Annotated in this window: 41 protein-coding genes and 2 pseudogenes; 24 read left to right on the top strand and 19 right to left on the bottom strand. The window is 67.2% G+C overall.

Features of this window, described 5'->3' with window-relative positions; translation table 11 throughout:
- Positions 1–62 precede the first annotated feature (62 nt).
- The 4 genes from J1M64_RS05620 to J1M64_RS20155 form a co-directional block, all read right to left on the bottom strand.
- A complete protein-coding gene (locus J1M64_RS05620; RefSeq protein WP_206473345.1) occupies positions 63–992 on the bottom strand; it encodes an amidohydrolase family protein in 930 nt (309 codons plus the stop codon).
- 128 nt (positions 993–1,120) lie between these two features.
- Entirely contained in the window at positions 1,121–1,954 is an 834-nt protein-coding gene (locus J1M64_RS05625) for a type 1 glutamine amidotransferase (RefSeq protein WP_206473347.1), read from the bottom strand.
- Positions 1,951–3,258, bottom strand: a complete 1,308-nt coding sequence (locus J1M64_RS05630) for a MurT ligase domain-containing protein (RefSeq protein WP_206473349.1) — start codon at positions 3,256–3,258, stop codon at positions 1,951–1,953. Before J1M64_RS05630 ends, J1M64_RS05625 begins: the two co-directional genes overlap by 4 nt.
- Positions 3,259–3,302: 44 nt before the next feature.
- A complete protein-coding gene (locus J1M64_RS20155; RefSeq protein ID WP_274601482.1) occupies positions 3,303–3,425 on the bottom strand; it encodes a hypothetical protein in 123 nt (40 codons plus the stop codon).
- On the opposite strand from J1M64_RS20155, the gene J1M64_RS05635 reads away from it, so the two are divergent.
- From J1M64_RS05635 to J1M64_RS05645, 3 genes are all read left to right on the top strand, one after another.
- Entirely contained in the window at positions 3,424–4,365 is a 942-nt protein-coding gene (locus tag J1M64_RS05635; RefSeq protein ID WP_206473351.1) for an exonuclease domain-containing protein, read from the top strand. The two genes, J1M64_RS20155 and J1M64_RS05635, sit on opposite strands and share 2 nt — an antisense overlap.
- Positions 4,366–4,509: 144 nt before the next feature.
- Positions 4,510–5,871, top strand: coding sequence for an aspartate aminotransferase family protein (locus tag J1M64_RS05640; protein WP_067714604.1), 1,362 nt, complete (start codon positions 4,510–4,512; stop codon positions 5,869–5,871).
- A 7-nt stretch (positions 5,872–5,878) separates the two neighbouring features.
- Positions 5,879–6,310 carry a phage holin family protein gene (locus J1M64_RS05645; protein ID WP_069389444.1) on the top strand — a complete coding sequence of 144 codons (432 nt, stop codon included), beginning with the start codon at positions 5,879–5,881 and terminating at the stop codon, positions 6,308–6,310.
- Positions 6,311–6,477: 167 nt separating this feature from the next.
- On the opposite strand, the gene J1M64_RS05650 is transcribed toward J1M64_RS05645, so the two are convergent.
- From J1M64_RS05650 to J1M64_RS05670, 5 genes are all read right to left on the bottom strand, one after another.
- Entirely contained in the window at positions 6,478–7,578 is a 1,101-nt protein-coding gene (locus J1M64_RS05650; RefSeq protein ID WP_206473353.1) for a peptidoglycan recognition family protein, read from the bottom strand.
- A gap of 368 nt (positions 7,579–7,946) precedes the next feature.
- On the bottom strand, positions 7,947–9,806 hold the full coding sequence (leuA, locus tag J1M64_RS05655) for a 2-isopropylmalate synthase (protein WP_206473355.1): 1,860 nt from the start codon (positions 9,804–9,806) through the stop codon (positions 7,947–7,949).
- Between the two features lie 158 nt (positions 9,807–9,964).
- Positions 9,965–10,396 (bottom strand): GNAT family N-acetyltransferase, encoded by a 432-nt coding sequence (locus J1M64_RS05660; protein ID WP_206473357.1) that lies wholly within the window; start codon positions 10,394–10,396, stop codon positions 9,965–9,967.
- Positions 10,397–10,448: 52 nt separating this feature from the next.
- Positions 10,449–11,261 (bottom strand): trypsin-like serine protease, encoded by an 813-nt coding sequence (locus J1M64_RS05665; RefSeq protein ID WP_206473359.1) that lies wholly within the window; start codon positions 11,259–11,261, stop codon positions 10,449–10,451.
- Positions 11,262–11,364: 103 nt separating this feature from the next.
- Positions 11,365–12,258, bottom strand: coding sequence for a DMT family transporter (locus tag J1M64_RS05670; RefSeq protein WP_206473362.1), 894 nt, complete (start codon positions 12,256–12,258; stop codon positions 11,365–11,367).
- 71 nt (positions 12,259–12,329) lie between these two features.
- Between J1M64_RS05670 and J1M64_RS05675 the strand changes: the two genes are divergently transcribed.
- A complete protein-coding gene (locus J1M64_RS05675) occupies positions 12,330–13,592 on the top strand; it encodes an aspartate kinase (protein WP_163375386.1) in 1,263 nt (420 codons plus the stop codon).
- A 211-nt stretch (positions 13,593–13,803) separates the two neighbouring features.
- Here J1M64_RS05675 and J1M64_RS05680 read toward each other — a convergent pair whose 3' ends face one another.
- Complete coding sequence (locus J1M64_RS05680; RefSeq protein ID WP_240341222.1) at positions 13,804–14,694, bottom strand: endonuclease domain-containing protein; 891 nt, start codon at positions 14,692–14,694, stop codon at positions 13,804–13,806.
- A gap of 438 nt (positions 14,695–15,132) precedes the next feature.
- Here J1M64_RS05680 and J1M64_RS05685 point away from each other — a divergent pair, with 438 nt between their 5' ends.
- The 12 genes and pseudogenes from J1M64_RS05685 to J1M64_RS19750 all read left to right on the top strand — a co-directional run.
- Positions 15,133–16,167, top strand: a complete 1,035-nt coding sequence (locus tag J1M64_RS05685; RefSeq protein ID WP_206473372.1) for an aspartate-semialdehyde dehydrogenase — start codon at positions 15,133–15,135, stop codon at positions 16,165–16,167.
- Between the two features lie 204 nt (positions 16,168–16,371).
- Entirely contained in the window at positions 16,372–16,599 is a 228-nt protein-coding gene (locus J1M64_RS05690) for a hypothetical protein (RefSeq protein WP_061917071.1), read from the top strand.
- Positions 16,592–16,888, top strand: coding sequence for a type II toxin-antitoxin system PemK/MazF family toxin (locus tag J1M64_RS05695; RefSeq protein ID WP_241261183.1), 297 nt, complete (start codon positions 16,592–16,594; stop codon positions 16,886–16,888). The genes J1M64_RS05690 and J1M64_RS05695 overlap by 8 nt, the downstream gene beginning before the upstream one ends.
- 93 nt (positions 16,889–16,981) lie before the next feature.
- On the top strand, positions 16,982–17,653 hold the full coding sequence (locus J1M64_RS05700; protein WP_206473374.1) for an enoyl-CoA hydratase/isomerase family protein: 672 nt from the start codon (positions 16,982–16,984) through the stop codon (positions 17,651–17,653).
- Positions 17,654–17,928: 275 nt separating this feature from the next.
- Entirely contained in the window at positions 17,929–18,207 is a 279-nt protein-coding gene (locus J1M64_RS05705; RefSeq protein WP_206473376.1) for a BatC protein, read from the top strand.
- On the top strand, positions 18,208–19,449 hold the full coding sequence (locus J1M64_RS05710) for a cupin domain-containing protein (RefSeq protein ID WP_206473377.1): 1,242 nt from the start codon (positions 18,208–18,210) through the stop codon (positions 19,447–19,449). It begins immediately after the preceding gene.
- A gap of 92 nt (positions 19,450–19,541) precedes the next feature.
- Positions 19,542–20,348: a sucrase ferredoxin gene (locus J1M64_RS05715; RefSeq protein WP_241261195.1), complete on the top strand. Its 807-nt coding sequence runs from the start codon at positions 19,542–19,544 to the stop codon at positions 20,346–20,348.
- 115 nt (positions 20,349–20,463) lie between these two features.
- Positions 20,464–21,483, top strand: coding sequence for an AraC family transcriptional regulator (locus tag J1M64_RS05720; RefSeq protein WP_206473380.1), 1,020 nt, complete (start codon positions 20,464–20,466; stop codon positions 21,481–21,483).
- A 97-nt stretch (positions 21,484–21,580) separates the two neighbouring features.
- A complete protein-coding gene (locus J1M64_RS05725; RefSeq protein ID WP_154829233.1) occupies positions 21,581–22,741 on the top strand; it encodes a hypothetical protein in 1,161 nt (386 codons plus the stop codon).
- Positions 22,738–23,610 carry an SDR family oxidoreductase gene (locus tag J1M64_RS05730; protein WP_244200795.1) on the top strand — a complete coding sequence of 291 codons (873 nt, stop codon included), beginning with the start codon at positions 22,738–22,740 and terminating at the stop codon, positions 23,608–23,610. The genes J1M64_RS05725 and J1M64_RS05730 overlap by 4 nt, the downstream gene beginning before the upstream one ends.
- Positions 23,607–24,611, top strand: coding sequence for an alpha/beta hydrolase (locus J1M64_RS05735; protein WP_206473382.1), 1,005 nt, complete (start codon positions 23,607–23,609; stop codon positions 24,609–24,611). The genes J1M64_RS05730 and J1M64_RS05735 overlap by 4 nt, the downstream gene beginning before the upstream one ends.
- 132 nt (positions 24,612–24,743) lie before the next feature.
- Positions 24,744–24,950, top strand: a pseudogene (locus J1M64_RS19750) (sucrase ferredoxin); the annotation flags it as partial.
- Positions 24,951–24,980: 30 nt separating this feature from the next.
- Here the strand turns inward: J1M64_RS19750 and J1M64_RS05740 are convergent.
- Positions 24,981–25,952 (bottom strand): VOC family protein, encoded by a 972-nt coding sequence (locus J1M64_RS05740; RefSeq protein ID WP_206473384.1) that lies wholly within the window; start codon positions 25,950–25,952, stop codon positions 24,981–24,983.
- A gap of 459 nt (positions 25,953–26,411) precedes the next feature.
- Between J1M64_RS05740 and J1M64_RS19755 the strand changes: the two genes are divergently transcribed.
- Complete coding sequence (locus J1M64_RS19755) at positions 26,412–26,927, top strand: sucrase ferredoxin (protein WP_274601485.1); 516 nt, start codon at positions 26,412–26,414, stop codon at positions 26,925–26,927.
- A 90-nt stretch (positions 26,928–27,017) separates the two neighbouring features.
- On the opposite strand, the gene J1M64_RS05750 is transcribed toward J1M64_RS19755, so the two are convergent.
- From J1M64_RS05750 to J1M64_RS05760, 3 genes are read right to left on the bottom strand one after another with little or no spacing between them, the layout of a single operon-like run.
- Positions 27,018–30,020, bottom strand: coding sequence for a DUF3427 domain-containing protein (locus tag J1M64_RS05750; RefSeq protein ID WP_241261198.1), 3,003 nt, complete (start codon positions 30,018–30,020; stop codon positions 27,018–27,020).
- 53 nt (positions 30,021–30,073) lie between these two features.
- A complete protein-coding gene (locus tag J1M64_RS05755; protein ID WP_206473385.1) occupies positions 30,074–30,487 on the bottom strand; it encodes a (deoxy)nucleoside triphosphate pyrophosphohydrolase in 414 nt (137 codons plus the stop codon).
- A gap of 60 nt (positions 30,488–30,547) precedes the next feature.
- A complete protein-coding gene (locus tag J1M64_RS05760; RefSeq protein ID WP_307872377.1) occupies positions 30,548–31,648 on the bottom strand; it encodes a hypothetical protein in 1,101 nt (366 codons plus the stop codon).
- Positions 31,649–31,788: 140 nt separating this feature from the next.
- Between J1M64_RS05760 and J1M64_RS05765 the strand changes: the two genes are divergently transcribed.
- Complete coding sequence (locus J1M64_RS05765; protein ID WP_307872378.1) at positions 31,789–32,409, top strand: hypothetical protein; 621 nt, start codon at positions 31,789–31,791, stop codon at positions 32,407–32,409.
- A gap of 117 nt (positions 32,410–32,526) precedes the next feature.
- Here J1M64_RS05765 and J1M64_RS05770 read toward each other — a convergent pair whose 3' ends face one another.
- Complete coding sequence (locus J1M64_RS05770) at positions 32,527–33,681, bottom strand: phosphotransferase family protein (RefSeq protein WP_241261184.1); 1,155 nt, start codon at positions 33,679–33,681, stop codon at positions 32,527–32,529.
- A gap of 333 nt (positions 33,682–34,014) precedes the next feature.
- Between J1M64_RS05770 and J1M64_RS05775 the strand changes: the two genes are divergently transcribed.
- The 3 genes from J1M64_RS05775 (at position 34,015) to J1M64_RS05785 (ending at position 36,148) form a co-directional block, all read left to right on the top strand.
- Entirely contained in the window at positions 34,015–34,983 is a 969-nt protein-coding gene (locus tag J1M64_RS05775) for an LLM class flavin-dependent oxidoreductase (protein ID WP_241261185.1), read from the top strand.
- A 132-nt stretch (positions 34,984–35,115) separates the two neighbouring features.
- The gene (locus J1M64_RS05780) at positions 35,116–35,808 is read left to right on the top strand and encodes a trimeric intracellular cation channel family protein (RefSeq protein ID WP_206473389.1); all 693 of its coding nucleotides are present in this window, start codon (positions 35,116–35,118) and stop codon (positions 35,806–35,808) included.
- A gap of 46 nt (positions 35,809–35,854) precedes the next feature.
- A complete protein-coding gene (locus J1M64_RS05785) occupies positions 35,855–36,148 on the top strand; it encodes a hypothetical protein (RefSeq protein ID WP_206473391.1) in 294 nt (97 codons plus the stop codon).
- A 62-nt stretch (positions 36,149–36,210) separates the two neighbouring features.
- On the opposite strand, the gene J1M64_RS05790 is transcribed toward J1M64_RS05785, so the two are convergent.
- Both J1M64_RS05790 and J1M64_RS05795 read right to left on the bottom strand, forming a co-directional pair.
- Positions 36,211–36,639, bottom strand: coding sequence for a hypothetical protein (locus J1M64_RS05790; protein ID WP_206473393.1), 429 nt, complete (start codon positions 36,637–36,639; stop codon positions 36,211–36,213).
- 1,450 nt (positions 36,640–38,089) lie between these two features.
- Entirely contained in the window at positions 38,090–39,385 is a 1,296-nt protein-coding gene (locus J1M64_RS05795) for a hypothetical protein (RefSeq protein WP_206473395.1), read from the bottom strand.
- Positions 39,386–40,057: 672 nt separating this feature from the next.
- On the opposite strand from J1M64_RS05795, the gene J1M64_RS05800 reads away from it, so the two are divergent.
- Positions 40,058–42,190 (top strand): hypothetical protein, encoded by a 2,133-nt coding sequence (locus J1M64_RS05800; protein ID WP_206473397.1) that lies wholly within the window; start codon positions 40,058–40,060, stop codon positions 42,188–42,190.
- 494 nt (positions 42,191–42,684) lie between these two features.
- Here J1M64_RS05800 and J1M64_RS05805 read toward each other — a convergent pair.
- Positions 42,685–43,999 (bottom strand): annotated as a pseudogene (locus J1M64_RS05805) (ISL3 family transposase).
- Between the two features lie 143 nt (positions 44,000–44,142).
- Here J1M64_RS05805 and J1M64_RS05810 point away from each other — a divergent pair.
- The gene (locus J1M64_RS05810) at positions 44,143–44,334 is read left to right on the top strand and encodes a hypothetical protein (RefSeq protein WP_241261186.1); all 192 of its coding nucleotides are present in this window, start codon (positions 44,143–44,145) and stop codon (positions 44,332–44,334) included.
- Here J1M64_RS05810 and J1M64_RS05815 read toward each other — a convergent pair.
- A complete protein-coding gene (locus J1M64_RS05815; protein WP_241261200.1) occupies positions 44,318–45,838 on the bottom strand; it encodes an IS1634 family transposase in 1,521 nt (506 codons plus the stop codon). The two genes, J1M64_RS05810 and J1M64_RS05815, sit on opposite strands and share 17 nt — an antisense overlap.
- Before the next feature lie 59 nt (positions 45,839–45,897).
- Between J1M64_RS05815 and J1M64_RS05820 the strand changes: the two genes are divergently transcribed.
- Positions 45,898–46,119 (top strand): hypothetical protein, encoded by a 222-nt coding sequence (locus tag J1M64_RS05820; protein WP_206473399.1) that lies wholly within the window; start codon positions 45,898–45,900, stop codon positions 46,117–46,119.
- Positions 46,120–46,157: the final 38 nt, after the last annotated feature.

Genomic DNA, 46,157 nt, shown 5'->3' on the forward strand with positions numbered 1-46,157 from the left:
TCAATAGCCGGGCCCCGGCCGACCCCGCACCGAGCCCGGAGATCGGCTACCCGGGCGCGGAGTCAGAGCCCGAACAGCCTCGCGGAGTTTCCGTGCCACACCGCCCGTAGCCAGTCGTCGCCGAGCCCGAGCCCGGCCAGGGCTTCGAGCTGGTGCGCGTACGGGTACGGGATGTTCGGGAAATCGGTCCCCAGCAGGATCTTGTGGCCCAGATCGGCCAGGCGACCGCGCTCGGCCTCCGGAAACGGCATGGTCTCCTCGACGAAGTCCGTGAACGCCATCGTGGTGTCGAGGTAGACGTTCTGGTACCGCTCGGCCAGATCGAGGAACTGCGAGTACTCGCCCATGCCCATGTGGGCGACGATCAGCGGCAGCTCAGGGAACTGCTCGAGCACCGCAGCCACCGGCTCAGGTCCGGTGAACTCGCCCGCCACGGGCCCGGACCCGCAGTGGATGACCGTCGGCACCTGCGCCTCGGACAGCACACCCCACACCGGTTCCAACAGCGGGTCACGGGGGTCGTACTCGCCCACCTGGATGTGCGACTTGAACACCCGGGCCCCGGCGTCGACTGCATCCCGGACGTAGTCGCCCGCCGCCGGCTCGGGGTAGAAGGTCGCCGTGTGCAGGCAGTCCGGGTGCCGGGAGGCGAACTCCGCGGCCCACGCGTTGAGCCACGCCCCCATGTCGGGCTTATGCGGGTACAGCATCGACGAGAACGCCAGAACCCCGTACGACCGGAGCCGCTCGACGCGCTCGTCCTCGGCCTCACGGTAGGTGATGGGCCACGGGCGGCCGATCTTCGGCCCAGCGGCGTCGAAGTAGTCCCACACCTTGGCCAACACGCGCGGGGGCATGAAGTGCGTGTGCACGTCGATGATGCCCGGCAGTCCGAGTGTCTCCCACATCGCGCGGACCTGCGCCGCCTCGATGGCGGGATCGGGAGGGGTCACGGATCCGGTGATGGTGGCGGTGCCGTGGTGTTCACACATGCGTCCGAGGGTATGTCACCGAACCCGGCCCGCCCGGCAAACGCGGCGCGGACTCCGGTGTCACCCCCGAGGCGCGAGCCGGCCGAGAGCCGGGCGGGCCTCGTCACGAGCCGCGCTGCGGTCGCTGGTCAGCGCCGGGCGGCCGCGATCCGCTCCCGGCGCAGCCGCTCCACCGCCGGCACCTCGACCGGCGGTAGCGAGTCCACGCCCAGCGCGCGGCACAGCAGCAGGTCGGCGAGCTCCGGATTGCGGGCCAGCACCGGCCCGTGCATATAGGTGGCGATGATCGAGCCCTGCACCACACCCTCGACCAACCCGCCGGCGGGGACCGACTGACCGGCCGGCACGCCGTTGCCCACACCGGAGGTGACCCGGCCCAGGGGAGCGGCGTCGGAGCCCAACACGGTGGCGCCCATGTGGTTCTCGAAGCCCGTGAGCGGCTGCGTCAGGCCGTCGACCTGCGGCGTGACCACCAGCTCGCCGATCGAGCGGGTCGCCTGCGGAGACGTGGTGACGTCCAGCAGCCCGAGCCCCGGCGCGCGCGAGCCGTCCGAGACGACGAACCACTCGCCGAACACCTGCATCCCGGCACAGATCGCCAGGACCGGCGCGCCGCGCTCCACCGCCCGCTGCAGCCCCGGCGACGCGGTCAGGTGCCGGGACGCCAGCTTCTGCGCCGCGTCCTCGCCACCGCCCACGGTGTAGAGGTCGCACGAGTCGGGGACCTCGTCCTCCAGGGTGATGCGCACGATCTCGGCGTCGAATCCGCGCCACCTCAGGCGCTGACGCAGGATTAACGAGTTGCCGTCGTCGCCGTACGTACCCATGACGTCGGGCAGGACCAGGCCGATCCGCACGGTCGACTCGGAGGGACGGGGAGAGTCCGCGGCGACAGTGTCCAGCGGTGAGGCCGAGGCGCCGGCGTCGCGGCCCCCGGCGTTGCGCGGGTCCTGAGTAGTCATGACTGGGTCCCTCCCATCTGAGCCTTTCCCGTTGCGGCGATCGCCCGCCCCAGGTCGCGGAACGCGGTGTAGTTGGCCAGCACCTCGACCCGCCCCGGGGGACAACGCCGGATCGCGGCCAGCGGATCAGGTTCCAGCTCGTGTCGGACCCCGGCGTACGTCAGCCGCACGGACAGATCCGCCGCCCGCTCGCCCGAGGCGTACACGGTCACGCCCTCGAAGCTCTCGAACCGAACGTCCCACAGCCATGACAGGTCCACGCCGTCGGCGACCTGCCCGTTCACTGCGATCACCAGGCCGTCGGCGGACGTGTCGATCATGCCCAGAGCCTCCTGCCAGCCGGCCGGGTTCTTGGCCAGCAGCAGATGCGCGGACCGCCCGTTCACGTCGACCGTCGAGTAGCGGCCGGCCACGTCGTCGACCTGCTCCACCGCCCGGACCGCGGCGGCGGGATCGGCGCCCATCGCCACGGCGGCGGCGACCGCCTGCGCGGCGTTGCCCCGGTTGGCCCGCCCCGGGATGGCCAGACTCATGGGAGCGCTGAACCCGTCGGGCCCGTGGATGGCCTCGTCGTCGACCCACCAGTCCGGTTCGGGCCGCTCGAACGTCCGGCCGTCGGGCAGCGTGCCCTCGGACCGCCACCGCACGGCCCCGGTGGAGTCCACCATCCGCGAGATGGGTTCGCCGGTGCGCGGGCAGCTCACCGAGTCGCCCGCCCACGCGGACCCTGCGGCCACCCAGACCACGGACGGGTTGTCGTACGCCACGGAGGTGATCATCACGTCGTCGCAGTTCGCCACCACCGTCGCCTGCGGCTGCGCGGCCACCCCGGCCCGCAGCCGGCGCTCGATGGCGTTGATCTCCCCGACCCGGTCCAGCTGGTCGCGGCTGAGATTGAGCAGCACGATCGCCTCGGGCGCCGTGTTTTCCGCGACCGCGGGGGTGTGGAGCTCGTCGACCTCGATGGCGGCCAAACCGGCCACCCGGTCGGCCCCGAGGGCGGACACGATCCCGGCGTCCATGTTGTCGCCGTTCGCGTTCGAGGCGACCCGGCCCACGGTCGACAGGGCGGAGGCGACCATCCTCGTCGTCGTCGACTTGCCGTTGGTCCCCGTGACCAGCACGGTCCGCCGGCCCGCCGCGAGCTGGCGCATGAGGCCGGGATCGAGCTTGAGCGCCACCAGGCCGCCGATCATCCCGCCCGACCCGCGCCCCGACACCCGGGACGCCCAGGTCGCCAGCCGGGAGACGGCCACGGCCACCCGGCCGCGGGGGGTGAGTGCGGTGATCGCGGGGGAACTCATGCCGCAGAGTCTAGGCAGCGCGGCGTCCGGGCATCACGGCCGCCTCAGAACCGCACCGCACCGCCCAGCGCGTGGCGGCCGCTCGCGGTGTTCACCACGGTGTGAACGCCGTGACCTGCGACGGTGACGGCCGGGATGTCGTAGGGGTCTGGAACGATGGTGGGCATGGCAGGTTGGGTGGTGGTGGACGTCGAGACGTCGGGGATGACGCCGGCGGTCGACCGTGTGTTGTCGGTGGCCGCGGTGGTGATCGACGACGACGGCGAGGTGGTCGAGGAGTTCACAACCCTGCTCAATCCGGGCGTCGACCCGGGGCCGGTCCACGTGCACGGCCTCACCCCCGCACTCCTCGCGGGCAAACCACGCTTCCCGGACGTGGCCGCCGAGTTGGACCGGGTGCTCGACGGGAGGACGGTCGTCGCCCACCACGCCGCCTTCGACGCGTCGTTCCTCGCGGCCGAGGCCCGCCGGGCAGGACTCCCGGCGCCGCTCGAGCGGTTCCTGTGCACCCTGGACTTCGCCGGTCGGCTGCACCTGTCCACCGCCGACCTTAAACTGTCGACGCTCGCCGCCCACTTCGGGGTGGTGCAGCGGGCCGCGCACGACGCCCACGATGACGCCCTCGTGTTGGCCGGGGTGTTCGCCGGACTGCTCGAGGTGGCCAGGGGCAAGGACGTGCAGCCGAAGGTGCGCGAACTCGACGCGATGGTGGCGCACCCCGAGACCGGCTACCTCGTGTCCACGGTGTGGGCGGAGGCCCTCGCCGCCCCCAGGCTGTGGCGGCCGGCCGGGCGGCTGAAGCGCGGCGGCGGGCTGGTGCAGGGCATGGAGGTGGTCTTCACCCAGGACGTGGACCGCGATCCGGAGGAGATCGCCGGCCTCGTCGTCGACTCCGGTCTCTACGTCGCCGACCGCATCTCGTCCCGCACGTCCCTCGCGGTGTGCGACGCACCGGGTGCCGTGCGAGGTCGGACCGCGTTCGCCCGCAAGAAGGGGCTCGAGCTGGTGCCGTATGCCCGGTTCGAGGAGATGCTCGCCGCCGTAGCGCCCGGGCGGCCCGTCGCCGGGGCCCAGGCCGTGGACAGTGCGCAGGGGGCGCTCTTCTGACCCCCGCGCTCCGCGCTGCTCGGCGCCCGCGTTCCGCGCCTCCAGACCCCCGCGTTCCGCATCGTGGGGCGCTGGTCCGAGGCGGCGCGGCGGAACTGACATGATGGGCGACGGCCACCGTCGTCGACCACAGGAGTACAGCAAGTGCCCGCACCCCAGAACGCCGCCGCCCGTGAGGTCTACGAGAAGGAACGCGCCCACGTCCTGACCCCGTGGTCGGCCTGGGGCTCGAGCGACCCGATGGTCGTCACCGCGGCCGAGGGCTGCCACCTCACCGACGGGGACGGCAACCGGCTGCTCGACTTCACCTCGCAGCTGGTCAACACCAACATCGGCCATCAGCACCCGGTGGTCGTCAAGGCCATCCAGGACCAGGCCGCCGAGCTGTGCACCATCAATCCGGCGCACGCCAACGCCGCCCGCGCCGAGGCCGCCCGCCTCGTCGCCGAGGTCGCGCCCGCCGGGATGAACCGCGTGTTCTTCACCAACGCCGGCACCGAGGCCGTCGAGCACGCCGTCCGCATGGCCCGCCGCCACACCGGCCGCCACAAGACCCTGTCGGCGTTCCGCAGCTACCACGGCGCCACCACCACCTCGATGAACCTCACCGGTGACACCCGCCGCTGGGCCAACGACATGGGCAACACCGGCGCCGTGCACTTCCACGCCCCGTTCCTGTACCGCTCGCAGTTCTACGCCGAGAACGACAAGCAGGAATGCGACCGGGCACTCGAGCACCTCGACTCGCTCATCGGCCTCGAGGGCCCCGACCACTTCGCCGCCCTCATCATCGAGTCGGTGCCCGGCACGGTCGGCATCATGGTGCCGCCGGCCGACTACCTGCGCGGTGTGCGCGAGATCTGCGACAAGTACGGGATCGTCATGATCTGCGACGAGGTCATGTCCGGCTTCGGCCGCACCGGCGAGTGGCTCGCCCTGGACCACTTCCGCTCCGGCGACGACGACTGGGCGCCCGATCTCATCACCTTCGCCAAGGGCTCGAACTCGGGTTACGTCCCGCTCGGCGGCGTCATCCTGCACGACCGCATCGCCGCCTCCTTCGAGACCACGCCCTACACCGGTGGCCTGACCTACGCCGGACACCCGCTGGCCTGCGCCTCCGTGGTCGCGACGATCAATCTCATGCGCGACGAGAAGATCGTCGAGAACGCGAAGATGATCGGCGAGGACGTCATCGGCCCGCGCCTGCGCGAGCTCGCCGAGAAGCACCCGTCGATCGGCGAGGTCCGCGGCCTCGGCGTGTTCTGGGCCGTGGAGATGGTGGCCGACCGCGAGACACGCGAGCCCCTCGCGCCCTACGGTGGATCATCGGAGGCCATGGCCCGCACGTTCGGTAAGGCAAAGTCCGACGGCCTGCTGCTGTTCATGAACTACAACCGATTCCACGTGGTGCCGCCGTGCATCATCACCCCGGACGAGGCCAACGAGGGCCTCGACATCTTCGACCGCGCACTCGACGTGGCCGACGAGTACGTGAGGAGCTGACCATTCGATGGCGCTGATATTGCGGCTGATCGTCAACGCCGTCGCCCTGTGGGTGGCGACGCTGATCGTGCCGGGCATCACCCTGCACGAGATCTCCGGGGCCGCAGCCTCTGGCGCCGGCGACATCGAGAACGAGGTGAACGTCCCCACCATCACGGCGCTGCTCGTCGTAGCGGTGGTGTTCACGCTGGTCAACGCGGTGATCAAACCGATCGTTCAGTTGCTGTCGCTGCCGCTGACGATCCTCACCCTTGGCCTGTTCCTGCTGGTGGTCAACGCGCTGATGCTCATGCTCACCGGCTGGATCACCACGACGTTCCAGCCCTTCGGGGCCGAGTACGTGGTGAGCGGGTTCTGGGCTGCGTTCTTCGGCGCGATCGTGATCGGCCTGGTCAACTGGGTGCTCGGCATGCTGGTCCCCAGCCGCGCCCGCGACTGAGCGGCGGCGGCGGCTGAGCGGCGCCCGGGCGGGTCCGCCGCCCGGGCGGGCACCCGCCCGCCGAGCAGAGGAATTCGCGCACCCGCTACTCGGGCGATGCAGTAGAAATCCTCTGCTCGGCGGCGACGGCTACGCCGCGAGGGGCGTGCGGCGCGGCCCCGTTCAGGTCAGGAGCCGAACACCGCCGAGGAGACGGCGGTCGGGGCCCAACCCCGCGCTGCCTGGTCGCGGATGAACTGCATCTGCGGGTAGAACGAGTTGCCCGGGCAGGCGGTCCCGCCCCAGTCGCGGTGGCCCGACACGGCCATCATCGGTCGCGTGGCCCCACCCTGCGGGTTGCGGTAGTTGATCCCCGCACGCGGGTTGATGCCGGTGGCGTTGCACAGGGCCCGGACGCAGTCGATCGCCGCGCCCACCGCGCGTGAGGTTGGCGGTGCACCGGTGAAGTCACCGAGCAGGCTGATGCCGATGTTGCCGTTGTTGAAGCCCCCCACGTGGCCACCGGTGACGATCGGGGGTGCGATCCCGGCGACCGGCGGGAACTGGAAGACGGGGTTTCCGACGGGCGTTCCGCCGCGGCCCTGGTAGATCCGGCCCTCGGGGTCGATGAGCAGGTGGTACCCGACGTCGCCCCAGCCCAGGGTGTTGGCGTGATAGTTGTAGATCGCCCGCACACTGGCCGCACGGTCCGGCCCGACCGGGGAGGCGGTGTGGTGGATCGTGATGGACTGCGCGGGGAAGTAGGAGGGCGCCCAGCGGAAGCCCGCGACATCGCCCGCACCCCACGCCGCGCGCGGGATGACCGGTAGGCCCGCCAGGCCGACGCTGCCGAGGCTGTAGTTGCGCGGGGTTCCGCGGCCGTCGTCGAACACGGTCGCCTCGGCGCCCGCGGGCGCATCGACCTCGTACCCCACGGCACCATCGGGCGCGCCGACGAGTTCGGAGGCGGGCGTGCTGCCGGCGTCCGGGGCGGAGTCCATCCCCTCGAGCGGGAGCCAGTCACCGACCGAGCCGTCGGGGAATGCGAACCGGATCCGGCCGACGATCTCCTCGGCACTGGGGAACGTCACGCCGACGTAGCCGAGAGGGCCGTTGGGCTGGATCATCCCGCTGCCGGTCGAGACCGACTGCATGAGGTCCTGGGCCACGCCGAGCGAGCCGGTGGTGAAGGGATTGGCCCCGGCGACGGGACCTCGGACGGTGGAGGCGACGGCGGCGCCCACGCCGACGGATGCGGCTGTGAGAAATCCACGGCGTGTCACGGACATACGGGCTCCAGACTGAGGTTTGCGAAGGGCCGACCCATACCTATCGGCGCGGCCCGCCGCTACATTACGCGCTTGACGTGACCGAATCGAGACCCTCGTTACCGGAGGGATATCTGAGGGTGATGTGACTGATGTGGCGGCGTCCGCCCGGACGATGAGACCAAACGGCTTGTGCCGCCCCACGATTCGGGCGGCCACGACGCGCGACGAGAAGACCGTTCCGCACACAGCCTCTCGGGCGATGTGCGCGGAACGGTCTTGTCGATGTCCGAAGGGCGGGCCCACCCGCGCGGCGGGCCCACCCGCGCGGCGGGCACCACCCGGGCGGTGGGCCCACCCGGCGCGCCGGCCCAGCCGACGTCAGCCGGTCAGGGAGCCCAGGTGCGGGCGCCCTCGACCGAACCGACGGCCTCGGCGCCCTCGGCCTCGTCGGCGTAGGCGCGGTTGACGGCGGAGACCACGGCGCGCAGGGAGGCGGTGGTGATGGAACCGGCCCGTCCGACACCCCAGAAGACCCGGTTACCGAACTGCACCTCGACGTACGCGGCCGCGGTGGCGTCATCCCCGGACGTCATCGCGTGCTCCGAGTAGTCGAGGATGCGTACCTCGTCGTCGAACATCTCGTTCAGGGCGGCGACGAACGCGGCGAGGGGTCCGTTCCCGGACCCCGACAGCTCACGGGTCTCGCCCTTCCACTTGATGACGGCCTCGATGGCGTCCTCGCCGTCGTCGGTCTCGGCGGGCACGAGGTGCTGCGACATGCGCTCCATGGGCGAGACGCGGTCCAGGTACTCCATCGAGAAGATGTCCCACATCGCCTTGGGGGTGACCTCGCCGCCCTCGGAGTCGGTGACGTTCTGGACGAGCTGCGAGAACTCCATCTGCAGGCGCCGCGGCAGCTGCAGGCCGTAGTCGCTCTTCATGATGTAGGCGACGCCGCCCTTGCCGGACTGCGAGTTCACGCGGATGACGGCCTCGTAGGTGCGGCCCTCGTCCTTGGGGTCGACCGGCAGGTAGGGGACCTCCCACGTGATGTCGGTGATGTCCTCGCCGCGGGTGTCGGCCTCGGCCTGCAGGGCGTCGAAGCCCTTGTTGATGGCGTCCTGGTGCGAGCCGGAGAACGCGGTGAAGACCAGGTCGCCGCCGTAGGGGTGGCGCTCGGGCACGCGCAGCTGGTTGGCGTACTCGACGGTGCGGCGGATCTCGTCCATGTCGGAGAAGTTGATCTGCGGGTCGACGCCGCGGGTGAGCATGTTCATGCCCAGCGTCACCAGGCAGACGTTGCCGGTGCGCTCGCCGTTGCCGAACAGGCAGCCCTCGATGCGGTCGGCGCCGGCCTGGTAGCCCAGCTCGGCGGCGGCGACGCCGGTGCCGCGGTCGTTGTGCGGGTGCAGCGACAGGATGGTCGACTCGCGGTTCGCCAGGTTGCGGTGCATCCACTCGATCTGGTCGGCGTACACGTTGGGCGTGGCCATCTCGACGGTCGCCGGCAGGTTGAGGATGATCGGGTTCTCGGGGGTGGCGCCGACGACCTCGGTGACGGCGTCGCAGATCTCCTTGGAGAACGCCAGCTCGGTGCCGGTGAAGGACTCGGGCGAGTACTCCCAGCGCCAGTTGGTGTCGGGGTAGTCCTTGGCGATCGTGGTGACCAGCTCGGCGGCGTCGGTGGCGATCTTCTTGATGGCCTCGCGGTCCTTGCGGAAGACCACCTTGCGCTGCAGGATCGACGTCGAGTTGTAGAAGTGCACGATCACGTCGGACGCGCCCTCGCACGCCTCGAACGTGCGGCGGATGAGGTCCTCGCGGCACTGGACCAGCACCTGGATGGTGACGTCCTCGGGAATCGCGTCGTCCTCGATGATCTCGCGGACGAAGTCGTAATCCGTCTGCGAGGCGGACGGGAATCCGACCTCGATCTCCTTGTAGCCCATGCGGACGAGCAGGTCGAACATGCGGCGCTTGCGCGCGGGGCTCATGGGGTCGATCAGGGCCTGGTTGCCGTCGCGCAGGTCCACGGCGCACCACTGGGGGGCGTGGGTGATGATCTTGTCCGGCCACGTGCGGTCGGGCAGGGAGACGTCCTCGACCTCCTCGGCGAACGGCCGGTACCGGTGCGCGGGCATCGAGGAGCCGCGCTGTTTGTTCCACGACGGCTGGTCGGGGCGACCGGGCTTGGAGGGGGGAGTCAGGGTCGACGACGACGAGACGAAGGCATCAGCGGGATTCATTGCAGTGGCTCAACTTCCTAGGGGGGCGATCGGCAGGGATCGGACCGGCGCGACGAGATCCCGCGACGGGGAGCCGGTCCGCCTCAGCGGGCCCCGCCGCGGCACCCAAGAAGGAGCACGCGCTGCATGCGGGCCATCATACACATCCCCGCGGGCCGTCACGGAATCGGAATCACGAACGTCGAGGGCTCGGCCGTGGTCGCTTCGGGGGGTGACGGCGGCGGGTCCTGCGTGAAGTCGTCGGGTACCTGCATGGATCCCCACACCTTGCTGCAGCCGGCCTCCTCGGCCACCTCCACCGCCTTCTCGACCAGTCGGTGGGCGATGCCGCGGCCGCGCAGGTCCTCGCGGACCCGGATCCCGTAGACGAACAGGTCGGGGCTGGCGCCGAGGTGCCCGGTCTCCACCGCGACGAGCATCGCGACCGGCACCTCGTCCTGCAGCGCCAGCACGAGCAGGTTGGATCCGCGGTCGAGGAAGTCCGTGGTCCATTCCGCGGTGGGCGGGGTGCTGAGCAGGTCGCCCGCGGACAGCACGAGGTCCACGTCCGCACGCGCGGCGCGGCGGATGACGAGCTCCGGCGGGGTCATTTGTCCAGTGTGGCAAAAACCCGGGGGGTTCGGCACTGCCACGTGACCTGGGTCATCGGTTGGCGATCATCCAGTCGATCCAGCCGTTCTGGGCGGGGATCGATTCGTACCGGGCCGGGATGGTGCCGTCGGGCTGCCGGCGGGCGCGGTCGGAGACGTTGTGGACGCCCACCAGTCGGTCACCCTGGAACACGGGTCCGCCGGAGTCGCCGGGCGAGAATCCGCCCTGGGTGGTGTGGGAGTGGCCGACGCGGGAGCCGGGTCGCGCCTCGATCCGCTCGAGGCGGGTCAGGCCGGTGCGCAGGACGGGTGAGCGCATCCCGAGGGGTTCGGTCTCGCCGAAACCGTGGAAACGCAGGACGTCGCCGGGGCCGGGGTCGACGCCGGCGCGCCGCACGGACGGCGACGGCGCGGGGTGGCGGAGTTTGAGGAGCATGAAGTCCCCGGCGGGTGCCTTGTAGGCGGCGGCCGGGGTGTGGCGACCGAGGCTGCCCGTGTCGAGAGATCCGAATGCGCCGACGATGCTCGGGCTGGCCAGTGGGGCGGTCGAGCCGAAGCCCCCGGGCACGGTGGCGAGGTTCCCGAATCCGAGGGTGTACGCGTTGGGGTTCGTCGGGCCGCAGTGTGCGGCGGTGGCCACCCAGCGCGGGTGGATGACGACGCCGGTGCACGGGGCGCCGAGCACGTCGCCGAAGACGGTGATCTGCACGGCCCACGGGGCGGGGCCGGAGGGCGCGCCGTTCACGACCGCGCCGGCCGTGGGTGCCGCGACCGCGAGCGACGCGGCGACCGTCCCGACGATGGCGGCCACCGCTGCGGCCAACCGGCCGGGACGGGTGAGGCCACTGTGACGTGTGAGGCGCATGGGGCCCAGCGTAGGCGATGGTGGAGAGTTTTCGGGCCGCTCGACATGGGTCCTCATGGTGAGGACGTCGCGGCGTGAACCGGGGGCGTTACTCGGAGGCGCGTCACTCCGCGGCGCGGCGGTTCGGCGCGCGGTGGTCGGGGATCGACGGAGCCGTGTCGACCTCCTTGTGCGCGAGCCGCACCGTCGCGAGCACCATCACGGTGAGGGTGACGCCCAGGAGCATCAGCGCGGCGCCGTCGACGGAGAACCACTCGCCCAGCACCACCACGCCCAGGCCGAGCGAGACGACCGGGGTGGTGACCGTGGAGGCGGGCACGGCCTGGTGCACGGCGCCTGCGGAGAACGACATCTGCTGCAGCGTCAGCGCGGCGACGGCGGCCACCCCCAGTCCGTACACCTCGCCGGTCGTGGCCACGGTGAGCAGTCCACCGTCGTGGAACCGCTCGGTGACGCCCTTCGTCAGCAGTGCGACGTAGGCGAACGCGGTGCCGCCGGCCACGCCCAGCAGGAGGGCACGGTTGCCGTTGGAGCGGCGGTTGCGGGAGACACCGAGGAGGGCGACGACGACGAGGAGCCCACCCGCACACGCGAGTGCCCACTGCCACCAGGGCGGGTGGGCGTCTCCTCCGGTGGGCCGTCCGTAGATGACGAGCACCATCACGCATCCCGTGAGGACGTACCCCCAGAGGAGTTCGGTCTTGGTGACCCGCCGACCGGTGACCCAGGCGCCGAGGGGGAGGGCGAATGTCAGTGAGAGAACGGTGATCGTCTGGACGAGGATGAGCGATCCGAACGCGAGCGCGAGGCCCTGGAACGCGAATCCGGCGAGGCTGATGACCATGCCGGTCCACCAGTACCGGCTCACGAGCACGTTGAAGTGACCCTCGTGTCGACCCTTCGCGCGCTGGGGCGATCGGTGCCGCATGACGGTTCCGAAGGCCTGGCTGAGGGCGGACGCGAGGGCGAGAATCACTGCCGCCCAGATTTCACTCATCCCTGATGAGTAAACACCTCCCGTAAAGTAGGTCTGCGGTAAGCCGATCAACACCGGAAGGGTGTGACCGCGTGGCACTCGTAGTGCAGAAGTACGGCGGCTCCTCCGTGGAGTCCGCAGAACGAATCCGCCGGGTGGCGGAACGGATCGTGGAGACCAAGAAGGCGGGTAACGACGTCGTGGTCGTGGCCTCGGCTATGGGCGACACGACCGACGAGCTACTCGATCTGGCCGATCAGGTCTGTCCCTCGCCTCCGCAGCGCGAGATGGACATGCTGTTGACCTCGGGGGAGCGCATCTCCAACGCGCTGCTCGCGATGGCCATCAGTTCGTTCGGGATGGAGGCCTATTCCTTCACCGGATCCCAGGCCGGGATCATCACCACGACCAGGCACGGCAACAGCCGCATCATCGACATCACCCCGGGGCGCGTCCGTGAGGCGCTGGACGAGGGCAAGATCGCCCTCGTCGCGGGCTTCCAGGGGGTGTCCCGAGAGACCCGCGACGTCACGACCCTGGGTCGCGGCGGGTCCGACACCACCGCGGTCGCGATGGCCTCGGCCCTGGGTGCGGACGTGTGCGAGATCTACTCGGACGTGGACGGCATCTACACCGCCGACCCGCGGATCGTGCCCGATGCCCGCAAGCTCGACACCATCTCGTATGAGGAGATGCTGGAGATGGCGGCCGTCGGGTCCAAGATCCTCAACCTGCGCAGTGTGGAGTTCGCCCGCCGCTACCACGTGCCGCTGCGCGTCCGCTCTTCGTATTCGACCAACCCGGGCACGCTCGTGGCCGGAAAAGTGGAGGACATCCCCGTGGAAGACGCAGTCCTGACCGGAGTCGCTCACGACGCCTCGGAGGCCAAGATCACGGTCGTCGGCATCCCCGACCAGCCGGGGTACGCGGCCAAGATCTTCCGCGTGGTGGCCGACGCCGAGATCAACATCGACATGGTCCTGCAGAACGTCTCCAAGGCTGAGGGCAAGACCGACATCACCTTCACCTGCCCCCGCGAGGTGGGTGCCAAGGCCGTTGAGGTCCTCTCGCAGGCCAAGGACGATCTGGGTATCGACCAGGTGCTCTACGACGACAACGTCGGCAAGGTCTCCCTCGTCGGCGCGGGCATGAAGTCGCACCCGGGCGTCACCGCGACGTTCTGCGAGTCGCTGTCCGAGGCCGGCATCAACATCGAGCTCATCTCCACCTCCGAGATCCGCATCTCGGCGCTGGTCCGCGAGGACGAGTTGCCCGACAGTGTCCGCGCGCTGCACACGGCGTTCGAGCTGGGCGGCGACGAGGAGGCGCAGGTCTACGCCGGCACCGGCCGCTGACCTGACCCCCGGCCGGCCCGCCCCAAGCCGGGCCGGCCCGGCGCCCGGCGCCCCGCGCACCCGGCGCCCCCCGCGCCGCCCCGCGCACCCGGCGCCTGCGCACCCGGCGCCCCGCCGAGCAGAGGAATTCGCCTGTATCGCCCGAGTGGCTCAGTGCGAAATCCTCTGCTCGGCGTTCGCGCGGCGCGGCGGGTCGTCCGAATCGGTCGGTTCAGCCGCGAAAGCTCCCGTAGCCGCGGCGGTGGAGGGCTGCGCGCACGTGGGCCAGGATCTCGCCGGGGGTGCGGACGAGCGAGGTCGCGGTGACCACCTCGATGTACCAGCCGGCCGCCCGAAGCCGGTTCCGTCGGATCTCGTCCTTCGCCTGCTGCTCTTTCGTGCGATGGTCCCCTCCGTCGTATTCCACCGCCACCTTCAACTCCGGCCAGGCGATGTCCAGGCGATACCTGAACTCGGGCACCCGGTGCTGCAGGACGAATCCGGTCAGACCGTTCTCGAGTAGGAACAGCCGCGTCCGGGTTTCCCAGGGCGACTCGGCATCTGTGTCGACCTCCTCGAGCCTCTCGAGAACAGTCCGGCGACCGCGGACGCCGTGCATGTCCTCCACCAGGGCCGGTAGGCGGCTGATCGGTAGGACGCCCATGGTGGTGGAGGCGTCGAGCGCGCAGATGGCCTCGACGCGCGGTTCGCGACGAGCGATGTCGAACAAGACCCACTCGGGGCTGGCGATGCGGATGTCGGGGGAACGTCCCGACGTCAGCACGTGGATGTGCTCGGGCGGGATCCGGTACTGCCAGCCCGCCAGCCCGGGCCGTTCGATCCGCCGGCCGGGCGCCACCACATCGTCCGCGAACTCGCGCGGCGGGAAGTCGTGCCCATAGAGCGTGGCTGCGATCCACCCGGTCAACGTTGCGTCCGGGTAGAGCGTCATGAGCGCTTCGGCCCGCGCCCAGGCGTCGACGTGCACGTGGTTCCGGACCCACAGTCCGTGGTGCAGGCGGGTGTAACCGCGGTTCGTGACGCGGCTTCCGGTCAGGTGCCGCAGGTCGCGGGTGCGGATGGGGGCTGTGCGGATGGGGGCGGTGCGGGATTCTGCGCTCACGGACCGTGACTCTGCCAAGCGGACGTCGACTGGCAGGGGCGCAGAGCAGGGATCCGCGTCGACCTGTGGATGGGGCCGAGGGGTGTGGATAGCGATGCCACGGCCTCTGGCCCAGGACGTCGACCCCCTCGGCGAGCACCGCGGTCCTCGCCGAGAAGAGGAATTCGCGCAACGCCACTCGGCCGATACAGGCGAATTCCTCCGGACGGCGAGGCCGGGGGGCGAGCGACCGGATGGCGGGGCGTGCCCCCCCGCCCGCGCTCCGCCCCGGCCTCGCCTTGCGTGGTGTTCGTGCCCGAAGCGCGGCCGGGTGTGACGCACGCCGCTGTCCGAGCTGGGCGACCCCGGTAGGATGGGGTACTGCCGGTCGGTCGAGCGCAGGGCGGAGAACCCGTCCGCGGCGGGCCGGGACCAACCTGTCAGGAGTTGACCTTTTCGATGACCACTGTCGCCGTAGTCGGAGCCACGGGCCAGGTGGGGCGCGTCATGCGTGCCCTGCTGGAGGAGCGGGACTTCCCGGCTGACAAGGTCCGTTTCTTCGCGTCCGCCCGGTCCGACGGGACCACGCTGCCGTTCCGCGGTGAGGACATCGTCGTCGAGGACACCGCCAACACGCCCGACGAGGAGCTGGAGGGGATCGATATCGCCCTGTTCTCCGCGGGCGGCACGATGTCGAAGGAGCAGGCCCCCCGGTTCGCCGCCGCCGGCGCCGTCGTCGTCGACAATTCCAGCGCGTGGCGCAAGGACCCCGACGTCCCGCTCGTCGTCTCCGAGGTGAACCCGGACGCGGCGAAGAACCCACCCAAGGGCATCATCGCCAACCCCAACTGCACCACGATGGCCGCGATGCCGGTGCTCAAGGCGCTGCACGATGCGGCGGGCCTCAAGCGTCTGGTCGTGTCGACGTACCAGGCGGTCTCCGGTTCCGGGCTCGCCGGCGTGGACACGCTGAACGATCAGATCACCGGCAATGTCGGCGCCGGCCACGAGCTGGTTCACGACGGCTCGGCGCTGAAGACCGACGACCACGGGCCGTACGTCGCGCCGATCGCGTTCAACGTGCTGCCGCTCGCGGGTGGGCTCGTCGATGACGGGTCCGAGGAGACGGACGAGGAGCAGAAGCTGCGCAATGAGTCGCGCAAGATCCTCGACCTGCCGGAGCTGCGGGTGGCCGGCACCTGCGTGCGCGTGCCGGTGTTCACCGGTCACACGCTGAGCATCAACGCGGAGTTCGACAAGGACATCACGCCGGAGCAGGCGCGCGAGCTGCTGTCGAAGGCGCCGGGCGTCAAGGTCGTCGACGTGCCGACCCCGCTGGACGCGGCCGGCATCGACGAGTCGCTGGTGGGCCGCATCCGCCAGGACCAGTCGATCGAGGGCAACAAGGGCCTCAACCTCATGGTGGCGGGCGACAACCTCCGCAAGGGTGCGGCGCTCAACACCATCCAGATCGCGGAACTGCTGGTCAAGTAGCGCAACTGCTGGTCGAGTGGCCAGTCGCGGGCTGAGCCGGTCGGGAGTGCAGCTGGTCGGGAGTACGACGACGACGACGAGGCCCCGCAGTCGCACACAGGCGAGAGCCGCCGCCCGGTCGCGCAGACCGGGCGGCGGCTCTCGTGCGTCGGGCGTGCGAGGAGTTCGCCGTCTCGGCGGTATGACCAAAGGCATACTTTCGGTATGTCCCACACGACGATCAAGGTGAGTCGCGACCTCCGGGATCTTCTGAAGAGGCAGGCCGCCGAGGAGCACCGCACGCTGGGCGACCATCTTGCGTATCTCGCCTCACTCGCCGAGAAGCAACGGCGGCTCAAGCGCCTGCGTGCGGAGATAGACGCGACATCGCCAGAAGATCTGGCGTCCTACCGCGAGGAATCCGAGTGGTGGGAGCGGGCGCAGGATGCCTGACCCGACTCCCGGGGAGGTCATATGGGTTGTCCTCGATCCCGTGGCGGGTCGTGAGCAGAGTGGTCGCCGGCCCGCGGTGGTGGTCTCGTCGCGCGCGCAGATCTCCCTCGCCGATACTCTCGTGATGGTGGTTCCGGTGACGTCGGTGGATCGCGGATGGTCGAACCACGTCCTGCTCCGTGGAGACGTGTTCGATCGCGACTCCTGGGCGATGACCGAGCAGCGCGCACCCTTTCGCGCCAGCGTGTTGTCGGCCATGCCGGCCAGGTGGATGCCGGGACCCTGGTAGACATTCGCCGGTGGATCCAGGATTTTCTTGACGAGTAGCGGTCGACCGCCCCGACCCCGGCCCCCACAACCCCACCACCCGAGAGGACCACCCATGACCCCGACCCTGACCCACCACGAGGACATCGCCGTCCTCACGCTCGGCAGCGACGAGAACCGCTTCTCCCCGGACCGGCTCGACGCGATCAACGCCCACCTCGATGAGGTCGAGAAGTCCGCGAAGGGGCTCGTCACCGTGGGGTCGGGCAAGTTCTACTCCAATGGCCTCGACCTCGACTGGCTCATGGCCAACTCGGACCGCCTGGACTGGTACGTCGGCCGGATCCAGGAGCTGTTCTCGCGCGTCCTGACGTTCTCCCTGCCGACGGTCGCCGCGGTCAACGGGCACGCGTTCGGCGGCGGCGCGATGCTCGCGATGGCCCACGACTACCGGGTGATGCGCGACGACCGTGGCTATTTCTGCTTCCCCGAGGTGGACATCAACATCCCGTTCACTCCCGGCATGGCGGCGCTGATCCAGGCCAAGACGACCCCGCAGACCGCCATGACCGCGATGAGCACGGGCCACCGTTACCCCGGGGCCGAGGCGGAGGAGGCGGGCCTCGTCGACGCGACCGCTGCGGAGGCCGAGATCGTCACCGCGGCGCTCGGACGTCTCCAGCCGATCCTCGGCAAGGACCGCACCACTCTCGGCGCCATCAAGACCACGATGTTCGCCTCCGTCACCGAGGCGCTGGGCCGGGGCCCCGGCGGCGTCAGCCTCTGACGCCCACCCGTCCCTGGTGGATCGCCAGCTCGGGGTAGCGCGGGGATAGTTCGACACCGGCAACGACAACGACGACGACGACGAGGACCGCCGCCGCGGGGAAACGATGCGGTCGCCCGGTCACGCCGAACCGGCGGCGGCTTCGGTCGTATCGAGGCCGGTCCAGTGCCATAGTGGAACTGCACGCCCCTCGTGTCCCGGCCTGCTGCTGGAACACGTGGCCAGATCGCACGACTCCCTGCAGGTTCACGCCTGCACCGACGAGAGGAACGCAGATGGCTATCAACGACGACGACATCACCACGTCCGGCGCTCAGGGCGAGGGCATCGCCGACGGCGGTTCCAATCCCGGCGGCCACGACGGTGGCGCCGACGGGTCCGCCCACCACATGAAGGGCGAGGGCGAGGGCCTGGTTGACGGCGGTTCGAACCCGGACGGTCACGACGGCGGCGCGGACGGTTCCGCCGATGGCGCCGCGAACACCGGCGAAGGGGTGGCCGACGGCGGTTCCAACCCGGATGGTGCCGACGGCGGCGCTGACGGCACGCAGTAATTGCGGGCTCTTCATCGGTGCGTCGCGTGCGGTTCGGATGAGTTCGCGGCTCAGGTGTGGGGGCAGCGGCCCCTGCTGACCCGGGCGGCCGAGCTGCCACGCGACTACTCCGACCTGCTCTCGCCCGCGATGGTCGACGAGATCATCGCCGAACGCGGGGTGCGCACGCCGTTCGTGCGCATGGCGCGGGAGGGCACGCTCGTCGACCGGGCGTGCTTTACCCGCTCCGCGGGGTTCGGGGCGCAGATCGCCGATCAGCTCGACCCCGACGGCGTGCTCACGCAGTACGCCGCCGGGGCGACGCTCGTGCTGCAGGGTCTGCACCGGTTCTGGCCGCCGATCATCGACTTCGTGCGGGGCATGACCTCGGACATCGGCCATCCGGTGCAGACCAACGCGTACATCACCCCGCCCGCGAATCGCGGGTTCGATCCGCACTACGACGTCCACGACGTCTTTGTGCTCCAGGTGTCCGGCACCAAGCGGTGGCGGGTGCACGAGCCCGTCCATCACCATCCGCTTGCGGATCAGCCGTGGACCGATCACCGCGAGGCGATCGCCGAACGGGCGAAGGACGAGCCGGTCATCGACACCGTGCTCGAGCCGGGGGACTGTCTCTACCTGCCGCGCGGCTGGGTCCACTCGGCCGAGGCGCAGGGCGATACGTCCATCCACCTCACGGTGGGCGTGGCCCCCTTGACCGGGCACGACGTCGCCACGGCGATGATCGAGGCACTGGCCTCGGAGGAGGAGCTGCGGGCGTCGTTGCCGTTCGGGCTCGCCCCTGTCGATGCCGCGAGCGCCGAGCCCCACGCCCGCGAGGTCCTCGACGTGCTGGCCCGGTTGATCGCCGAGAAGCAGGAGCAGCTCAGCGGTCTCGCCGGCGACGCGCTGGCCGAGAAGTACCTGGATCTCACGCGACCCGCCGCGATCCGCCCGCTGGCCACCCTCGATGCCGTGGCCGCCCTCGAGTCCGACACTCGGCTGCAGTTGCGCGAGGGGCTCCACGCACGGGTGGACTGCACCGGCTCCGACGCCGACTCCGACGCCGGCAATCCCGGCACGGTGGTGTTGAGGCTGCCCACCAAGTCGGTGACGTTCCCGGGGGTGTGCGCCCCCGCCCTGCGCGCTGTCCTCGAGGGCGACCCCGTCAGCGCCGGCGCGCTTCCCGGCCTTGATGCCGACGATGGCCTGGTGGTTCTCCGGCGGTTGTTGCGGGAGGGCGTGGTGGTGGCGCTGTGAGCAGGCCTGCGGACTGGGAGCCGTGCAGTGATTCGTCGTTGCGCCGCGGCGATCTCCTGGACGGGTCGGGCTCCCGGGGGTTGCGGTGGCTGATGGTCGAACTGGCCGGCCCGTGGGGGTATTCGGCGTTGCTCGACTCGCCGGGTCTCCTTCCGCCGGAGCTGGGTCGCGAGATCGCCGGGCGTGCCCAGGAGGCTGATGTCCGGGTTGCCGCGATCCGTAGGCCGGGTCGTCGTCGTCATACAGAGGAGCAACGCTGGCGGTGGGCGCTCGCCGACGCCCGGCCCGGGCACGAGTCGCTGCGGTGGGGCGAGGTCGATGGCCCGGTCGGGTATGCCGAGATCCCCCTCGACGGTTCCGCCGGCGCCCCGTCAGTGGAGCCGCTGGTCGCCGTGTGCGCGCACGGCAAGCACGATCAGTGCTGCGCGGTGCGGGGGCGCAGCGCCGCGGCGCGGATCGCCGAGCGGCATCCGGAGGCGACCTGGGAGTGCTCTCACCTGGGCGGCGACCGCTTCGCCGCGACGATGCTCGTCCTGCCGCACGGCCTCTTCTACGGCCGCGTCGACCAGGCGGAGGACCCGGCCGACATCGTCACCCGCTACACCGAGGGGCGGGTCGACGAGCGGTACCTGCGCGGACGCAGCAGTCACTCGGCGGCCGTGCAGAGCGCCCAGCACCATGCCCGCGCGGTGGTGCCCGACGACCGCATCGACGCCTTCGCCCCCGTGCGCGTGGTCGAACGAGACGAGCACGTCGAGGTGACGCTCGAGGGACCCGGCGGACCGATCGAGGTGTGGCTGCGCGAAACTTACTCGGAGCCGATCTTCACGATGTGCCGGGCCCACGCCCCCGGGCCGGTCCGGCAGTGGGAGCTGATCGAGGTCAGGGGCGGCGGGTAGGGCCGGACGTCGGGGCGAGGTGGAGCGAGGATGGTCGAACCACGTGTGGCTCCGCGGAGGCGTCCTCGACCGCGGCTCCTCGGGGACTCCGCACGCGAAAGGACAGGCGAAGTCGATGCAGCCGTTGATCCGCGCCGCGAGCCTGCGCGGGTTCGCTGAGCTCGTCACCGAACTCGGCGGGGATCCGGATCGGCTGCTCGCGCGGTTCGGCATCGAGCCAGAGACGTTGGCGGACGAGGACGGGCTGCTGTCGATCACCGACCACGACCGGATGCTCGATGTGGCGGCAGCCCACCTGCGCTGCCCGGACCTCGGTCTGCGGCTGGCCGAACGGCAGGACGTGACGATTCTCGGCCCCATCGCGCGCGCGATCGGATCGTCGCAGACCCCCGCGGAGGCACTGGAGTGCGCGGCTCGGTTCATGTTCGTGCACAGCCCCGCGCTGAGGATCGAGGTCGCCGACGACCCGTGGGGCCGGCGCGGCGTGATCGCCCTGATTTACCGCAAGGAGTTGACCGAGTCGCCGTACTCGCCGCAGGCCGCCGAGCTGGGGCTGGGGGTGTTCTACCGGGTGGCCGTGCATCTGGTCGGGCAGTCCACCGGGTTGCGGTCGGTGGAGGTGCCGCACGGACCACTCTCGCCGGTCGGCCGGTATCTGGGCTTCTTCGGCGTCGACGTGAAGTTCGACCGGCCCGCGGCCGCGCTGTGCGTCGACCGTCGGATGTTGGATGCCACGTTCGCCTCCGCGGATGAGGATCTCCGTCGCGCGGCCCTCGATCACCTGACGGGCTCGTACTCCGACCCGTCGGACTCGGTGGCTCACCAGGTGCGCCGCCTCGTGGGGGAGCGCCTTCCCGGCCGCGTCCCCACGCTCGCCGAGGTGGCCGGGGCGCTCCTGCTCCACCCGCGGACGCTGCAACGTCGCCTCGCCGCCGTCGACACCACCTACGGCCGGGTCGTCGACGACCTGCGTCGGGATCGCGCGCACCGGTTCATCACGACCAGCGACCTGTCCTTCACCCAGATCGCCGACCTGGTCGGTTTCGCCGAGCAGGCCACGCTCAGCCACGCGGCGCGCCGGTGGTTCGGTATGTCCCCCGGGGAGCTGAGGCGGACCACCAACCTGTCGCCCTGACACAAGTTTCCCGCCGCCGGACACCGGATGCTGGTGTCGACCGCGGGAACGACCGGCGCCCCCGGGCGGCCACCCCATCGGCGAGGAGGAGCGAACGATGCTGCGCGAAGATCCACCGCGTTCGGACCAGGTGTCCGGACCCATGCTCGAGCAGATCGGCGCGCGGCCGATCCCCGAATTCGACGGCGTCCACGACGTGTGGCCGCGGGGCGAGCGGCTGAGGGCGGTGCGCTCGGCGGCCGCCGAGTACAAGAAGCGGTTCGTGCAGCAGGGGCAGGTGCGGGCGGTGCGGTCAGTCGACGTGGCCGGGGCGCCGTACCCGGTCAAGTACGCCTTCGACAACGCGGTGTCGGTGCCCAGCCTGCCGTTGGTCACCATGATCAACCGCATGGTGGTGGTCCAGTACGACGACTGGAACGGTCGGCCCCGCACCCTGGTGTTCGAGCCGACCGTCCCCGCCGGTTCCGCCAAGGCACCGTTCTACGCCAATCTGGAGAGGCTGGTCGACGCCGTCCCCGGCGGCCGCCTGGCCAGCAAGGCGATTCTGAAGTACTTCAACGAGCCCGGCGAGGCCCTGGCCAAGGTGGGGCTGCGACCGGAGGACGTGGACTTCCTCACGTTCGACCACCTGCACGTGCAGGACCCCCGGATGATTCTCGGCTCGAGCGAGGTGATCGCGGGCGAGCCGACGCCGCGCACCGCCCTGTTCGGCGACGCGCAGCTGCTCGTGCACCGCCGCGAACTGGCCACCCTGGAGGACCTGCACCCCATGCAATGGGCCTGGTACGTCGAGGACGGACTCGACGGCGTCCACCGGGACAGGTTCGCCGTGTTCGACGGCGACATCGAACTCGGCCCCGGCATCGCCCTGCTGTGGACGCCCGGCCACACGGACGGCAACCACTCGCTGGTCATCAACACCCCGGACGGCGTGTGGGTGTCCTCCGAGAACGGCATCTCCCTGGACAACTGGCAGCCGGAGCTGTCGAAGATCCCCGGCGTGCGCCGCTACCACCGCGAGTACGGCCGCGAGATCTGCCCCAACGCCAACACCCTCGAGGACGCGCTGGACCAGTACGACTCCATGATCAAGGAGAAGACGCTCGCCGACCCGTGTCCGACCGACCCGCGCTGGCTGCAGATCCTGCCCTCCACCGAACTGGCGCCGTGGAAGCGTTTCTGGCCGGTGGTGCCGACGTACTGCCACGGTGGGATCTCCTACGGCGAGATCCGCGCCGGACTGAGGGACGGGAAGTGACGACGACGACGAGGATCCGCAGCGCGCTCGTGACCGGGGCCGGTCGCGGCCTGGGCCGAGATATCGCGGGCCTGCTGGCCGACCGCGGGTATCGCGTCATGATCACCGATCTGGACGAGCAGTCGTCCCGGACGGCGGCCGCGGAGATCGGGCGGGGTGCGCTCTGGGCCGCTGTCGACGTCCGCGATCGCGGGCAGGTCGACGAGGCCCGGGACCGGCTGGTCGCGGAGACCGGGGGCGTGGACGTGTGGGTCAACAACGCCGGCGTCCTGCTCACCGGCCCGGCGTGGGAGCAGACCGACGAGCAGCGGCGGCTCATGCTGGACGTCAACGCGCTGGGGACGATCAACGGCACGGTCGCCGCGATCGAGGCCATGCGCGGCCGCAGCGCTGGTATCCCGGGCACCGGCGCGACCGGCAGTGGCGGGCACATCGTCAACATCGTCTCGCTGGCGGGTATCTCCGCGGTCCCGGGCGAGGCCGTCTACGCGGCGTCCAAACACGCGGTGATGGGCTTCAGTTCCAGCACGGCCGCCGACCTGCGGCTGGCCGGGGTGGACGATATCGACATCTCGTGCATCTGCCCGGACGGCATCTGGACCCCGATGCTCTTCGACAAACTCGAGGACCCGCAGGCGGCGCTGTCGTTCTCGGGTGTCCTCCTGCAGTCGGAGGACGTGGTGCGCGCGGTGGGCAGGGTGCTGGAGTCGCGGCGCCCGGTTACGGCCGTCCCGGCTAGGCGCGGGGCGCTGGCCAGGCTGGGTGCCGCGTTCCCCCGCCTGGCGTCCGCCCTCCTGCCGCTGATGGCCGCCAAGGGTCGCCGGAAGCAGCGCACTCTCCTACGAACGCAAGGATCGTCCCGCTCTTGACCACTCGGACAGACCCCTCCGTGATCATCCATCGTGAGGTCGACCTGCAGTCCCGGTTGCTCTACTGGGCCGGGCGGGCGACGCTCCGTCAGGTGTACCGCTTCTGGCCCATGACCGGCGCCGGGATCCGGGGGCTGGCCGCAGTCGAGCGCGGGTTCTCGCGACTGGCGGGCCCCGCCGGGGTGCGTGTGGAACGGACCGTGCTCGGCGGCACCGCGGCCGAGACGTCGACCCCCGATTCCGTCGGCCCGGACGCACTGGCCGACGTGACCGTGCTCTACCTCCACGGCGGCGCGTTCGTCTTCTGCGGCCCCGGCACCCACCGTGGGCTCTGCGGCCGGCTGGCGATGGACCTCGGCGTGACCGTGCACTCGCTGGACTACCGGATGCTGCCGGAGGTCGACCTGGCGACCGTGGTCGCGGATGCCTACGCCGGGTATCGCGCTCTGTCCGAGCAACTGCCCGCGGATCACCGGATCGTGGTGGCCGGGGACTCGGCGGGCGGGTACCTGGCCGCCGCGATTTGCGAGTTGGCCGCCCGCGACGGCGTCCGCCAGCCCGCCGCGATGGTGGGTTACTCGCCCCTGCTCGACGTCGATGGCGAGGTGCGTGAGGGGCCGTGGGCCACGCGCGACTCCTACCAACCGGCCGTCACGGTGCAGCGGTTCCAGAGGCTGTGGCAGCACCACGCCGACGGGCTGGAGAGCAGCCGCTCGATGCTCACCTGCGATCCGGAGGTGTTCCCGCCGACGCTGATCACCCTGGCTGCGGGCGAACTCGTGGAACCGGCCGCGCTCCAGCTGACCGAACGCCTACGCGCGGCCGGGCGGCCCGTCGAGACCCACCGGTGGTACTCGGCAGTCCACGCGTTCCCGGTGCTCGCCGGCCTGACCCCGCACAGCCGCCACGCCGGCAGGATCACGGCCGAGTTCCTGCGCCAGACCCTGTCGGCACAGGTCTCACAGCGCCCTCTCTCAAGACATGCACGAGATGGGTCTTGACCGTGCCTTCGGACAGGTGCAGCGACTCGGCGGGCTGCCGGTTGCTCGAGCCCCCTCGGCCACGGCGCGCAGGACCTCGGACTCCCGGTCCGTGAGCACCGGTCAAGGACCACGCATCCGGCTCAGTAGCCGGGCGGCGACCGCTTTGCCGCGACGATGCTCGTCCTGCCGCACGGCCTCTTCTACGGCCGCGTCGACCAGGCGGAGGACCCGGCCGACATCGTCACCGCCTACAACGAGGAGCGGGTCGACGAGCGGTACCTGCGTGGACGCAGTAGCCACTCGGCGGCCGTGCAGAGCGCCCAGCACCATGCCCGCGCGGTGGTGGGAGCTGATCGAGGTCAGGGGCGCGTAGGAAGCGTCAGTGCGTCAGACGGTCTCCACCACGGGCTCGGACAGGGAGTCGGCCACGGCCTCGGCGGCGGTCTCCTCGAGCGGGATGGTGCAGGCCAGGGGCTCGCTGCCGGACCAGTCGTGGCCCCAGTAGCTGTCGGCGGTGATGTTCTGCGGCAGGTACTGGTCCTCGTCCACCATGAGGCCGTCGTAGCCGAACTCGATGTCCCAGCCGCCGGGCGCGCGCAGGTAGTAGGACACCATCTTGTCGTTGGTGTGGCGGCCGAGGGTGGAGGAGATGCCGAACCCGTGCTCGGTGGTGCGCTCCATGGCCTGGGCGACCATGTCCATCTCGGCCACCTCGAGCATGATGTGCACGATCCCCGGGCCCATGTGCGGGGCGGGCATCACGGCGAAGCTGTGGTGGCGCGGGTTGACGCCCATGAACTGGATGCGCAGCGGCGGCATGCCGGGGGCGGCCGGGAACGGGAACGCGCCGCGGGTGTGGAAGCCCAGCACGTCGCGGTAGAAGCCGATGGTGGCGTCGTAGTCGGTGGTGGGGACCACGAGGTGGCCCAGGCCCAGCTCGTCGGTGACAAACTCGGTGCGGTACTTGGTGGAGACCTTGGAGTGGTCCAGTTCAGCGCCGTGGAAGATCTCCAGGCGCTGGCCGCAGGGGTCGTCCAGGGTGATGGCGCCGTCGACCTTGATGGCCTGCGCCTCGTCGTGGGTGAGGTCGCGGTAGGCGATGCCGTGCTCGGTGAGGGTGACCCGGACGCGGTCCAGGGCGATCTCGTCGCGCACCTCCCAGCCCACCGCAGCGAGGTTGTCCTTCTCCGCGCGGCGCAGGGTGATGCGGCGGGCCCGCTCGTCGAGGCGCAGGTGGAGGGTGTCCTCGTCGCCGCCGGCGCCCACGCCCAGGTCCAGCACGTCGTGGGCGAGGGTGCGCCAGCGGTCGAGGTCGGTGGTGTCGATTCTGAGGTAGCCGAGGGCCCGGATGTCGCCCATGAAGTGTCCTTTCGAGAGATGGCCCCGGCGCGCCGGGGTGTCACCGCGGGGGAGCGCCGCGCGCGCCCGGGGGAGGGATGAGGACACTGTGGCCGCGATGTGGCGCGCGTCACCAATCGATTCCGCTGGGCGGGAAAAGGGGTGGTGGGAGGATGGGTGGAGTGTGGCCAGGAGGGCGACTGCACCTGCCGGCTGGACCACCCATGATCTAGTACCCGACCCGCCACCACGCCCGAGCTGGGCCGCGAGATCGCCGGGCGTGCCCAGGAGGCCGACGTCCGGATCGCCGCGATCCGCAGACCGGGTCGTCGTCGTCAGACCGATGAGCAACGCTGGCGGTGGGCGCTCGCCGACGCCCGGCCCGGGCACGAGTCGCTGCGGTGGGGCGAGGTCGACGGCCCGGTCGGGTACGCCGAAATCCCCCTCGACGGATCCGCCGGCACCCCGTCAGCGGAGCCGCTGGTCGCGGTGTGCGCGCACGGCAAGCACGATCAGTGCTGCGCGGTGCTGGGGCGCAGCGCGGCGGCTCGGATCGCCGAACGATACCCGGACGCGACCTGGGAGTGCTCCCACCTGGGCGGGGACCGGTTCGCCGCGACGATGCTCGTCCTGCCGCACGGCCTCTACTACGGGCGCGTCGATCAGGCGGAGGACCCGGCCGACATCGTCACCCGCTACACGGAGGGACGCGTCGACGAGCGGTACCTGCGAGGGCGCAGTAGTTACTCGGCGGCTGTGCAGGTCGCGCAGCATCATGCCCGCGCGGTGGTGCCCGACGACCGCATCGACGCCTTCGCACCCGTGCGCGTGGTCGAACACGACGAGCACGTCGAGGTGACGCTCGACGGACCCGGCGGACCCATCGAGGTGTGGTTGCGGGAGACCTACTCGGAGCCGATCTTCACCATGTGCCGGGCCCACGCCCCCGGCCCGGTGAGGCAGTGGGAGCTGATCGAGGTCAGGGCCGACGTGTAGAGACCCAGTCCAGGGGAAGCCGGAGACGACGACGAAGTCTGCGGCTGCCACGAGAATTACATTGCCGGCCGTGCAGTCCGCGCGCTCAGATCAGATGCTGAGCACCGATGCTTGGGAAAGAACGTCCGCTGGCATTGGCCGGCGGAGTTTCCAACGAATTCGTATTGGCCGCTCTCCGGAGTGAGAATCGTAATCTGCGTTTCCCAGCAGCAAGAAGGGTGCGGTGGCGACGTCATCCTTCGGGGAGTTGCGGACTGCCAGCAGCACGTTAGTCCGTGTTTCGCGTTGGGCCAGGTAGCGCCTGCCAGTCCCCGACGACTGCGACGTGTTTGATTGAGACTCCCAGTCGAACAGCGTGGGCGAGACCGGGACGTCGCGGTACATCGTTGACGGGCTGAAAACCCTCTCGTCTTTGTGCAGGTTGATGAAGAAGATGTCTGTCTGGTGGGGCTCGGACCAGGCGACTCCCTCACGAGATCCCTGTGGCCTGCCGTCCTTTCCGCGCCAATCTAGTGCTGACAACAATTCCTCGCGGGTGTAGCTCGCGTGGGAACGCAGTGGTAGATCCGCAAGGTTGCCGTCCAGCGGCAGCGGAACGTGACGAATGTTCCGTGTAGACGCCTCCATAAGCTGGACGAGCTCCTCGAACAGGCGCGGGTACTCGGCGAGGTCGGCGACTGTCTGAGTGAAGTCAGGCGTGGGTTGCGAGGGCAGGAGGTAGTCGATGAGCATCGACGCCCATACGTCGTTACGGGCGAACGTCTGGCCACCCAAGATGCCTTCGCTGACCCGCGTGTACTCCCGAATTCGGTCGAGGTCGTCGACCGTCCTCAATCGCTGAAGTCTCTTGAGAAGCTTCTTCTCCTGACCCTCGGGCTCTGGCTTGCCCGTTGCGATCGACACGATGGTCGTCCAAGCGCGATCGGCGCGATAAATGTCGTCTAGTTCGCGGTTGGTCTCGTTGAGGAATTCGGCGAGCTTGGGGACTGCACCGAGAGACCGCAGGTCCTTCGCCAAAGCGCTCTTCGAGCTAGCCTTGACCGCCTCTTTGATAGACCGCAGAACCTCGTCTCGCGATACCTCGTCGAGGACGATGCGTGAGGCCCCCGGAAGAGACGGGAAACCCACATCAAGGTCGTCCTCGAGGCGGCGGCGAGATAAGCCAGTCATCGCATGAAAACGACCGGCCAGGTCGAAGGCCGCCCGATGCTGGCCCACGAAGTCCAGGACGGTCAGGACGGCCTTGCCTGGGGAGCGGCGCAAACCGCGTCCGAGCTGCTGGATGAAGATCGTGGAACTGGCTGTGGGACGAAGCATCAAGACCACGTCGACAGAGGGAATGTCGATGCCCTCGTTGAAAACGTCGACAGTGAAGATGCAGCGCAAGTCCCCGGACTTAAGTTGCTCGACCAAGCGGCGGCGCGCGTCTGGTTCGGTGGTGCCAACAATGGCGGCGGAGGGCAGACCGCGCGCCGTGAATGCCTCAGCCATATATCTCGCATGTTCCACTGATATGCAGAATCCCAGCGCTTTCATGCGGCTGGGATCGAGAACCTTCTCGCGGAGAGCCTTGAGGATGAGCAGGGTACGGGCGTCATTGCCGGTGTAAAGCGAGGAAAGCGCTCCTGGGCTGTACTGGCCGGCTGTCCACTCCACATCGCGGAGATCCGTGTTGTCAGAGATGCCGTAGTAGTGAAATGGGCACAGTAGGTCCTGTTCGAGTGCGTCCCACAAACGGAGTTCGTATGCGGTCCGACCGTCGAATAGCTCTCGTACGTCCACACCGTCGGCGCGCTCTGGAGTGGCCGTCAGACCGAGCACTTCCGAAGCGCCGAATCGAGACAGGAGGCGTCTGTAGCTTGCAGCCTCTGCGTGGTGGAACTCGTCGATGACGAGGACGTCCCACTCGTCTGAGGCGTGCTCGTCTCGATCCAGTGATTGGACGCTGGCAAAGACGTGTTTCCAGCGGCGAGGACGCTCGCCGCCAACGAATAGTTCGCCGAATGAACCGTCACCGAGCACAGCGCGATAGGTGTGGATGGCTTGGACAAGGATCTCTTTCCGATGGGCCACGAACAACAGCGATGGCTGCTTGCCGTCCGCACGCTCGGACAGCGCTCGGTAGTCGAGAGCTGCGACGACCGTCTTGCCAGTGCCGGTCGCCGCGACCAGAAGGTTGCGGTGGCGGTCGAAGACCTCCCGTTCGGTTGCGAGCGCGTCGAGCATGAGTTGTTGGTGGCCGAAAGGTCGTACCTCGAGGCCCGACAGAGTGACGAGGACCGAGTTGGACTTGCGGCCGCCCGCTTCCTCGAGCGCACGGTCAAGCTTGTCGGTATCGCGCTCCGGGTCGTACAACTCAAAGTCCGCCATGTTCCAGTACGAGTCAAAGACAGTACGGAACTTTGCGATCTGAGCCGCATGCACGACCGACGACAGGCGGACGTTCCATTCGAGTCCATCAACAAGGGCAGAGCGCGAGAGGTTCGAACTGCCGACGTAGGCGGTGTCGAATCCCGAAAGCCGACGGAACAGCCACGCCTTGGCATGCAAGCGCGTCGAGGCCTTTTCGAACCGCACTTTGACCTGAGCGCCGTAGTCCTTAACTAGAATATCGAGCGCCCGGCGATCAGTTGCGCCCATGTAAGTAGTCGTGAGAACGCGCGGAGTTATCTCGCGTTCGGCGAGAAGCTTGAACTGCGGGGCGAGGACCGTCACGCCAGTGAACTTCACAAAAGCGCACAGGAGGTCGACTTCGTCAGCCGACTCCATCTCGAGCGCGAGTTCGTTGCCGAGGCCGGGCTCGTCGCGGGCGTTGGTAAGAAGCGCCCCTTCCGACAGTGGGGTCGAAGGTCGGCGCGGTTCATTTCGTCCAGCGGGATAGATGGACTGGAGTACTGACCCACCTGCTAGGTCATCGCCATCGGAGTCGAGTACATCGAGAAACCGCTCAACCACTTCGAGTCGCTTCTCGTGGTCCACTGATTCGAGGTGCCTACGAACTGCGTCGCCGATATGTCGTCCGAGGATCTCGGGTGCGCGGGCGGGATCCAGATCAACAATGCGTCTTGCCCCTACGGTGGCGTCGAGACGCATCTGCAGGCGTGGGGTGACAACCGAATCGTAAAGCCCTTCGGGCAGTGGTGCACTCACAATTGCTCCGAGACGGGATTGAGGCTCGGAGACGAAAGGACCGCTACTGCAGGGAGGTCAGGAGCCGCCCATTCCAGAGACGCCAGAGAGTCGAGGGGCAGCCAGCGCAGTTCATCGTGGTCGGTGCTGCGAGTGGGCGCCTCGGCAGACGTGACGAGGTAGCAGGCCAAGTCGATGTCGAGATCGCCGACCGAAGTAACAGTCCTATCGACAAGGGCACCAACTGAGACCGAGATGCCAAGCTCTTCTCGGACTTCGCGTACCAAGGCGACCTCGGGCTTCTCGTCGTCGTCGATCTTTCCACCTGGAAATTCCCACTTGCCTGCCGCAGATTTTCCTGGCGCGCGCTTACAGGCCAGAACCTCGCCGTCTCGATAGAACACTGCCGCTACTACTTCGATCCGCGGCATTGCTCTCCCTTGTCAGCCCGATTCGCGTTCGGAAGTAAAGCTTATCTACATGGCCGGCGCTCACTTCGCCATATCGCCCCAGTCGGTGAACCCTGACGGATCGTGCCGGCCCAGGTTGGCGTGCTCGAACAGGCCCCAGCCCACGTCGCCGTTGCAGGTCGCGCGAGCTACGTGGTCGACGGTGTTGAACGGCAGCATCGAGACGACGTCGGGTGAGGTCATGTCGTAGGTGACCGACTCACTCCAGCCGCGACCCATCCAACGACCGTGCGACCACGCCGGGTCGCCCACGTACCCGGAGCCCATGCTCAGCGGGACCCCGAGCAGGGTCTCGACCTCCAGCAGGAGGGGCTCGCCGTGCGGGGTGGTCAGGTGCACGCGCACACGCTCGGGGTGGCGGGTGCCGGGCCGGTAGTCGACCTCCATCCGCGGCCAGCCCAGCTGCTCGATGCGCCCGTCGGCGAACACCCGGCTCGCATGATTGAGCGTGCGGTGCCCGTCTGGGCTCTCCTGCAGGATGATGACCATCGCGTAATCGTCGAAGCGCAGCGGGATGTACGTCCACCAGAAGCCCTCGCGCGGCTCGGCTGCCCACCGGCCCGGCGGATCCGACTCGCCGCTCGGACGGATGCCCCACGAGCGGTCCCGGGTGCCGAGCCAGACATCGGGGTCGACGTTAAACTCTCGGCCGTCGACCGCCAGCGTGCCGGACCAGCTCCCCACCTGCGCGAACCGGCTCGCGTCGAGCATCGCGCGCGTGCCCTCGAGCAGCACGTGCCGCTCCTCGAGCACCGCGTCGAACAACCCCTCCCACGTCAGGTCCATGGACAGATCCGGGTGCTCGCACACCAGCCGGAGCCGCCGCAGCGGCTCGATCACCTCGATCCGGTACCCACCCACCGTCGGCTCCAGGGTCCGCGCCTCGAGCGCGTCGGAGAACCGCACCGACCGCTGGGTGTCACCATGGCGGACGGTGGCGAACGCATCGACCACCCCGAGGTTGGGATACACCCCGAACCCGGTCACCAGGAACACCTCGCCGGTGCGGTCGTGGGCGTTGAAGTAATAGCGGTCGTAGAAATTGCGGTCGCTCGTCACCGCCTGCGCCATCGGCAGCGGCGTCTGGTGGACGGGGAACTCGTCGAGCGGAGTGGGTTTCACGGTGGCGCCTCATCATTTTCTGCGGTGCGGACGGGTCACCCCAGACTGACCGAGCCGTGCCGAGCGCGAGCGCACTTTGGAGTCGAGTCCCGCCAGGACTCTTCTGATTCGATGTCGTTGTTGCTGCATACAGTGCCCATGTGGAAGTGGAGTCGACAGGCATGCGCGCGTTTGTCGATGAGTCAATTTGCGTGCGGAGTGAAACGACTCAGGAGTATCTCATCGGAGCAGCCGTCGTCGTCGCAGAGGAATGCGACTCAATCCGTGAGGCACTCAGGCCGCTGCGGCTTTCAGGGCAGATCAAACCGCACTGGTCGGATGAGAGTGATCGTCGTCGTCGCACGATCATCGAGGCGATAGCAGGTGTGGAATCCATGAATGTGGTCATTGCTCACCTCAGCGGGCGCAGCCGTAAGACTGAGCGGCACCGGCGGAAGTGTCTGGAATTGCTGTACCACGAACTCGGCGAGGCTGGCGTTCTGGACATCACCCTCGAGCGCCGAAGTGATGCGCAGGACACGGGAGATCTCGCCCACGTCGTGGCTCTGCAAGGCCACGGATGGCATCCGGGGCTGCGGATACACCATTGTCGCGGCGGTGACGATCCGTTGCTGTGGATCCCGGATGCAGTTCTCGGGGCGGTGAACTCGAGTTTCTCTGGTAACAGCAGCTACCTCGACGCACTCCGCGACAGCATCCTGATCGAGAAGCGGACCCTCGAATCGTTGGACTCAGGGCTCGGGCAAAGCGAAAGGCCCTAGATCCAGTCGTCCGGCTGGGATTCTAAGGCCTTCTTCCCGATCCGTCGTAACGGCGGGCATTCATCACTGTAGCTACGGCGACCTGAAGGGCGCAAGACCTCCCCGGCGCGCTGGACGTCAGTCGGCGATGAGCCGGGCGAGCATGGTGTGGTGCAGGACGTACTCGTCCGGGCTCGCGGGTGGTTCCTGTTCGCCGAAGTGGATACGACGACGAGTGATCCGCGACAGGATGATGGCCTGCCGCAGCCCGGCGTACACGTAGTAGAAGTCGAGGTCGCGGACGGTGGAGCCCGTCACCTGCTCGTACTGCTCGACGACCTCGCGGTGGTCGAACAGGTCCGGGATTCCGGGGAAGCCGAAGGTGACCGCGAGGTCCTGGAACAGGTCGTGGAAGTACAGGAACCAGCCCAGGTCCACCTCGGCCGGCGCGATGGCCGCCATCTCCCAGTCGAGAACGGCCGTCGGGCGCGTCCCCTCGTAGAGGATATTGCCGATCCGGGCGTCGCCCCAGCTCAACACGTCCGGGCCGGTCTCGTCGGGCCAGTGCGCCTCGATCCAGTCGAAGGCCCGATCGATAAGCGGGATCCGCAGCCCGTCCTCACGGGTCGTCCACTCGTAATACGCGCGCTGCTCGTCGACGTGTGCGCGCAGCGCGCTCATCCCGGGCGCCGGGGCCAGCGCCGGCAGGAGGTCGGCCGGTGCGGGGATACGGTGGATCGCCGCCAGCACCGCGACGGACTCGCGCTGCAGCTCGGCGCGCTCCCCGGGGGACATCTCCAGCAACCAGCCGTCGAAGACGTACGGGGGGTTGTCGACGGGCGCCTGACCGGAGGCGCGGTCCATCACCAGGAACGGCGCTCCGAGCACGCCCGGGTCCTGCTCGAGCCAGCGGACACGGGGGACCGGCAGGTCGGTGTTCTCGGCGACCGCCCGCATCACGTCGAACTGCGTGGCCAGGTCGTAGACGGGAAACACCGGGAACGCGTCGTCCAGCGGGCACATCCGGGCCACCAGCTGCGCGGACTGCGGTTCGGCTGCGCCCCCTGACGAGGCCGGGCCGGCCGGAGTCCAGGAGGCGTCGAAGAGGACCGAGATGTTCGACATCCCCGAACTCTCCGGCCTGCTCACCGCCGAGACCTCGACACCTGCGGAGGCATCGACCTCGTCGCGGCCCGCGAGCCAGGCGGTGAGGCGGTCGCGGAACTCGTCGAGGTCGGCCTCGCCCGAGGTCACCCGTTGGTGGAGTGGTTCGTCGGAGCGTGCGGTGGTCATGCGATCGTCGTCATGTGGTTCGGACCCTTCGTACGGACCTGATGCGCGGGCGGGACCCGCGATGAGCACAGTGTGACCCAACGCACAATACGGAGGATCTGAAATGCGCATCCCCGCAGTCGCCCACGCGGTCTGGGGCGGTGAACCTCGTCGTCGTCGTACTTTGTCGCCGTACTTCGTCGCGGTGCGTCGCGGTAGTTCCCCGGACCGGCAGGGGGTGGGGAGATCGGTGATCCGTCACCGACATGGGCGGATCGGTAGCCTCTGGGCGTGGGCCACCACGGCCCTTACTGCAACGGTGAACGTAGAAGAAGGTGTGTTGTGTCGGTCCCCTTGAGCATCCTTGACCTGGTCTCCATCTCGGAGGGCTCCACCGCACGTGAGGGCATCGCCGCCTCGATGGAGTCCGCCCAGCTCGCCGACCGGCTGGGGTACTCGCGCCTGTGGTTCGCCGAGCACCACAACACCCCCAACCTCGCCTCCAGCGCCACGGCGCTGCTCATCTCGCAGGCCGCGTCGGTGACCGAGCGGATTCGGGTGGGTTCCGGCGGCGTCATGCTGCCCAACCACGCGCCGCTCATGGTGGCCGAGCAGTACGGCACGCTGGCCAACATCCACGGCGACCGGATCGACCTCGGCCTGGGCCGCGCCCCCGGCACCGACGGCATGACCGCGCAGGCCCTGAGCCGCTCGTCGGCCGAACCGCAGGCCTTCGCGCGCCACATCTACGACCTCCAGGGCTGGTTCGGCGAGTCCGGCACCGCCCACAGCGTCCCCATCTTCTCCGCCGTCTCGCAGGGGATGGAGGTGCCGATCTGGGTGCTGGGCTCCACCGTCAACGGCGCCTCGATCGCCGGCCAGCTCGGCCTGCCGTTCTCCCTGGCCTCGCACTTCGCGCCCGACCAGATCGACGACGCCATCCGCGTGTACCGCGAGACCTTCAGCACCGAGGCGCCCACCGCCCGCATCGAGAAGCCGCAGGTGATGGCCGGGATCAACGTGGTCGTCGCCGACACCGACGAGGCCGCGCGGCGCGAGTTCACCACGCTGCAGCAGATGTTCCTCGACCTGCGCGCAGGCCGCAGCCGCAAGATCCAGCCGCCCGTCGACCCCGCCCAGTTCGCCGGCGCGACCAACCCGATGCTCGACATCAGCGCCGTCGGCTCGCCCGACACGGTCAAGGCGCAGCTGCAGGAGTTCGTCGAACGCACCGGCGCCGACGAGCTCATCACCGTCACCTACGCCTACGACCCGGCCGTGCGGAACCGCTCGATCGAGCTGCTCGCCGACCTCTGGTTCTGACCGCCGCCACCACCCGGACCCACCACGCGGACCACCCGCATCCGGCCCTCGCGGCGCGCTCCCGACGGGGACGCGGGAGGATAGGCCCATGCTGACCCGTCACCTCGCCTCCCGCACGGTCTGAGAAGAGCCGTGGAGTTCCTCACCGTCCTCTTCCTCATCGGCATCACCGCGGAGGCGATGACCGGTGCGCTGGCCGCCGGTCGCGAGCGCATGGACCTGTTCGGAGTGGTGATCGTCGCGTGCGTCACCGCCATCGGCGGCGGCTCGATCCGCGACGTCCTGCTGGGCCACTACCCGCTCATCTGGGTGGAGCATCCCTCCTACCTCGCGCTGGTGGCGCTGGCCGCGGTCCTCACCGTGGTCGTGGCCCCGATCATGCGGCACTTCAGGGTCCTCTTCCTGGGGCTCGACGCACTCGGACTGACGGTCTTCGCGATCATCGGCGCCCGGATCGCGCTCGAGACGGGACACGGCGTCCTCATCGCCGTCGCCGCCGCGGTCATCACCGGCGTGTTCGGCGGAGTCATGCGTGACCTGCTGTGCGACCGGGTGCCGCTGGTGTTCCGGCAGGAGCTGTACGCCAGCATCGCCATCCTGGCCGCGCTCGTCTTTGTGGGCCTCACGGCCGTCGGCGTCCCGGAGAACTGGAGCGCGTCGATCACCCTGGTCGTGGGGTTCAGCCTCCGGGTGGCCGCGATCCGCTTCAAGCTCGGCCTACCTGTGTTCGACTACTACCAGGAGACCGAACAGTCCGAGCGCCCGCTACGTGGACGTCGTCGGCACCGCTGGAGTGTCCGGGGCTGGTCCAAGGACGTGGACTGACAGACCGGGCGGGCGGTCGTGCCGCGGACGCTGCGGGCCGTGATCGTTGCGGACACAGACGAGGCAGCTCAGCGCGAACTCACCGTTATGCAGCAGATATTCTTATCTGCGCGCCGGGCGCATCCGCACGCTCCCGCCGCCCGTCGACCCCGCCCGGTTCGCTGACGCCACCAACTCGATGCACGACCTAGGGGCCGTCGGCCCGCCCGCCACGGTCAGGGCGCAGCTGCAGTATTTCGTCGAGCGCACCCGCGCCGACGAGCTCATCACCGTCACCTACGCGTACGACCCCGCGCTGCGGAACCGGTCCATCGAGCTGCTGGCTGACCTCTGGCTCTGAGCGATCGGGTTGGTTGGATAGATTCCAGGTCGAGGTGTGCATACCGGCCGAATCACCGGCTATCACTGCAACTCGCGTCCCAGATCAAATTCCATGGTCTCTGACCAGCCGCCATGGAGTGGAGTTGGTTCTGTTCCATCCAGTTGCTTGCTGAACGTCTCAACGAGAACGCGATAGGAGTGCCAGTCTTGGCAATAGTCTATGTAGGCAACAAGGCGGCCGGTCGAGCTAATGGTGAACCCGACAACTGTATCGGACATCAAAAGCTGGATTGGCGTAACATCAAATCCAAGCTCTTCACATAGACCGGTGATTGTCTCACCGGCGTTATCTCGACGGTTCGGGGGTATGGCGAACAGGCACTTATCCAGTACGCCCATCCGGCGCAATTTGGAAACTTCGAAATATTGCCCACTTGACCTCCCAGAGTGGAAGTAGTCAGAACCGGCGACCATGAATATGCGATCCGCATATTGCGCAGCCTCCGACATGTACCGCTGCCATCTATCATCGTCGATCGCCCAAAGGGGCCGTCGGATGGACCGAAAATGTCGTCCGGGTAGGCGGGCGATTCTCGTCACCGGACCCGTCCTAGAGATGAAATCGCCATAGAGATCTTCGAAGACACCGTAACCACCTCGTAGAAGGGCGCTGGTCGGCCCTCGCTCGGGGCTGGCCCAGCGCATTCGGTCAAGCCACGCCGAGCTAAATGGTTGCAGGTATAAAACCTGGCAAGATGAGGGGAGCGGAAGTGGGTTTCGGCCGGATATGAGGTGTCGCTCTAATGTGATTGCCGGAGCAACCGAGTTGCTCAGAATCGCTAAGCCGACAGCTAAGAGTATCCCCCCGGTGACAGGGAACCAAGCGGAGAACTCCAACGAAGCGACAAATACGAGTATTGACAGCCCCGCGACATTGGCTAAGAACACGAGCGCGCAGCCGAGCAGTCGAATCAAACTCTCTAAAGCAACCTTCGAGTGTGGATTTGTCACCCTTGAACAAGTTCGACGCCACCAGGGAGCAGAGAACACGGCGCCGACTGCGAGCGTGAACGGCCACCAGTAGGCTTCTGGTACCCAGAGGAGACTCACTAGGGCGCTTAATGTGGCGATTGCAGCAGCGGACCCGATAAGACCCATTTTTCGCCGAAGCCGTCGACTGAGGTGGGTCAGACTGCGAATTCCGAGGCCGGCAGCTTCCGCTAGCGCGAGGCGGGGGACGATCTCACTCGAATCGTGAAGGATGCGGGTTAGGTAGGACCGATCGGTCACGATCTGAAAGCTGTTGAACATACCGATAACGAGTACTAATGTGGCAATATATCCCACGTGATCACCCAATCATCTATTCTTGGCGGAGAAGTGCGATGACACTTGTACCTACAACGAGCAGCAGGCAGGTTTTGAGTGTCGTTGGTAAGCTGGACGAATCGACATATAAGACGCTTTGTCTAGCTGGCGAAAAGGCTCGCCGGTCTGGGTCGAGTAGCGTTGAAGTTGATCACCTTTTTCTGTCTATCGTTGGCGTTCGCCTTGATTCGGTTTCCGCAATTCTTGCCGAGCTTCAGGTTCCCCTCGCCTTTGTGGTAGAAGGTGCTCGGAGGAGGGTTGGACTGCCAATTGTCCCCACATCTGCCGAATTCGAACCTGCTACTCGCGTCAAGACTGCACCGTTTGTCAATGGAATGGCAGCGGCCGCGCGACCAGGGTCCTCCATTGCGATGTCTTCAAGTCTGGAACGCGTAATGCAGCTGGCAGGCGAGAAAGTTGGCCCTCGAAGGGGAAAGAAAGTAGATTCTGTAGACATGTTAGCGGCAATATGTGAGATTCCGAATGGGCCGTTGGCGAAACAGAATTATTTCCTTGGAGTCACATCAACGGATATTCGCAAGGCGAAGGCGGTTGTAAGTGCGGGGCAGTGATGTTAGCGAGCGATCTACATCTACTGAGGCTCCTCTGAAACATGGTGGCCAAGGTGTCGAGACAACGCTCCATGGGGAAGCACCGTGATTTCCCCACTGAGAGTTCCGAGAAATGAGACTACGGCACCGAAATATGAAACATCATCCCGGCCGTTCGCTGTATAAGCCACGAGCCGACCTCGCGCCGTAATGCAGAAGCCCAGCAATTCCACTACCGGAAAAGAATCTAAAGCCGAAGTGGGAATCTGCAGTTCGTCACATAGTCGCTCGACTCGGTCAATGGTCTCCGATGCTCGCCCGGGCGGCACCAGGAACAGGCACTTCTCCAAAAATCCCCACTCTTTCAATTTTTGGATTTCCCACCGAAGTCCTTCCGTTGTTCCTGCCACCAGAACAATCAATTTTGCAGATGCTGCGGTGTGTTCGACTGCTAGCTGCCACTCATCGTCATCCCAATAGGTTCGAGCAGCACCGAGAGGTGGTAATCGTTCATCGGGTCGACCTATCGCCACAAAATTTCCTTCGGTCTGGACAATGGCGGCGATCAACTCCTCGAACCGCATTCTGCTCCCGCCAGTCAGGATCCCGATCGCGCCTCTGTCTGCGTAGGTCGTTTGAACTCGCTTATGATCGTCGTCGAAAGCGCGCAATAATAGGATTTCCTCCGCTGTGGTGGACTTCGAAAAGCGCGGCGTAGTTCTCCGGGCTACCAAAAGGCGGTGAATGTACTTCATGGGTGATGCCGACGAAGCCAAGAGTACGACTCCTGCTAGCACCTGGGTAACGGCGGCAGCGCTTGCTAGACCATCAGTACTGAAAGTAGTTGTCGACGTGATTATCAGCCAGACGCCAACGAAACTAAAGAGTGAGAAAAGGAGTAGGCCTAGTATTCTGAAGGGAACCTCTCTGCGGGGTAAGCCTGCGGCGTGGTCGAGGTGGCCAGCCAGCCGCAATACTAAGTCGCCGAACATGTATTGAGTTCCGATAATCTGGTAGGTGAGCAGCGCGGTGACGATTGCAGCAGAGGTGGTTTCGCTTAGTCCGAAAAAGCCGTGACAGACGATAGCGACCATTGTGAAGAACGCAGCGGGTGCCGCGAGACGAACCCATAGCATGCGCGACGCGCGCTTCCGGGCGTATTCGATATCGCGTAGCCCGATGCCGGCGATTTCGGCCCGGCACAACGCCTCGGTTAGCTCGCCCTGCAATGACCTCGATAAGCGAATGGCTTGTCTTTCTCGGATCCCTCGATCCGTAATCCGAAACAAAAAAGCCGATAAAGATACAATCAGCAACGTGAATAACAGCGTATACACGATCGTGTCCCCCAATCGTAGTCAGCATGCCTGAGAACGTAGATCGAAGCGTAGGGCAGAGAGCCGCTGCCGCGGCGGGCTACGGCCTAGGTCTTGTAGTAAATGCACGTTCAGCTGACAGGCAGCTCCTGTTGAGGCCAAGTCAACGCAGGAAGTAGTCAGCGTTGCGTCGCGAAGCCTTAGTGGGGTTGGACTCGAGGATCTCCGCGCGTGCCGACGGCGGGAGATCGGTTGGGCGGCCTGTCGATCCCGGGCGGGCGTTCGGCCGTGGCGCGGTGCGCAGCGACGATGGGCTGACTACTTGGGTCACTCAGGCCGCGTTAACGTGAAACTCCGATTGGAAGTCGATGTAAAATCGACGAACCGGGTCCGGTTGTAATCCCTCACATCGCCTTCGATGTCGCAGGCAGGAGTTTGATCATGCGCACCGTTCAGCATCGAGGTCGGCCGGCCTTTCCGTCCCCAAGGGTTGTAGCTAGTCGGAACCGCGTTAATGTGCGCCGAAATAGATTTGTTAGAGTCCTGTCTGCGGCGGGTCTTCTAATTTCGGTATCTGTCTGGATTGCGCTACTCACGCTACTTGTATGGGGGTCGATATTCGAAGCCCGGACCACACCGATTAACGGTACCCACTTCGGCTTATCGACCGTTACCGGAGCTGTGCTGATAACGGTGACGGCGTACATTTCAGCCCGCATCGCGGCCATGTGGCAGGTGAGAAAGCACTCCACCGTCGGAACGGTCTGGCTCTCGGCCTTCGCCACCACTGGCGTACTCCTTAGTTTCCCGGCGTTCGTTCGTTGTCAGGAGGGATCGGCGTTATGGGCGGGGCTGGCGGACACGATCGGCCTGTTCGTCCTTAGCTTCAGTGACCAGTGGTCCTCTGGGCCTTGTATGGCGCCGATTCCACTCGGGATTGAACTGGCCCGCGTCTTCGCTTCCGTGACCACGATAGCCGCGTTTGTGATCGTCGCTAGTCGAGTTTTCCGGTCTGCCATCGACTCGTGGGAAATTCGGCGTGCGCCCGATGTTGTCGTGTTTATCGGGGTCGACGACGAGACTTTGCCATATCTTTCGCGGATCGCGATTTTTAATGGAAAGAACCAGAACCTCACCAGTGTCGTGCTTTTAACTAGTGCGCCTGACCGCGCGTGCGTTCAGAAGTTGGCGACGGTGGGCGTGAAAGTCGTCCGCACTGATATCGATTCCGATGAGGAGTTAAGCCGCGAGGTGTCTAAGTGGCGTGTTTCGCAGGTGTACTTCGTGTCGTCGGACTCTACGGCAAATATAGCTCGTCTATCCACGTTCCTGGCGTTGACGGACAACGGTCGTGAGACGGCGTCTACCGGCGATGTAGCAACTGAAGAAAGCGGTCCGAAGCTCGGTCGCGCATTGCTCCGATCGCGGTACCCGCGTCGTTCATTGCCACGGTTCGTTGTGCGCATCGATGATGTTTCCGAAGCTGAGAGGTGGCGTAGGAATTATCTCGGTGAGACTGGTGTCGCACTGGATGTAGTGGGGTTGTACACCGCTACCGCCGAGACGATCATGCGGCCGTTTTGTGATCCTGCGGGGACAGCGTCCAATCAGCTTCTGCCGGAGGGGTCTGACGAAGAAGTTGACTTCCGTCCTTCAGGTCAGCGCGACTCGCACTCGTCACTGCTGCCGATTAGATCGGCTGTCATCTGTGGCGGTTCACCGCTGACGTGGGCTTTGCTAGATTGGTTGGCACAGTCAGTTCGTGAGGCCCGTTTCCTCGCTGCATCCGGGATGAGAAGTCTCCCAGCGCCTCAAATCGACGTTACTCTAATTGCGCCTGATGCAGACGAGTTTGTTTGGGATCATGAGCGCCGACAACGAATGTTCGGCAGCGACGTGCTCGGGTGCAATGCGGTGTGCAGCAACCCGACAGTTGCCGACATTCGTAAGGCGCTCGAGTCTTCGGACAAGGATCCCGGGCAAAGCGATCTTGTGGTAATTACCGACGGATGTACCGATCGTCCTGAAATTTTGGGCGCTCGAGTCGCCGATGAGTTCCCCGAAGTTTATGTGCTCGAATATTCCGATAGGTTAAACGTTCCTGTTTCGTTTGTGAAAGGTAGGATGGTGCAGCGGTTCGGACTATTCCTGGGAATTCCCGACGGTCTCGCGCCGCAGGCCATTGAGCGGTGGTATCGGATGGGGCAACTTCTTCACGCTGCGTACCTTCGGAGTGAAGAGGCAAAAATTCGGCGTGCAATGGACGACCCTAGCCTCCGTCGGCCGGCACAAGCTCCGTGGGAGCAGCTTCCCGCTCTTTACAAGCGTGACAATATCCGAGCCGCGCTCACAACGTTCGATAGCGTCAGGAAACTTGGTTGGTCGTGGTCTGCGGTTCCGAACGGACGTGATCTAGGTCGGCCATTTTTTCCTAGCTGGGACGATTCTCGAATAGCTGAGGATAGGAAGAGTTTCGAGTCTACTTTCGGCTTTTCTTCGGAAGAATTGCGAGAGCTTGCCAAGGCTGAAGCGGCGTCCTGGTGTAACCTACGAACGACTTCGAGTCCGGCTTGGAAGGCGCCTGCCCCACGGGCCCCGCTGCCGAGTATGGAGGAGATGGATGACGCGGCTCGCAAGGATGCGAATCAGAGACGCATTGCCGAGTTCGAGAAAAGGTATGAGCATCCGGCTTTGTTGCCTTGGGAGGATCTGTCTGAGGAGAACCGCGTCAAGACGGAGTTTACCGTTATGCAAACACTTGCTCAGTTGCGCCAACTCGGCTACTACGCCACAAGGGAAGACGATGAGTGTAGGGGACAGATATGAGCGGGTCGGAACCGTCTCCGCGCATCGGTTGGCCCAGGACCACAAATGGACGACTGGTCTTGGGGAGCCGATGGAAGGCAAGGCAGGTGCTTGGCTCGTGAGTGATGATTCGGGCGGTGAGCGAGTTGTTGAGGACAGCGCATTCAGAAGGACGCACGAACACTTGAGTGGCCACACGTGGCGCCGAATTTCTCGTGTCCGAGCTCGTCGGGTGGAGGCGGCCGAAACCGTCCGTACAACTGAGGGGGACGCCACGGCGTGCGCGGGCGACTGGGTCGTTACTGACGAAGATGGGAATTCGTGGCCGGTTCGAGAGTCTCACTTCCGAAGCGCCTACGTCAGGGTTGACTCCGAATAACCTATTAAGCCGTGAAACGTGCGCTGTTCGCCTTTTAGTCGTGAGTTGCACAGGTGTCGGTGATTTCGCATCCGGGTGTGTGATCTTTGTTGGTATGGGCGTCGGCGATTCCTCAGGTTATGGGGCCCTTCCGGATTCAGAGTGCATTGATCCGATCCCGCAGCTGTCCGGAGTGAATCAGTGACCGCAAGATGTAGTGCTTGAGGTTCCGGAAGCCCAGGGCGATTCCGCGGAGGTGTTCGAGCCTGCCGTTGATGGCCTCGACGGGGCCGTTGGAGGCGCCCACGTCGAAGTAGGCGAGGATCTCGCGGCGGCGCTTCCATAGCGACCGGCCCAGCTGGGCGAGCTCGGGCAACTCCTTGGGCACCCCGGCCCGGATCGACTTGAGGAGCTTGTACATCGCGATCTTGCCCTCCCGCCTGCCCGAGGCCTCGTAGGCGGCGATGAGTCGCTGGTAGACGCCGTAGGTGACCTCCACCGCCGCGTGCGCGTCATTGGCGGTGAACGCCTTGAACAAGCGGACCTTCTGCTTGTCGGTAAGCAGCTCAGCGCGGGTGCGCAGGGTGCGGCGGATGCCGTACAGCGGATCGCCGGTCCGTCCCCGGTGTCCGGTGGTGGCCTGCTGGATCCGTTGGCGGCACACGGTGAGCTTGGCGGCGGCAAGATGCACGACGTGGAACGGGTCCATCACCGTGCGTGCTTCGGGCACGGCCTTGGCGGCGGCGGAGTGGTAGCCGGCGAACCCGTCCATCGTGACCACCTTGACTCGATCTCGAAACACCTGGTCGCGGGCGTTGAGCCACTCGATGAGGACCTTCGCCGAGCGCCCGGGGATCATGTCCAACAGACGAGACGGGCCGGTGCCGTCCACGACCGGGGTCAGGTCCACCAAGACGGCGGGTGAACGAGCTGCTGCCGTCGCCGCGGACGTGCTTCCATTTGTGCTCATCGACCCCGAGAACGCGGACGCCATCGAAGTGTCCGGGCTGGTCGTAGACCATGGCGCGGGTCTCGGAGACCGCCAGGTCGTTGACCAGATCCCAGCCCAGCCCGAGGGCCTTGGCGACCGCGGACACGCTGGTGCGGTCGATCGCCAGGCGCTGCAGAATCCAGCGGCTGCACCGGCGGGTGGTCTTGGCCCGCGGCTCGGCCAAATCAGGCATGCGCTGCTGGAAAATCCTCGTAGCGCACTCGGTGTTGTCGCAGGTGAAGCGTGGTACGCGTACGTGCAGTGTGGTGGGATGGCCGACGATCGGCAGATCGGTCACCTTCCGCTCGATGTGGTCACGGAGCCTCCCCTCCGTCCCGCAGTCGGCGCACACCGGGTCCAGCGTGACCGGGGAGCAGAACAGGTGCGTGAACTCGTCGGCCACCGCGGCGTCGGTGATCGTCACCCCGAGCTCGACGGTGCGGCAGATGGTGTCGGCAAGCAGGCTGGCGGTAGCGTTCAAAGCGGGTCCTGGGTGGTTCTGGGTGCAGGTGTAGGAACCGCAATCCTCACACCCCCAGGACCCCTACATCTTGTGCCTCACCGCATCACCGCAGCATCACCGCAGCATCCCCGCTACGCACTCCGGATCCGGAAGAGCCGGTTATGGCGGGGCTCAACGTGGTCGTCGCCGACAGACACGCGGATGCTCAGATCGAGTTCGCCACGCTGCAGCGGATGTTCCTCGACCTCCGCGCCGGGCGCAGCCGCAAGATCCAGCCGCCCGTCGACCCCGCCTGTCGCCGACGCGACCGGCCCACTGACCTGAGTTCCACAACTTTTAGTGCCCTGCGTTGATGGCGTGGATGAGGTCTCTGGCGGCGTCATCGATTGCGGGTTCGGCGATGAGTTCCTGGTCGCCGACGGTGACGACGACCGTTCGCAGTGGTTGAAGGGTCTGGACGATCCTCTTGATCGTTGTCCCGGTCTGGTGCTGAAGGTGGCGGGCCACCGCGAGAGCGGCAAAGACCACTGTGAGATGCGCTTCGATCGAGTCGCGCGTGCGGTGGAAGACCGGCCGCGCCTTCAAATCCGACTTGGCCATACGAAAGGACTGCTCGACCTTCCACAGGTCGTGATACGCCGCCACGACGGCATGACCATCCATCGCGGCTGGGGCGATGTTGGTGACAAACCCCTTGTAGCCCGCCGACTGGCGGGCCCGCTCGATCGACGCCTCGTCCAGGGCGACGGTCTGGCCGGTGACTTTGACGAACCGCTGCTTCTTGAGCGGCTCTGCCCGGTCAGCGACCCGCTGCGCACGGTTGATCTGCGCGTTGAGCGTGCGGTAATCGCGTTGGGCGCGCTGCCACTTGTAGTGCCACACCACCCTGCGGTCGCGCCGATCGCTGCCTTGGCCCATCGGGCGGGTCAGCTCCACAACTTCGTCGTCTTTGATGGCGTTGCCGCGGAGGCCGAAGTGGTCCTCGAGCTCCTTCGGTGCCTTCGAGGTGCGGGATGCGACGATGAACGACAGCCCGGCGTCCTCCAGGGCGTTGAGGTTGGCCGCCGAGAGCATGCCGGCGTCGGCGACCACGACCATGTCGGCGACATGGTGGCGCTGCTGGAAGGCGGTGATGACCGGGATCAACGTCTTGGTCTCGGCCTTGTTGCCCTCGAACACGTGGATATCCAGCGGAAACCCGTCGCGGGCCACCAGAAGACCGACGGTGATCTGTGGGTCGACGCGGCGTTCCTTGCTCATGCCGACTTTGCGCAGGCCGTCCTCTTTCTCGGCCTCGAAGTACAACGTGGTCAGGTCGTACAACACCAGCGCTACGCCAGGCCCACCGGCGCCCGTGACATGCTTCCAGCAGGCGGTCGCCAGGAGGGTGCGGTAGTCGCGGTCCACCACGCGCCGCAGGCAGTTGTACGGCGTGTTGACGTGCACGGGATCGCGGCCGAGCTGCTGCAGGACTCGGATGGAGTCGACTTTGCTCGTCGGCTCCACCAGTCGCGCCACGACCAAGTCGGCGAAGACCGGATCGTCGATGGCATCGAAGCCGAGCCGGCGGTAGGTGCCTTCCAGTGCCTGCAACAAGACCCGAGACGAGGAGCGTTGCACCACAGCAGACGAGGCCGCCGGCACCTCGATCACCGCCGCAGGACTGTCCTCCAATCCGAGGTCGAGCGCTTCTTGATCGCCTTGGATGCGCTGTTTCGCGATCGCCACCAATGCCGCCAACTCGGCAGGCGTGTGGGCAGAGCCGATGTGCTCGACGATCTCCCGCTTGCCGCGGAACTTCCTGGCGATCTGCACGCCAGTCGCGCCCGACGCGGTCGGGACTTTCCGCACATACAGGCCCACCAACCCCAATCTACCGATCGCGTTAGTACCCCAGAACGATCACCAGCGAACCCGTGAACAGCGACGATCTACCGCGGCAGCCACGGATCGCCGTCAACTTGTGGAACTCAGGACTGATCGACATCAGCGCGGGCGGCGCGGCAGACACGGACAGGGCGCAGCTCGAGGAGTTCGTCGACCGCACCGGCGCCGACGAGTTCATAACCGTGATCCACGCCTACGACCCCGCGGTGCGGAACCGGTCGCTCGAGTTGCTGGTTGGCGTCTGGTTCTAGTCGAGGAGGCAGCCCCCGCAGCCCCCGCAGCCCCCGCA

Origin of the sequence: Dietzia sp. KRD202 (genome assembly GCF_017168155.1) — a bacterium.
In the GTDB taxonomy this organism is placed as follows: Bacteria; Actinomycetota; Actinomycetes; order Mycobacteriales; family Mycobacteriaceae; genus Dietzia; species Dietzia kunjamensis.

Excerpts from the sequence above, each read along its gene's own strand:
- J1M64_RS05695 (WP_241261183.1), top strand. The coding sequence starts at position 16,592 with ATGCCTGACCCGACTCCCGGGGAGGTCATATGGGTTGTCCTCGATCCC.
- J1M64_RS05650 (WP_206473353.1), bottom strand. The coding sequence starts at position 7,578 with ATGTCCGTGACACGCCGTGGATTTCTCACAGCCGCATCCGTCGGCGTG.
- J1M64_RS20155 (WP_274601482.1), bottom strand. The coding sequence starts at position 3,425 with ATGCCCACCATCGTTCCAGACCCCTACGACATCCCGGCCGTCACCGTC.
- J1M64_RS05705 (WP_206473376.1), top strand. The coding sequence starts at position 17,929 with ATGGCTATCAACGACGACGACATCACCACGTCCGGCGCTCAGGGCGAG.
- J1M64_RS05630 (WP_206473349.1), bottom strand. The coding sequence starts at position 3,258 with ATGAGTTCCCCCGCGATCACCGCACTCACCCCCCGCGGCCGGGTGGCC.
- J1M64_RS05750 (WP_241261198.1), bottom strand. The coding sequence starts at position 30,020 with ATGCGTCTCGACGCCACCGTAGGGGCAAGACGCATTGTTGATCTGGAT.
- J1M64_RS05810 (WP_241261186.1), top strand. The coding sequence starts at position 44,143 with ATGGCGGGGCTCAACGTGGTCGTCGCCGACAGACACGCGGATGCTCAG.
- J1M64_RS05660 (WP_206473357.1), bottom strand. The coding sequence starts at position 10,396 with ATGACCCCGCCGGAGCTCGTCATCCGCCGCGCCGCGCGTGCGGACGTG.
- J1M64_RS05720 (WP_206473380.1), top strand. The coding sequence starts at position 20,464 with ATGCAGCCGTTGATCCGCGCCGCGAGCCTGCGCGGGTTCGCTGAGCTC.
- J1M64_RS05635 (WP_206473351.1), top strand. The coding sequence starts at position 3,424 with ATGGCAGGTTGGGTGGTGGTGGACGTCGAGACGTCGGGGATGACGCCG.
- J1M64_RS05770 (WP_241261184.1), bottom strand. The coding sequence starts at position 33,681 with ATGACCACCGCACGCTCCGACGAACCACTCCACCAACGGGTGACCTCG.
- J1M64_RS05665 (WP_206473359.1), bottom strand. The coding sequence starts at position 11,261 with ATGCGCCTCACACGTCACAGTGGCCTCACCCGTCCCGGCCGGTTGGCC.
- J1M64_RS05685 (WP_206473372.1), top strand. The coding sequence starts at position 15,133 with ATGACCACTGTCGCCGTAGTCGGAGCCACGGGCCAGGTGGGGCGCGTC.
- J1M64_RS05625 (WP_206473347.1), bottom strand. The coding sequence starts at position 1,954 with ATGACTACTCAGGACCCGCGCAACGCCGGGGGCCGCGACGCCGGCGCC.
- J1M64_RS05690 (WP_061917071.1), top strand. The coding sequence starts at position 16,372 with ATGTCCCACACGACGATCAAGGTGAGTCGCGACCTCCGGGATCTTCTG.
- J1M64_RS05740 (WP_206473384.1), bottom strand. The coding sequence starts at position 25,952 with ATGGGCGACATCCGGGCCCTCGGCTACCTCAGAATCGACACCACCGAC.
- J1M64_RS05700 (WP_206473374.1), top strand. The coding sequence starts at position 16,982 with ATGACCCCGACCCTGACCCACCACGAGGACATCGCCGTCCTCACGCTC.
- J1M64_RS05620 (WP_206473345.1), bottom strand. The coding sequence starts at position 992 with ATGTGTGAACACCACGGCACCGCCACCATCACCGGATCCGTGACCCCT.
- J1M64_RS05715 (WP_241261195.1), top strand. The coding sequence starts at position 19,542 with ATGGTCGAACTGGCCGGCCCGTGGGGGTATTCGGCGTTGCTCGACTCG.
- leuA (WP_206473355.1), bottom strand. The coding sequence starts at position 9,806 with ATGAATCCCGCTGATGCCTTCGTCTCGTCGTCGTCGACCCTGACTCCC.
- J1M64_RS05790 (WP_206473393.1), bottom strand. The coding sequence starts at position 36,639 with ATGTCGGAGGCTGCGCAATATGCGGATCGCATATTCATGGTCGCCGGT.
- J1M64_RS05645 (WP_069389444.1), top strand. The coding sequence starts at position 5,879 with ATGGCGCTGATATTGCGGCTGATCGTCAACGCCGTCGCCCTGTGGGTG.
- J1M64_RS05725 (WP_154829233.1), top strand. The coding sequence starts at position 21,581 with ATGCTGCGCGAAGATCCACCGCGTTCGGACCAGGTGTCCGGACCCATG.
- J1M64_RS05670 (WP_206473362.1), bottom strand. The coding sequence starts at position 12,258 with ATGAGTGAAATCTGGGCGGCAGTGATTCTCGCCCTCGCGTCCGCCCTC.
- J1M64_RS05755 (WP_206473385.1), bottom strand. The coding sequence starts at position 30,487 with ATGCCGCGGATCGAAGTAGTAGCGGCAGTGTTCTATCGAGACGGCGAG.